Here is a 56070-nt window from a genome sequence, read left to right as displayed (position 1 = left end):
CATGGCCGTGGAAACCAATCCGACCAGCACCAGTCCAACACGCTAAGGGGACCCCTATGGCCGATCAGCGCCCAACCCTCACCACACGCCAGGGACATCCTGTCTCGGACAACCAGAGCCTGCGCAGCGTCGGCGAGCGCGGCCCCGCGACCCTCGAGAACTACCAGTTCATCGAAAAGATCACCCATTTCGACCGGGAGCGCATCCCGGAGCGGGTTGTCCATGCCCGGGGCACCGGCGCGCACGGCTATTTCGAACCCTATGGCAAGATCGGCGAGGAGCCTGCGAGCCGATACACCCGCGCTAAGGTTCTGACGCAGACTGGCGTCCGCACGCCGGTGTTCATCCGCTTCTCGTCCGTGATCGGCTCCAAAGACTCGCCGGAGACCGCCCGCGACCCGCGCGGCTTCGCCATCAAGTTCAAGACCGTGGACGGCAACTGGGATCTTGTAGGCAACAACCTCAAGGTTTTCTTCATTCGCGATGCGATCAAGTTCCCGGACATGATCCACGCCTTCAAGCCCGATCCCGTATCGAACCGACAGGAAGCGTGGCGCTTCTACGACTTCGTCATGCATCATCCGGAATCGCTGCACATGGTGACGTGGGTGAAAAGCCCCTGGGGAATTCCGGCGAGCTACCGGAATATGCAGGGGTCTAGCGTCAACACCTACAAGCTGATCAACGATCAGGGCGAAGCGGTGCTGGTGAAGTTCTCCTTCGAGCCGAAGCAAGGGGTCACGAACCTCACCAGCGAGCAGGCGGCCGAGATTCAGGCGAAGGACGTGGGGCATGCGACCCGCGATCTCTACGACGCCATCGAGCGCGGCGATTTCCCCGAATGGGAAATGTGCGTGCAGATCATGTCGGACGACGACCATCCGGAGCTCGACTTCGACCCGCTCGACGACACGAAGCGGTGGCCGGAGGATCAGTTCCCGCTTCTGCCCGTCGGCCGTGTCGTGCTCGATCGCAACCCGGACAACTTCTTCGCCGAAACGGAGCAGTCGGCCTTCGGCACAGGCGTTCTCGTGGATGGGATCGATTTCTCCGACGATAAGATGCTCCAGGGCCGGACCCTGTCCTACTCGGACACGCAGCGCTATCGGGTAGGCGCCAATTACCTTCAGCTTCCGATCAATGCCCCGCAGGAGCAGGCGCGCGCGCAGACGAACCAGCGTGACGGACAGATGACCTACCATGTCGATCGGGCGAAGGACCAGAGCAAACACGTGAACTACGAGCCGAGCTCCATGGGGGGTCTGCGTGAAGCCCCTAAGGCCGCGAAGGAGTATCACCAGTGGGTCGAAGGTCATCTGGGCCGCTACCAGACCACGCGCATGGCCGACGACTACAAGCAGGCCGGCAACCGCTATCGCACCTTCGAGGATTGGGAGCGCAACGACCTGATCAACAATCTCGTGGCCGACATGAAGGACTGCCCTGAGCACATCGCCCTGCGCATGGTCTGGCACTTCTGGCACTGCGACGAGGATTACGGCCGCCGTGTCGCGGAAGGCGCAGGAATCGACCTCTATAAGGCGCTCGAGTTGCCGCCGCTGGAAGGCCGGCCCGCACCGGGCCAGAACCGTCCCGGCAGCACTTATACCAGCGGGAAGCGCGAGGAGCCGTCGCCGCGGTCCGAAGCTGCGGAGTAGCACGTTTTAGTGAATTGACGCTTCAACGACATGCGAGCCGGAGCGATCCGGCTCGCATCATGATGGAAATAGTCCGCGATCCGCCATAACGGCGACGATGCATGCCGTGAGAGAAGCCGCCGCGATCGACAGGAAGGCGAAGTCACGCTCCTGAAATGCCGGCGCATTCATGACCGTACGCGGAGCATTTGCCGCAAGCCCCCTCGCCTCCATGGCGATGGCCGTGCGTCCGGCGCGGCGGATCGCGAAGGCAAGAAGCGGAACGCACAAGCTGAACGCTTCCACGGGTCCAGGAATGCGCCGAGGCACACGCCCTAATTTCATGGCGCGGGCAAGCCGCATCTGCTGCGCCTCCGCCGCGAGATCGGGCACGAGCTGCATAGCGGTAAAGAGCGAGTAGCCGATCTGCGGCGGCAACCGGCAGTGGACCATGAGCGCCCGCACAAAGGCCCCAGGATCGGTCGTGAGGGCGAAGAACGCGGAGATCATCCCGCACGAAACGGCGCGCAGAAACAGCGTGATGCTGGCAGAAAAGGCCGCCGATGCGAAAGGCGTTTCCCCTGCCACGCGCAGCGCGAAATCGCTCTCCTTGCGGAAGAGAAGCGCTGTTGTCAGGAAGCCGAAGCCGAACAGGCTGAACGGCACCATCAGGCCGAGGATCACAAGAGGGGAAGTCCGATTGAGGACAATCAGCACAATACCCGTGATCACGATGACGGCGCATTGGAACCATGGATCGAAGATCAACACTGCGGCCGCGAGCCAGAGGATGCAGACAGCCAGTTTGGTAAGGGGGTTGAGAGACTTCAGCACATCGCCACCCGCAGGAGCCATTCACGCGCCTTCGCACAGGAAGGCTCAGCGAGTCCGGCACGCTTGAGCAGCTCCGGGTCGCTCAAGATCTGCTCCGTAGGCCCATCCGCTATGATGCACCCCTCACCCACGACGACGCTGCGAAAGCACAGGCGCAGCGCCAGATCCATATCGTGCGTGATGACGGCGATTGCGCGACCCTTCCGGCTAAATTCTAGGACCTGAGCTTCCAGCACGGATGCGGCGCGGGCATCAAGGCCAGCGATGGGCTCGTCGAGGATCAACAAGGGCCATCGGTCCGAGATGGTGAGCGTTGCGAGCGCAAGCCGGCGCTTCTGGCCCTGCGAAAGCTCGAAGGGATGCCGGCTTTCCAGTCCTTCAAGACCCCACGTCTCCAAAAAACCGGATATACGCTTGGTCTTCTCGTCTCCCGTCATCGCCTTCGGCAATGCACCAAGCAGCTCGTCGCGAACCGAGCCGGACACGAACTGGTTTTCAGGCCTTTGGAAAGCAATGCCTCCCGGCGCACCGGTCCTCCTGCCCGCTTTCAGCTCCAAGAGACCCGAAAGACAGGCGCCGAGCGTCGATTTGCCGGCGCCGTTCGGGCCGATAATGCCCAGGATCTCGCCTTCATGGATTGCCACGTCGACGCTGCGCAGAACCGTCGGGGCAAGGAAGGGCGCACAATCCGCCTGCTCAAGTCTTGCGACAACCCGCGAGTGGCGCTCCCCTCCCCTGTTCGCCGAGTGCGCGGCCACGAATGCCTCCACGGCGGGTCGGGCCCTGTCGATGCTCGAACGTGACGCAACCGCAGGATCGAGATGCTCAAGAGCCTCAGGGAGGGACAAGGGAGGAATCGGCGAAGCGACCCCAGCCTTCACCAAGGCCGCATCCAGCTCGCTCGCGGCAGGGCACCAGATCCCAAAGGATATCAGCATCTCGCGCTGCTCGCGGAAAATCGTGCGAGGGTGTCCCTGTGTGAGAATCGATCCATCGTTTCCGAGGACGACCACGCGGTCGATTGCTTCCATCAGACCATCGAGCCGGTGATCCACGATCAACACGCTTCGATCCGGCTCGTGCGCTGTCAGAAGCCCGTGGAGGCGTTCAGCAGCCTCTGGAGCGAGATGCGCCGTGGGCTCGTCCGCCACGAAAATCGCCGCATCCTGCACCAGCGTCGCCGCGAGCGCCACGAGCTGCCGCTCCCCGCCGGAGAGCGCCGTCGAACGGCGCTTGCGCCAGCTCTCAGGCAATCCGAGCTGTCGCATTGCATCCGTCACAGCCCGATCAATTTTGTCCGGCGGCAGTGCAAAATTTTCCAACGCAAACGCGATTTCGTCCTCTACGCGCATCCCGCACAAGGTCTGGTCTGCGTCCTGGAAATACTGCGCCACACACGAGGCCCACTCGGAGGGCTTGCGCGACAGGGCATCGTCTCCGAACAGGCTGACGCGTCCATCGACTTCAGCCGGAATGCTCCGGGGCACGAGCCCGGTCAGCGTGAGGAGAAGAGTGGACTTGCCCGAGCCCGAGGCTCCGAGCAGGAGAACTCGCTCTCCTCGTTTGACATCCATGTCGACCGGGCCGACAGCTTGGCGCTTGGCGAAAGGATAGCGAACACGGACCCCTTGCCACTCGGCGACGGGAGCGCTCTCAGGCAATGGCCGAGCGCTTCTCATGATCGATCGCAAGACCAGCAAGCGCGCCGGTTTTGTAGAGCGCTTCCACGATCCAGTGTCCCAACAACCCGCCGAGCAGCGCGCCGCTCAAGCAGCGCAGGACGAACATGGCGATGACAAGGGTGGGTTGAAGCGCCACGTAGTCGAACCGCACCCACGTATAGGCGAAGGAAAAGACCGCCGCGCCGACACCGGCCGCCATGAGAACCGGCAGGGAATAGTTGCGCCATCGGGTTGCGGCGAACACCACCTCGGCGCCCGCGCCCTGAACTACGCCGGTCACCAGCAGCAGCAGACCGGCCGGGGAGCCGAGCAGGATCTGGACGGCGGCAGCGAGCACTTCCGACGCCAATGCGACGCCGGGTTTGCGGATGATAGCGGCCGCGACGATGGACACGATGAACCAGAAGCCCATCACCACGTCCATGGTCAGAGCGCCGAAAGCCGCCTGCGCGACCAACCACACCTGGACCCAGCCAAGATAAAGGACGGCGAAGACTGCGCCGAGAACGGTGACGATGAGGGTCTCCCTCAACGTCCAGCCTAGTCTGTCAGGCATGGTATTCTCCCGAAATATCAGCAGGGATCGAAGTGGGATTCAGACGGCGCTCGGACTGTTGGCCGACACCTTGAGGTCGATGGCCACATGGCCGTTCAGGGCGCCAAAGCGCAGGAACGCTTCGCTGAGCGTTGCAAAGACCGCGCCGGCATCGCCGCGCAGCTTGGTACAGAAGTTCTTCGACCGGTCGAATACGCCGGACTTCTTGAGAAATTCGATGCAGCCGTAGATCTCATCCATGTGGTGCCCGCCGCCCAACGGATAGAGCGAGAACTGGGCGGCGACGATCTGACCGGTCTTGGGAGCATCCACGACCTGCGCGATGGCAGCCGCGATGCGATCATCAAGCGGTTTGTCATGCACGACATGGCCGATCGGTGTGCAGATCGGATCGTCCGGCTCGCCTGGGCAGCCGCGCGATACGGTTGCGGCGAGAACACAGTGAATGCCGTGGTTGGCCGCCGCGAGGAAGAGGTCGCGCATGGCCGGGAAAAGCTGCTCCGGCGGTCCGACGATCAATGTCGAGACGTCGTCCGTCTCAATTCGGAAGGACGGACGATAAGGCTCGAGCGCATCGATCGCGCCGAGGATGACGCCGACGAAATCGTCGGTCATCGGATAAAGGCAAATTTGTGCACCAGAAAACATGGCCGCCTCGCTCCGCTGGTATTACCCAGATCAGCTTGAGGGTCCGACGGCTTCGCGCCATCATCTCAGCCCCGGCGATACGGAGCACCCCTGTCGAATAAGTAACGCTTAGCATCTTTTCCCGGCCAAGAGCAATATGCTGTCGGCCGAGGCGACGCCACCCGCACGCATTGATGCACCTCGCGTCTGGCTGGTTTGAGTCTGAAAGCCTTGCGCTTGGGGCCCATAGAGCCGATCTCTCAACGAACCATTGGGATCGCAGCCTGATCGCACATGCGGCAGGCTTCCGCCCAAACGTATGGGAAAGAACACGCTATGCCTCTCTTCTCGGTTCTCGATCTCGCGCTCATTCCTCAAGGGTCCGCCGCGACGGATGCCCTGCGTAATACGCTCGATCTGGCGCAGCATGCCGAGCGGTGGGGCTATAACCGCTACTGGCTTGCCGAACATCATAACATGGTCGGCATCGCCAGCGCCGCGACGTCCGTTGTCATCGGCTACGTGGCGGGCGGCACGCGCACGATCCGCGTGGGTGCAGGCGGCATCATGCTGCCGAACCATGCGCCCATGATCATCGCCGAGCAGTTCGGTACGCTGGAATCCCTGTATCCGGGCCGGATCGACCTCGGCGTCGGACGAGCGCCCGGCACCGATCAGCGCACGCTTCGCGCCCTGCGCCGGGATCCGTCGAGCGCCGACACCTTTCCGCAGGACGTGGTCGAGCTTCAGGCGTTGCTCGGGCCGCTCCGGCCGGGGCAGGCCGTACAAGCGGTTCCGGGCACTGACACCAATGTTCCGCTCTGGATTCTTGGATCAAGCCTGTTCGGCGCGCAGCTTGCCGCCATGCTGGGCCTGCCTTACGCATTCGCATCCCATTTCGCCCCCAACGCCTTGATGCAGGCTCTCCAGGTCTATCGCGAGCGTTTCCAGCCCTCGGCGCAGCTTGACAAGCCGCATGCGATGGTGGGCGTGAACGTGATCGCGGCCGAAACGGACGAAGAAGCGCGCTATCTCTTCACCTCGCCGCAGCAGCAATTCACGAACCTGTTCCGCGGCACGCGCGGCCAGCTCCAGCCGCCGATCGACGACATCGAAAGCTATTGGTCGCCTGCCGAGAAGGCGCAAGCCATGAACATGCTGGCCTGCTCCGTCGTGGGCTCGCCTGAAACGATCCGCCAGGGGCTGGAGGGTTTCATCGAGCAGACGGGGGCGGACGAGATCATCGTCGCCTCAGCGATCTACGACCACAGGGCGCGCCTGCGCTCCTACGAGATTTTGGCCGGAGTCCAGAAGATGCTCGGGCGGGAGCCCGCACTGGCTTAGCCTCGACCGAGGCTCGTGGCAGGGACGGGAAACTCAGGTATGATCGGGTCTCTGCCAAGCGGACCCGATCATGGCCGATGACCCGCCCAAAGCCCATGAGCTCGTTACAGAACGCAGCAGCATCGACTCCACGTTCCGGAACGGCTCCATCACGGCCATCGGCGTCGTCGTCGGCTTCTCGCTCGGGTTTCTGAGCCGCTGGGCAGGGCTTCCGGGCGAGTGGGCCACCGTGGACCTGTTCTCCGTTTCGACGATCACCCTGGGCATCGGACTTCAGATCAAGTCCTTGGCGGATCTGCTGTTGATCACGTCCTTGCAGCTGCGGCGTTACAACCGATCGATCCGGATCTTCCTGGCGGGTCTCATCCTCGTTGCGGCCGGCGTTATCATGGCCCTGTTTGCGGATATCATCGGATACGCCGGCACCGCGCTGAAAGGCTGACCCCTATTCGGCCTGCCGGAAATAGGGTTCTACCTTGCCTTTGAGCTTGATCGTCATGGGGTTGCCGGCGCGGTCCTTGGCGGCTCCGGCCGTGACCCGGACCCAGCCTTCGCTCACGCAATACTCGTCCACATTGGTCTTCTCGACGCCGTTGAACCGTATGCCGATGCCGCGCTCCAGCAAAGCTTCATTGTAGTAGGGGCTGTTGGGGTTCGCGCACAGGCGGTCGGGCGGGGTATCGGTCATACTCATCTCTCCAGGCTTAGGAATGCCCGCAAGGTAGCCATGGACGAGACGGATGCCAATGCGGGATCGGGGACGTGGCGCGCGCACAGGCCGCAAAGGCTTGCCGTAGCAAGGATTCGTAGAGGCCAGCAATAGACTCGCCAACTCCCGCCCTCGCCCGAATGTGAAGCAATCGTTAAAGAAAAAATGATTCGGAACGACTCAATTTGAGTCGCGTTTGACTCGCACCAGCAGCGGTTCAAGTCATGCGAGAGTCATTTAGCCTCTAGCCTGTTAGTATAGTGTGGAGTATTACTATGGCGACGAGGGCGATTTGGAAGGGTTACTTGAAGCTGTCGCTTGTTTCGTGCGCAGTCGCAATCTATCCATCAACGAATTCGTCAAGCCGAATCCGATTCAATACCCTCAATCGGAAAACCGGAAACCGGGTTCAGAGACAGTATATCGATTCAGAAACTGGAGAACCGGTCGAATCCGACGACCAGGTCAAAGGCTATGCAGTCGGCAAAGGCAATTACATCCTCGTCGAGGAGGAAGAACTCGATGCGCTGAAGCTCGAGAGCACCCATACGATCGACATCGAAAGTTTCGTGCCCAGGGACGAAGTCGACGAGCGTTATCTCGATACCTCATACTATATCGCGCCCGATGATCGGGTCGCGCAGGAGGCTTTCGCAGTCATTCGCGACGCGATCCGAGACAAAGGGATGGCAGGCCTCGGTCGTGTGGTCATGTCCCGCCGCGAGAGGCTTTTGCTCCTGGAACCGCTCGATCAGGGCCTGGTTGGAACGACGCTTCATTCAGCCGCCGAAGTACGGGATGAGAGCGCGATCTTCGACGAGATTCCGCAGCCCAACTATCCCAAGGAAATGAGGGATCTCGCGGTTCATATCATCGAAGGCAAGGCGACGCATTTCGACCCGAAAATGTTCGAGGATCGCTACGAGAACGCGCTCATCGAACTGGTGCGCTCGAAGCAGGACGGACACAAGACGAAGTCCGTTTCGGCATCGAAGCCCTCGAACGTGGTCAACCTCATGGATGTGCTGCGAAAGAGCATCGAGGCGGAGAAGCCTCCAACCAAATCCAAGAGCAAGCCGACGGAACGCAAGAAGACGCCTGCAAATGGTCGCTCGTCGGGCAAGGGCCGGGCAACCGCGGGCCGCTCCAAGAATATGAAGCGCGCGAGCTGACGCTCTGGTTCGAGGCTTGATCGATGCAAAAGGTGAACTCCACGCAGAAACCGAAGACCGTGCTGAAGCGACGGGATTCGAAGCGCGTTCCTGTCGGCCGTGCATCACCACAATCTCACAAGACAAGACAGAAAAGCCCGCTCGATGCCTATGACGCGAAGCGCGACTTCTCAGTCACGTCCGAACCACGCGCCAATCGTGCAAAAGCCAAGGGCAACCGCTTCGTGGTGCAGAAGCACGACGCGCGCCGCCTGCATTTCGACCTCAGACTTGAACTCGACGGAGTTCTGAAGAGTTGGGCGGTAACCCGCGGTCCGAGCCTTGTTCCCGGCGAGAAGCGGCTGTCGATCCACACCGAGGATCACCCGCTGGAATACCTGACTTTCGAGGGCGTGATACCGGCCGGCCAATATGGCGGCGGCACGATGATCGTGTGGGATGAGGGCCGCTGGATTCCGGAAGGCGATCCTCGTGAAGGCTACGCGACCGGCCGCCTCACGTTTGCGCTCGAAGGGAAACGCCTCAAGGGACGTTGGCGTCTGGTGCGCACGAGACCGAAGCCGCGCGACACCAAGGAGCAGTGGCTGCTGCTGAAATCGGACGACGAGCATGCGCGCCACGATGGCCCTGAAATCGTCGACACCGAGACTACATCCGTCCTGACCGGAAACACCATCGAGGAACTGACCCAAGGGGGACAGGTTCGCGCAGACCATCGCGCCCGCGCGAAGGTTGCGGCCACCCGCTCCACCACGACACTGCCATCGGCGAAAATCGCCGGCGCAAAAAAGGGAGTCCTACCACCCTTCGTGGAGCCCAGTTTGGCCAAGCTCGTGGAGAATGCGCCGACGGGGCCGGATTGGCTCCATGAGATCAAGTTCGACGGTTATCGCCTTCAGGCCAGGGTCGACGGCGGCAAGGTTCGCCTTCTCACGCGAAAAGGTCTCGACTGGACGGCAAAGTTCCAGCCCGTTGCGGACGCTCTGAAGGAGCTGCGGCTTCCGTCGGCGCTCATCGACGGGGAGGTTGTCGTGGAGGACGAGAGCGGCGTGTCGAGCTTTTCAGCGCTTCAGCAGGATCTGAAAGCGGGCAGGTCCGACAGGCTCGCATTTTATGCTTTTGATCTGCTTTATCTCGATGGGCAGGATATGCGGAAAGCCTCGTTGCTGGATCGCAAGTCACTGCTGCAACTTGCCCTCGACGACCTGCCCGCGGGTGGCGCGATCCGCTTCAGCGACCATATCGTCGACGACGGTGACTCCCTTATTCGCCATGCCTGCCGCATGGGACTGGAGGGTATCGTCTCGAAACGCTCCGACCTCCCCTATCGGTCGGGCCGCGGCGATCACTGGCTGAAAAGCAAATGCACGCAGCGGCAGGAATTCGTGATTGCGGGTTACGTCCCCTCCACCACGAGCCGCAAGGCGATCGGCTCCCTCGTCCTCGGGCTCTATGACAACGGCAAGCTTCTTCACGTGGGTCGCGTCGGTACGGGGTTCACCGCACCCATGGCACGAGCCTTGTGGGATGATATCGGCGCAATCGAGTCGCCCGCGGCCCCGTTCCCGGTTCGGCTTTCCGCTGACGCGCGACGGGGCGTTCGATGGGTGAGGCCTGAACGGGTGGTGGAAATCGAATATCGCGGCTGGACCCATGACGGCCTCCTGCGTCATGCGGCGTTCAAGGGGCTGCGAGACGACAAGGACGCGCGCGACGTGGTTCGCGAGGATGCGCCTGCGGAAACCTCCTGCGAGAGGTCGCCTGCTCTGGGCACGGCGAGGCTTACCCATCCCGACCGCGTCCTCTGGGAGGATGACGGCCTGACAAAGCTCGGATTGGCGGAGTTCTATGCCGAGATCGAGGAGTGGATCCTGCCGCATATCGTCGGCCGTCCGCTGTCTCTGCTGCGGTGCCCCTCCGGATCGCAGAAAGAGTGCTTCTTCCAGAAACATGGTTGGGCGGGGTTGGACGAGGATCTTGTTCAGCGCGTGCGCGTGGGCGACGACGAAGCTCTTGCCATCCGCGACCTGCGTGGGCTGCTCGCGCTCGTGCAGGCGGGCGTTCTGGAAATCCATCCATGGGGCTCGACCCTAACCTCGGTCGAGAAGCCGGATCGCATCACCTTCGATCTCGATCCCGGCGATGGCGTTGGATGGGACGACGTGGTGCAGGGCGCACAGGATGTCCGCGAACGCCTCAAGGCCATGGGGTTGGAAAGTTTTGTCAAGACCACGGGCGGCAAGGGCCTGCACGTGGTGTTGCCGATCAAGCCGAGCATCGACTGGAACGCAGCGAAGAGCTTCGCCCAAACTGTCGCTCTGGCGATGGCAAAGGACAGCCCGGACCGATACACGGCGACCTTGGCGAAAACGGCCCGCATGGGCCGCATTTTCATCGATTATCTCCACAACGGCCGGGGCGCGACTGCTGTTGCCGCATACTCGACACGCGCGAGGTCGGGTGCGCCGGTCTCGACGCCGGTCGAATGGTCGGAACTCTCGTCCCTGCGCAGCGGCCATCAATACCGCGTCCTGAACCTGCTAGGTCGCCTGGAGCACCTCCGGCGCGATCCCTGGAGCGACATTATAGGTTTGTCGCAACGCCTGGATGGCATCGCCAGACGGCGTCGGTGACAATTTCGTCCGGCATTCCATGCAAAGCCGGTCTCACGGCAACTCAGGCCCGAACGTAGTAATTCCCTTGCGCATCATGACGAATCGAGTCCGGCTGATTACTCACAACTATGGAGTAATTTTTATTATAAGCTTCCGGCGAAAGAGGGATCCGCGCAGCAATTCCAAGCAACCAAGCTGAGTGCTTTGGACTTCGGCGACATCACGACAGCGCCCCGCCTATACTACTTCCGGGGGGTTACATGCAATCAACATCTCATGCGGCCGCAGTAGCTGCCGGACAAAACGACCGGCACATCGATTTTCAGGTTCTACGCAACGACGAGGCCTTTTGGACAATTCGCCCTGTCTCCGAGAAGGCCAAGGCGGCCGCCGCCGCGGAGTTAGGCCTGGACAATCGCTTGGCGCAAGATCTTGGCATTGTGGTCGGGTACATCAGATCGAATGCCCTACTCCATGGGCTGCGCTCACGCGGATTTTCCATCCTCTATCACGGACCCGCGGGTCCGATCACGCTGTAGACATGCAAGCGCCCCGCTACTACTTCAACCTTCGTCACGGACATCTTCATGTCCCCGATTCACGCGGCGAGGAGTGCCCAGGCCCCAAGGAAGCGATCGAACATGCGGTCGTGGCGATCTTGGATCTGGTGGCGGGCGAGAAGCGGCTCCGCAACTGGGCGAAGTGGTCTGTCGAGATCGAGGATGAACTGCACTGCCGCGTGGCCATCCTGCCCTTCACGCTCGTGCTGAAGACACGTCATCATTGACGACTTAGGCCTCAAGGCTGCCTTAAACAGCCTGCCCAGCGCTCCAACCCGATGACCAGGCCCATTGGAAATTGTACCCGCCAAGCCAGCCAGTCACGTCCACGACTTCACCCACGAAATAAAGTCCCGGCACGGCCTTCGCCTCCATGGTCCTGGAATCGAGTTCGCGGGTGTCGACGCCGCCGAGCGTCACCTCGGCGGTGCGATATCCTTCAGATCCTGCAGGCTTGAAACGCCATTGATTCACGGCTTCACTGATCCGGCGCAGGTGCTTATCGGAATAGTCCGCGAGATTGTGAGGCCCCGGTTCCGCCTCGCCGATCAGTTGCGCGAGACGTTTCGGGAGGAAGGCCGCAAGAGCGGTCTGAAGAGCCTGTCGGCCATTCTGGGACCGCGAGGCGCGCAGCTTCTCGAAAACATCGACCTCCGGCAGCATGGAGATGACGATCTCGCTTCCCTCGCGCCAATAGGATGAGATTTGAAGGATCGATGGCCCGCTCAGACCCCGATGCGTGAAGAGCATCGCCTCGGAAAAGCGGGTCTTGCCGCATGCCGCCACCGCATCGACCGCAACACCTGCCAGAGGCTTGAGCCGTTCAAGCATGGTCGGCTCCAGGGTCAGGGGGACAAGGGCCGGGCGTGTTTCCGTCAGCTTCAGGCCAAACCGCGCCGCCAGATCGTACCCGAACCCGGTTGCGCCCATCTTGGGAATGGATTTTCCCCCTGTCGCGACCACAAGCGACCTGCACTGTACAAGCCCCTGTGAGAGTTGGATCTGGAAACCATCGGACGTCTTCTCGACCTTTTCCACCGATGTGGACAGGCGAAGCTCGACGCCATAGCCGTTCATCTCCGACACCAGCAGGTTGATGATCTGAAGCGATGAGCCGTCGCAGAAGAGCTGGCCCAGGGTCTTTTCATGATAGGCGATGCCGTATCGCTCCACGAGCGCGATGAAATCGCGCTGGGTGTAGCGGCGTAGCGCCGAGATGCAGAAGCTCGGATTTCGCGAGATGAAATTCTGCGGCGCCGCGTTGAGATTGGTGAAATTGCACCGTCCGCCGCCTGAAATGCGGATCTTCTCCCCGGGCTTCGCCGCATGGTCGACAACCAGCACCGACCGACCACGCTTTCCGGCCTCTATGGCGCACATCATGCCGGCCGCACCCGCGCCGATCACCACAACGTCGAATAGATCCACAGGGGTCTTCCTCGAAAGAGGCCTTGCAGAGCCCCTGACCAAGTGTCAGTTCACGATCCGCCTTCTATGAGCGGCAGCGAGACCGCTCAGCTGACAGGGGGTGCGCCATCCCGGCAAAGCATGGGGCATTCTCGCCACCCGATCACAGTGGCTTCGATCGGTTCCCCCGTCTTGGCGTTACGCCAAGCATTGTTCGTGCGCTGGCACGGAAACGGGATGAGGTAGGTTCCGACGTGATCCTCACACAGGAGCTGAACCCGTGCGTCGGGCGCGGGATCGCGATCCCTGACGAATTCGTTCAGGCGCTCGCTGCGCGTGACCATTAACTATGCCTACTTACGCGCCTTGCGGGCAGCATAGCGGGCGTCACGGGCAGCCTTGCGTTCAGCTTCCAAAGCGACTTCGCGCTCGGCTTTCTCAATGACTTCCCGCTCTTCCCGAGCGATGCGCTCCGCTTCCGCAGCTGCCAGCTCGGTGGCTCTGCGTGCTTCATCCTCAAGCCGGGTAGCCGCCCTTTCGGCCAGTCGCGCTTCACGGGCCTGACTGGCAGCCAAACGGGCCTCCCGTCGCTCCACCACGGCCGGATCGTCCCCTGCCGGGCGTGCGCGGAATTTATCCAGCACGGCCTTCTTGGCGGATGCCGCGTTGGAGAGCCTGTCGGTGAAGCCCTTGTCTTTGAAGCCACTCATTGTGTGTCGTTATCCTGTCCTGCTCAGCGCACGCGCTTGATGCTGGCAATTGTTCCATCGGGGATCAAGCCCTGTTCCTGCTGATCCTTGGCGATCAGGCCCACGAGCCGATCGTCTGCCGCCTTGTTGTTCCCATCCACCCAAAGGTAGGCCGTCCGGCCGTCCTTGTAGGTTACGGTATACATCACGGATTTTGCAGGTGCTTGCTTGTGAAAGGTGTACATGGCGTCCTCGCTGTTGCGGCCACGCTGGAGGCCAAATCCTCCAGCGAAGCGCGAAGCAAAAAGCCGCCCCCTGATGGGAGCGGCCCGGAAGATCCGGCGCTAGACGAGCCAGCGCCGGAAAGGCCGCTTTACGCAGCCTGGATGTTGTTGACGGCGATCTTGCCGGTCCGGCGGTCTTCAGCCGTGTCGAAGGAAACCTTCTGACCTTCACGAAGGCCGCGCAGACCGGCACGCTCAAGAGCGGTCGCATGGACGAACACGTCCTTGTCGCCGTTGTCAGGCTGGATGAAGCCGAAGCCTTTTTGATCGTTGTAGAACTTAACGGTGCCCGTATTCATGGGGTAATCCTTAGCAATGCGTTAGTGCACGTGAGCTCAAGGGCGCGCGAAAGCGCGACCTCACACTCGGTTCGTCGATGTTTGGAGAGCGTCTGAACGTGCGCCTGGCATGCCAAGGCGTAACAGCCCGATTGTCCGGCCAAATGTCGATGAACCCAACATAAGAACTATAGGGCGGTTTTACAAGGGCTTCCGCCGGGAAGTGCAAAAGCCCTTGGAATCAAGGCCATACGGCCGCTGTCGTGCCTTCCTGGGCCGCGGCCGAGTGCGCCCTCGCGGCGCGATGAGCCGCGCGATCCACGGCCTCGATGACCAGATCGGGGGCCGTGTGATGGACCATATGACCGACCCGCGGCAAAACGATAAGCTCGCTCCCGGGGAGCTCGTGGTGTAGCCGTTCGGAATGCCGGCGGATCTCGACGACCTGATCGTCCGCGCCCGCAATGATCACCACCGGAGCAACCAGCTCCTGGTAGTGGCGCTGCATTTCGGCTGCCGCCGGAATCATCAGGGCGGTATCCTCCGAAGCGGCGCGCAGGTGGAGAGGCCGCAGGATGAGTTCCTTGGGAAAGAGCCGGTGGAACCGATCCGGTACTGGCGCCGGAGCGAAGATCTTGTCGATCATCTTCGGAAGCAGGAGGCTTGCTATCGGAGGGGACACCGTATGCCGCATCAGGTCGCCAATCCCCGGAATGGCCGGCGGAGAGAAGAGCACCACGTCCGCACGGGCCGTCGGATAGTAGTAGCCGCCCTCCAGAACGAGACTTTCCACGAACGAGGGGTTCTCGACCGCAAGCGAGATCGCAACCAGCGTGCCCCATGAATGGCCCAGCACATGGGCCTTCTCGACACCGAGCCATTGCAGGGCTCGGTGCAGCAACCGGGCCTGCGCCCGCGGAGTCCAGACACGACGCGGGCGCGAGCTGTAGCCGAAACCCGGCCGGTCGAAGACGATGACCCGATAGCGCTCCGCCAGCCGGTCCACGAGGCCGCTGACCATGAAATCCTGGATCAGGGAGCCGTTGCCATGGATGAGCACCAGAGGCTCGCCCTGCCCCCGCTCCAGATAATGCACCCGCACGCCGTCCACATTGACGAACCGCCCCACGGGAGGATGTCGCCGCTCCGCATCACGGGTCTTCTTGCGCACATAGAGCGCCGACGCCCCAAGCGCCGCGGCACTGAGCAAGGCGGGAGCTAGCCATTTGGCTGCGCCGGACATCATTCCACCCGGGCTGCCGTGCTTCACCGCCCGACGAACCCGCGCGGAAACATCCTTCGCCTTCACCCTGCCGTGCACAAGAATTCTCCCTGCTGGTCAAGGTGGAACAACGCGGGAGGAGGCAGACGGTTGCCAAGCATCTTGGACCCTTCCTGAGCGCGCTCCTCACGGCTTGTGCAAAACGGATCCCGGGAGCAAGAAGTAGCTCTGGATCGTAAGGAAGCGTTCCCCTCCCTACATCCAGTCACGCGTTTCTGTTCCATTTGGCTTTTCCATGCCCCACCTCGCCGAATACGGCGCGCTCTTCGCCGCAGCCTTTCTGTCGGCTACGATCCTGCCGGCCCAGTCAGAAGCGGTGCTGTTCGGCATGCTGGTGTCGGAGCGTTACTCGGAATGGCTGCTGATCGCTGTTGCGAGCGCGGGGAATACGGCCGGTTCCGTGATGAACTGGTTTCTCGGACGTTTCCTGGCTCATTTCGAGGGACGGCGCTGGTTTCCCATAAAGCGGGAGCAGATGGCGCGGGCGGAGGGCTGGTATCACCGCTATGGGCGCTGGACTTTGCTCATGAGCTGGGTGCCGGTGATCGGCGATCCACTGACGGTGGTGGCAGGAGTGCTGCGCGAGCCATTACCAGTGTTCATAGCCCTCGTGGCCGTCGCCAAGACAGCCCGGTATCTGATCGTCGGCGGCGCCAGCCTCGGGTGGATGTGACTGGGGCAGGATCGCTCACGGCCCCTGGATGCTGAGCCAGATTTCTTCCAACTGGTCGGGCCCGACCAAGGCCCCGGACGCCGTGCGAATGACCGGCTCCATCCCGGCGGGAGGCTCGGCATTCATGGTCTGGTGGATGGCCTCGCGCAAAGATGAGAACTCCTGCGCGCCGCCCCAATCGCTCTGCTGGCCATGGTGGGACGCACCTGTCTTCTCGTACTGCAGCCGGGCCGGGGCATCGAGATCATCCTTCGTCAGCATGATGACTCACCTTCGCGTGCTGAATTCTGCCAAGCAAACGGTAAAGAGCGGGTCCCGTTCCGGGTGGCCAGATTATGGCTTCTCAGCCTCGATCAGAATGCTCACCAGGCGGCCCTCCATCATGTTGCGGATGAAGTTCTGCCGCCGCTCGACGAAATTGGCACCGAGAACCACCTGGTTGGCCACTTGCTGAGCGGCCGGCGCCGCGATGCCCGTGGGGCTGGATCCCGTCTGAATGAACCGTTCGGTTTCATCGACGAAATCAACGATGTGAAAACCCGCCTTGACGAAGGTCTGCCGCAGAACCTGCGGCGGGATGAGGTAGCTGTCGGCAGGAACGCTCGCCCATGGCAGCGGAAAAAGCGCTGGCCCAATGGGCCCCAGGGCAACCTCGCTCCAGACAAGTCTTCCTCCCGGCTTCAAAACCCGGCGAATTTCACGGCACAAATGCGCCTTCTCGACAATGTTCATGCCGACATAAAGGCACAGAGCCGCATCGAAGCTTTCGTCCTGGAACGGCATGGCGAGTGCGTTCACCTCGTCGAAGATCACGCGGGCGTCGAGGCCGCAACGCTGGGTCAGGTCGCGCGCAGTCGCAACGAACTCGGGCACGACGTCGATCCCTGTCACGGTGACGTCGTGGGTGGCGGCCATATATCGGGCGGGCCCGCCGATGCCGCATCCCACATCGAGCACCTGCATGCCGTCCTTGAGCCTCAGACGCTCCACATGTTCCCGCGTCGCGGCAATCTCGCGGCCATGCAACTGGTCGAAGGGATAGAGCATCTCGGGCGCGAGCTTATCGGTCCGATACCCCGCCTCGGCGACGGCAACGAGCAGCCGGTCGATGATGTCGGGACTTGCGTAGTGTTCACGAACGACGTCCCGGCCCTGCCCCATCCACTAAGCCTCCGCTTTGATGAAATCGAGCCTATCACCCTCCCGTGAACCGGTCATTCATGAGTGGGCAAACTCTTTAGCGGTTACCCTTCGGGGCATGGCGCAAATGGAGGATGGCCGCTTCAACCTAAATCAGCGCAAACCGTTGGAGAAAATGGATATTTCGTGCGCAACAAGATTGCGGCAGCGCTCGGACGAGAACTTGGACGAGCCGACTCCTGCAAGGCGACAAAGGGCCAGCCTGGGAGTAAATCTCCTCCCTGGGAAGAGCATCCACATCTGGTGATTTGAAGCGCGAGATCACGCCTCACAAAGTGTTGGGGAATCCAATGCTACGTCCATGCTCAGGGCGAACGATGCCTGCGCGTCGGATTCGACGCGCAGGCGCTTCATGTTCGTGATCGACGGAAAGGTCGCTGGCTTGGGACCTCTTTGTTAGAAGCGGACGCTCAGGCTCCCCCTCAGAGTATGCTCTTGGTTTCTATCGCCGATGGCGCCCGTATAGGCCACGCCGAGCGTCACCCTTTCGCTGACCGCCCAGTTGAGCCCGGCCTCGGCGATCAGGCTGTCCGTGTCGATCGGTGCGCCTGAGATGAGGAAGGGCGTGCTGCCGCTCACGTAGGAGAAGGTGGCCTCCGGCACAGTATCGCCGAAGGCATGTCGCCACCCGAGCAGACCCTTGAACGTCAACAGACCGGCACTCGTCGGCATGGTGGCGATGATCCGCGCGCCTAGCGTCGAATAGGTGGGGTCGAAAGAATGCGCCTCGCCCATGACGGCGACCGCGGAGCCTTCTTCGACAATCCCGCGACTGCCGATATGCACGTGAGCGAGCCCAACGAACGGTTCAAGGGTGACGTTGGAATTGAGCGCGAAGGCGTAGCCGAGTTCTCCGAAAGCCTGAAAGGATTCCGTAGAACTCCCGGAGGCCGCGGTACCGGAAAAGCCCGTGAACACGATGTTCCGGTGCATGTCCACCTCGTGATGGCCATAGGAAACGCCGCCGCGCAGGTTGAGCGCGCCGAAGGAGGCCGCTCCGTAAGCGCCCACATACACGCTCTCGACCTCTCCCATCGACGACAGGCTCGCGGCGTTGAATCCGGAGGAGAAGTAGCCTGCCGCGATGCCGAAGCGATAGGGCGTGCCGAAGCCCGTATCCACGCCGAACACGAGGCCGCCGGTCGTTCTGTCGATGGCGGCGGTGGTCGATGTCGCGTCGGTCGAACCCCAAGAGCCGATGGCCTTGCCCCAGATGGCCCAGTCCGCACGGCTTTGCTGCGGCAGAACCACGGCGGGCGCTGGCGCTTTGCGCGTCGGCATGTCGGCGGCGTATTCCATCGTCACGCCATCAAGCGCGGTGAAGGTCGGAAGCCCGCCCATCGAGCACCGCATCCGGCACAGAACCGCCGCGCGGAAGAGGTCCTCGTGGGCAAGGATCACGCCAGTCGCGCTCACATTGGCCTCACCGGAAGTCAGATCGAGAACCCTGGGCAGTTCCTCGGTGGTCACGGGGAAGTACGGTTCGATAATAGGCCTGTCGGCCGGCATGTTTTCCGTGGTGATTGGCAACGATAGATAGATGTTGTTGCCGTCCTTCGTGAGAACCGGCTTGAACAAGGCGAGATTGGTCGTGGCGTTGGAGAACTGCCCCGTCACGCCGCCATCGGCCGTGAGAATGGTCCACCGGCTCCCTGGCCGATAATCTCCCGGAACCGCGCTGACTTGAACAGTGCCGCCCTCGACCGTGGCGGAACCCTTCGCGACGATCCTGTCGCTCTGCAAACCCGGATTCAGGTCCACCCGATAGTTCACGCCGTTGGCGATGAGCACATTCCCGTTTGCAGTCAGAACGCCGATCCCGCCGACGCCCGGAGTCAGCGTGCTGCCGGAGCGCGCGCTGATGCTTCCGACGGTGCCATTGCCGCCGAGCGTTGCGCCCGAGAACACGGTCATGTTCGATCCGCCCATGGATCCCACCACCATGAGCGCGCCTTCCCTGATGGCCCACGGCATGGCGGCGTTGTTGGTTCCGGTCGTCGTCCAGGTGGAGGAACCAACCTTCTCGTAGTTCTCGAAATTCCGATACTGAGCGCCTGATCCGATCTTCGAAACGTCGAGGCTCGCATCAGTAGCGCCGCCGAGCGCGAACGTGTCGGTGCCCACCGATGCATCGACGAAACCGTCGATCTGGGATGTCGAGCCAATCAGGAAGCTGTCGTCGCCGGCCCCGAGATCGGCCGCCGCTCCACCCGAGAAATTCGTGAGCCGTCCGAAGTTCTCCACGGTTTCGTTGCCGCTGTCGAAGTGAAGCGTCTGCTCCTGACGGCTCTCGATGACTCCGCCGGCCTCGTTGACAAGCCTCGCGGTCTGCCCCGTCTGGCTGGCGACCCAGACGCCGTAGGCCGCTTGGCCTTCCGTCGTGACCGTACCGCGATTGACGATGGTGGTGCCGGTCCCGCCGTCGACCTTGATGCCTCGAGCTTCGAGACCTGTGGTTTTGACCGTGCCCGTATTGAGGATCGTGTTCTGGTTTCCGCGAGCGCGGATTCCATTGGCGACAGCGCCCGAGGTGGAAATCTGACCGTGGTTCACCACCGTATTGTCGTTTCCATCTCCGTTCATGCCCTCTGCGCCGGAGCCTGTCGTGATGATCGAGCCCCGGTTGGTAAGGGTATTGCCGGCCCCCTCGGCAACCATGCCGCGGGCGGACGAGCCTGCAGTGGTTCGTACTTCGCCCGTATTGGTCAGCTGGTTGCGATCACCGATGGCGCGCAGCGCATCCGCGGAGTTGCCCTGCGTCGACACGAAGCCGTTGTTGACGATGATACTGTCATGGCCCAGCGCCTCAAGAGCATCCACCGAGTTGCCGCTGGTCGTGAGCCTTCCATCATTGGTCAGCGTGACGCCGTTGCCGGTGCCGAGAAATCCGGAACTCGCCGTCCCGCTCACCGATGCCTCGCCGGTATTCGTGATCATCTCGCCGCTGACAGCCCTAGCGAGGGGAGCATCCACCGCCGTGGATGTGCCCGAGCAGGTCACGCGGTTGCCTGAGCGGACGCAATCTGCGAGGGCCGCCTGTGTCGACGCTAGTGTCCAGGTCAGAGCCAGGGGGGACGAGAAGCGTAAGGGACGAAAGAGCCGATGAGGCCTTCAAGGCCTCGCGTGAGATGCCGCGAGGTGTGCGGGCAATGATAACAGTCTTGAGAAGTGCCATGTCAGCCAAGCTCGTTGAATGAAGCTTGGGCAATCATGGGGCGGGACCCCGGGTGATCAGCTCTATAAACGGGTAGGATTATCCCCCTGAAAGCGTTTTATATTTTTCTTGCGCGACGGAACATTTTGCAACTTTATCCAAAGTATGAGCCGCTTCCCGCCCAGGCGCGGAACCTAAAGTCGCCGAGTATCATTCCAACGTGACTGACGCCGTGAAGTCGGGCGGCTTTTTGCCGCCGAAGGACGATTACATCAGCGACTGTGCTTGACGAAACAGAGTCACCTGGATTCCACTCGGGGCAGATAGGAATGGATCGGAGTTCATGAGAAGCCTTGCGTTCGCCGTGGCATTGGCCGCAACCCTCCCCTGCCCGGCGCTGGCCCAGACGGAACCCGTCTCCGAGCCCCTGCGCCTGACGATCCGACCCTCCGGATACGAGAAAGAGCAGAACGAGGCGCTTGCCAGGCAGGAACGCCTTTTGAGGCGCCTGGAGCAAAGCAATCACATGGTCCGATCCATCTGCACCCATTGCGGCGACCAGTGGAAGCACCAGATCTACGCCCCGTTTCACCCGCTTGCAGCTCTCGGCGGCGCAGGTGGAGCCTCGGATGAGGCGGCCGACTGAGCCTGCTCGGCTTAGGCCTTGGTTTCAGAACGGACGGGATTGAGCGGCTATCGGGTTTCGCATATATTCCGGCGCTGCGAGGACGGCCTCGCATTCCCCGACGCTCGGTGGGGACGACCCTGCCTATGACGGAGGTCCTGTCATGGCATGGACTTACCTTGTGCTTGCCGGCCTGCTGGAAATCGGCTGGGCCATCGGACTAAAATATACGGATGGCTTCACGCGCCTCGTCCCATCCGTGCTGACCGGCTTGAGCATGGTCGCCAGCGTTCTGCTCCTTGGCCTTGGCCTGAAAACCCTGCCCGTCGGCACCGGCTATGCGGTTTGGACCGGGATAGGCACGGTCGGAACAGCGATCCTAGGGATCTATCTTCTAGGGGAGCCCGCAACCGCGATGCGCCTTGCCTGTATCGGCCTGATCGTGGCGGGAATTCTTGGTCTCAAGCTAGCCGCAAGCTAAAACGGTTAGAACCCTCCCATGGTCAGAGCCAGTCGCATCCGCACACTGTCTTCAGCCGCGTGGCTCAAGGCATTCGTGGTGGTGGTCTGCCTGGCCATCATCGCGCTTGAAGGCTGGCGCGACTGGGCGGAGCGGAACGATCAATTCGCCGATATTCGGGCCGAGATGGAGAACCTCGCCAAATCGTTCACCCAACACGCCGAAGACACATTCGAGCTCGCGGACGCCATCCTGGTCGATGCGGTGGACCGGGTCGAGACGGGTGGCACCTCCCTAGTGTCCCTGACTGAAATGGACGGGTTCCTGGCCGAGCGGATCCAGCCTCTGCGGCGGTTCAAGTCACTCACGGTCTATGGGGAGGACGGCCTTCTCTTGAGCAGCTCCCTTCCCGGGCATCGCTACAAGGTAGATGGCAGCAAGCAGGCTTTCTTCCTGCATCACAGTAGGTCGCCATCGAGGCGATGGTTCTTCGGACCGCTGATCCGCGATCCCCTTGGGAGCGATTGGATTCTGACCCTCTCCCGGCGGATCGCCAAGCCCGACGGCAGTTTCGGCGGAGTCGTCCAGATCAGCATTCCGCCGCTGTATTTCTCAAGCTTCTTCAGCCGCTTCGACGTGGGATCGCAAGGAACCGTGACGCTGTTCCAGAAGGACGGCACCCTCCTGGCGCGCTACCCATATATCGACCGGGCGATCGGCGTCCAAAGCGCGTACGAGCCCTGGTTCAAGAACAGTGTCACATCAGGCTCCTACGAATATACGTCTCCCATCGACGGCGTGACGCGCATCGGCGGCTACCAGAGCAACCACATCTTCCCAATCGGCGTGCTCTCATCGGTCGGGCGGGATGAAGCGCTGGCGGAGTGGAACCGCGAATTCATCATCCGCGTCGTTGGCGTGTCCCTTCTGGTCGCCATGATCGGCTCCCTCGGCTGGAGCCTTGCCGGCCAGCTGCGGCGGCGCGAGCAGGCCGAGGCGGAGCTCGCCGTCCTGGCAGCCACCGACGGTCTGACAGGCCTTGCCAACCGGAGAACCTTCGACAACAGCCTGCAGGCCGAATGGCTGCGTGCCGCCCGCGAAGGCACGTGCCTGTCGCTCCTCCTGATCGACATCGACCACTTCAAGGCGTTCAACGATCTGTATGGACACCAGGCTGGAGACGTATGCCTGCAGGATGTCGCACGGCTTTTAGGAGAATCCGTCAGGCGGCCCGGCGACCTCGTGGCCCGTTACGGCGGCGAGGAACTTGCAGTTCTCATGCCCTCCACGGACGCAAAGGGCGCCGCCGCCGTGGCCGAGGTCGTGCGGTCCCGGATCGAAGAGCTTGCCGTCCCGCACGGGGCCAACACGTCGTCCGGGGTGCTGACCATCAGCGTCGGCGCCGCCACGCTCAAACCGGCGGTCGAGGTTCTGCGGACCGATCCGAAGATGCTGATCACCCTGGCCGACGGCGCGCTCTACCGGGCGAAGCTCGAAGGACGCAACCGGGTGTCGGTCTCCGAGGCTGCCTGAGCCCGACGAACGGTTAAAACACGCATTCCTTGAAAGCCGGCGCGACGGACCCGCCCCACGGACCGTGATAGCGCTCCAGCAGGCGCTCGGCCTGCGTACGCCCCGAATTCACGATCTCGTCCGCGTAGTCCAGGTGACGCGTCTCGTCCCGTCCAGCCTCGTCCCGATGGGCGCGACGCTGGAGACCGGCTCGCGACAGGGCCAGGGCGTCGCTTGCTACGTCACGAGCGGTGCGGCCCGCGATATTCGTCTTGAGGGCGAGCTTCGGCACCTCCGCCCGCAGGCTCTCCCGTTCCTCGGCGCTCCAGCTCTTCACCAGTTCCCAGGCGCCGTCGAGCGCTGCGGGATCGTAGAGCAATCCGACCCAGAAGGCGGAGAGCGCCGTGATGTGATCGAGCGAACCCACATCCGCTCCGCGCATTTCGAGATAGCGCTTGAGGCGCACCTCGGGGAACAGGGTGGATACGTGATTGGCCCAATCCGAGTGGGTGGCGTGTTCGCCGGGGAGCTGCGCGAGCTTGCCGGCGAACAGGTCACGGAACGAGGCTCCCGACACGTCGTGATAGGTCGAGCCGCGCTTGACGAAGTACATGGGAACGTCGAGGGCCCAGTCCACGTATCGCTCGTAGCCGAACCCGTCCTCGAACGCGAAGGCCATCATGCCGGTGCGGTCGCCGTCCGTGTCGCGCCAGATCCGGGAGCGCATGGAAAGGTAGCCGTTGGGCTTGCCCTCGGTGAAAGGCGAATTCGCGAAGATCGCCGTGGCGATGGGCTGAAGCGCGAGGGAGACCCGCAGCTTCTTGACCATGTCGGCCTCCGACTCGTAGTCCATGTTCACCTGCACGGTCGCGGTGCGGTACATCATGTCGAGGCCCATCGTGCCGACCTTCGGCATGTAGTCCGTCATGATGCGGTAGCGCGCCTTGGGCATGACCGGCGTCTCGGCCCGCGACCAGAGCGGACTCATGCCCAGGGTCAGAAAGCCGACCCCGAGCCGGTCGCCGATCGCTTTTGCATGATCGAGGTGCTGCGCCGTCTCGGCCTCAGTCTGGTGAAGGGTTTTTAAGGGTGCGCCTGACAGCTCGAACTGGCCGCCGGGTTCGAGCGAGATCGCCCCGCCGCCAGCCTCGTCGACGAGACCGATCGGCCTCCCGTTTTCCATGATCGGATCCCAGCCGGTCAGGTTTTGCATGCCTTCGAGCAGCGCCCGGATGCCTCGCTCGCCGTCGTAGGGGACCGGCGAAGAGTTCGCCTGATAGAAGGGAACCTTCTCGTGCTCCGTCCCAAGCCGCCATGCCTCGCGCGGCTTCTCGCCGGATGCGACCCATTCCACGAGCTCGGACCGCGCTCCGATGGGAGTGACATCGGATACGTCGCGCGCCATGCATCACCTCATGCAGAAAAGCGCGGCTGGGTGCCGCGCTGAATCAAGTCCGGTGTAGATAGGCGGGTTAAGGCCCAGCTGCAATGCGGTACGGCCAGATTGATAGAGAGTGCGAGAAGAGCATGCGGACAGGCGAGGTGCTGCACCGTCTTCTTGTCATAGCCGGGATGAACCCGGCCATGACGACTTCACGATACCGACCGACGTCCTCAATGCCGGACTGTGCTCTCCCCGATAGTCTCGGCTGATAGCCAATCGACCACGCCGGCTAGCGCGTCGCGGCTCGACAGGCCGCGACCCAGAGCTTCCGTGTAGAGGGTCAGCTGCTGGTCGGCGCTGGTGCCGCGCGCCACGATCCAGCGGGCGAGATCGAGTTCCCGCTCGCAGCCCAGGGCCTTGGCGTCCTCGGCCACGAGATCCAGGGTTTCGTCCAGCATCTGCCGCACCGGCTTAGCGCTCCGGCTCGCTTCGTCGACGAAGCTGCCGTGGATGCCGTAGCGCTGGGCCCGCCAGCCGTTCTCATCGTTGATCGCCCGCGATGCGCCGGTCTGCCCGGCATTGAGCTTGGGATCGAGGCTGAGATGGCGAACGAGGCAGCGGTAGAGGGCCGCGATGGCAAGCGTGTCGTCGACACGGGTGCAGCTGTCGGCCACCCGCAGCTCCAGGGTCGGGTGCTTCAGGGACGGCCTGATCACCCACCAGACATAACTTGAATTCTCGATGGCCCGTGCGGCCACGAGGGTGTCGATGTAGCGCTGGTAGTCGGCCGCGCTCTCGAACAGGTCCGGCAGGCCCGTGCGGGGAAGTTCGCGATAGGCCGCGAGCCGGTAGCCCAAGAGCCCCGTGCGCTGGGATTGCCAGAACGGCGACGAGGTCGAGAGCGCCAGAAGCAGCGGCAGGTAGGGCTGGATCCGGTTCATGATGTCGATCCGGGTCGCAAGATCCGGCACCTCCACATGCACATGCATGCCGCAGACCACGCTGCGGCTGCCCACCATCTGCAGGTCGTGCATCACCTTCCCGTAACGGGGCTGGGCGTTGGGCCTCACGCGTGCCCAGGTGGCGAGGGGATGGGTTCCCGACGCCATGACCGACAGGTTGTGGTCGCGGGCGATGGCTCCGACAGAGGTGCGAAGGTCCACGAGCTGCGACCTCGCGTCAGCGAATTCGACGCCCGGCTTGGTGGCGATCTCGATCTGGGGCTCCAGCATCTCCGGCTGAATGTCATCGGAGAGCTTGTCTCTGCAGGCCTCGAAGAATTCCTTTATCCTGCCCCGGGCAGCGTCCCTCTTGAAGGCGTCATTGATGAAGTATTCTTCCTCGATACCGAACTTGAATTCCCCATTCATCATGAGCTCCTCTGATTATCTTTTAGGCTCTTATTCGTGCTCGTCGAGCAGCTGTCAGGACGCGCCCAAGCCTCCCCGTCAATAGGGCGACAGTGGGGCGAACAGGCCTGAAACTGCTAAGCTGTTGTGGCTAGAAGCGTATCGTTGCAGAACATCGTCGGACGGCAGCGTCAGACCCAATCGCCGAGCGCGGATTGGACGACGGCCAGAGCGGCAACGGCAGCTGTATCGGCGCGCAAGATTCGCGGTCCCAACGATATCCGTACGCAACTGTCGTGGGCGGCAACAAGCGCTCTCTCCTGGTCGGTAAACCCTCCTTCGGGTCCCACGACAACGGCCAACTTCGGTATATTGTTCCCGAAGCTTGAGAGGGCCTTGAAGGGGTTGGAAACCGGCGCATCCTCATCACAGAAAACAACCACGCGGTCATTTTCCAACCCACTGATATACTTCTCCAAATCCTGCTCTGGCCGAACCTCGGGGATTGCCAGGATCCCGCATTGCTCCGCCGCCTCGATGGCGTTACTCCGCATGCGCTCCAGGTTCACCCTCGTGCTTTGCGTCCGGCGCGTCACGACCGGCTGCAAAATCCCCGCCCCCATCTCGACCGCCTTCTGGACCATGTAGTCGAGCCGGGCATGTTTGAGCGGCGCGAAAGCATAGACGAGATCGGGCGGTGCGGTCTGCTCCCGGGTGCGCTCCTGGCAGACGAGGTCTGCCGCCTTTCTGCCTTCGACGGAGACCTCAGCACGCCATTCGCCGTCCTGGCCATTGAAGATCAGCACGGCGTCGCCGGCCTTGAGCCGCAGCACGTTCAGCAGGTAGTTCGCTTGGCCCCGATCAAGGGCGATCCGGGCCGCCTCCCGAAGGGGGGACTCGACGAAAAGGCGCGGTGCGTTGAAATCGTAAGAGGGCATGGAAACCTGAGCAGTTGAGCTGAAGCTTTATCAATTTCCCCTGTCTTAAGGGAGTAGACGAACCGGGTGCTCACATGGATTTTAGGTGCGTCTAAGCACTTGGTAACCTATGGAAGGCCATTACACTCTTGGCCTGAGGGCCCGTAACCTGCTAACAGAGCACCGGCCGCGAGACGTCGCGCGCTTGTTTGAAGGACCTTGCCGATGACGCATATCCGTTCGCACCTTACGGCTGCGTTTGCCGCTGCCGGCATTTTCATGGCTGTTCCTGCCTTTGCGCAGTCGAGCAACTGCCAGGACGCACAGAAATTTCTCGCCGAGCGCCAGGGCTTGATCCAGCAGATCAACAAGCTCGGCGGCGACGGCAAGCAGAAGAAGATCGATCCTCGCGCAGCCTGCGGCGTTTTCACCAAGCTGGTCAATAACGGCGAGACCGGCGTGAAGTGGCTCACGGCCAACAAGGATTGGTGCCAGGTTCCCGACCAGTTCGCCCAGAGCTTCACGGAAGACCATAAGCGCGCCCAGAACATGAAGGGCCAGGCCTGTACGGCGGCCGCCAAGGTGGCCGAAATGGAAAAGAAGGCCAAGCAGGCGCAGCAGCAACAACAGGGCGGCAAAGGCGGCGGCCTCCTCGGTGGCGGCGGCCTCACCGGCACCTACAGCATGCCGAAAGGCGCGCTCTAACCGCGAGCGATCCTCATGGACCGTCCCGTCGCCTCGGCCCTCCCGGACGCCGTCAGGGGACACTGGGCCGATCGCCTGGCGCCTGCGGGCCTGAGGCCCTACCTGCGACTTGCGCGCATCGAGCGGCCGATCGGATGGTGGCTGTTGCTGCTCCCTTGCTGGTGGTCGGCAGCGCTTGCAGCCCTCGCGGCCGGACGTCCCTGGCCCGACCCGCTGCATGGCCTTCTCTTCCTGGTCGGCGCCATCGCCATGCGAGGCGCGGGCTGCACCTATAACGACATCGTCGACCGGGACCTCGATACCCGCGTCGAGCGCACGCGCAACCGTCCCCTCCCGTCCGGGCAGGTCAGCCTCAAGGGTGCGCTCGCCTTCCTGGTCCTCCAATGTCTCGTGGGCTTGGGCGTTCTGCTCCAGTTCAACGCCTTCGCGATCGCAACTGGATTTGCGTCCCTGGGCATCGTCGGCCTCTACCCCTTCATGAAGCGCTTCTTCTGGATGCCGCAGATCGTGCTGGGGCTTGCCTTCGCCTGGGGCGCGCTGATGGGTTGGGCCGCCGTCTTCGCGTCCTTGAGCCTTGCGGCTGTGGCTCTTTATCTCGGCAGCATCGCCTGGGTGGTGGGCTACGACACGATCTATGCCCTGCAGGATATCGAGGATGACGAGGTGGTGGGCATCAAGTCCTCGGCCCGTTTCTTCGGCGAAAGGGTCAGGTTGGGCGTTGCCGCCTGCTATGTGCTGACGGCCCTCTTCATGGCGGCAGCCTTCATCCTGGCCGATGCGGGGCCTCTGGCGTTTGTGGGACTGGGGCTTTTCGCCGCTCACCTCGCCTGGCAGGTGGCGCGCATCGACCGCCAGGACGGAGCCGGCGCGCTGCGTCTCTTCCGCTCGAACCGGGATGCGGGCCTCATCCTCTTTGCGGCCCTGACCTTGGAATGCCTCGTCCGGTCGCTCTGACGCGCCGGCGGGCGGTACCGACCATCGTTCAGCTGCCGTGAAAAACCAGGCATGCTCCGCTGCAGTGGTGTAGCATTCGGGGCGAACGCCCCCATGTAAATCTGCGATGCTTGCTCCTTCATCCGAACTCATCTCTTCCCTCGGGCCTGCCGTGCGCGACGCTGCGCGGGAGGCTGGCGCAATGGCCCTGCCGTTCTTCCGCGCGGGCGCCAAGACAGCGGCCCGGCTCTGGTACAAGGACCGTTCTTCTCCGGTCACCGAGGCCGACATCGCCCTCGATACTTTCCTGAAAGGTCACCTGGCGACCTTGCTGCCGGAGGCCGCCTGGCTGTCCGAGGAAACGGCCGACGATCCCATCCGGCTGGGAAAGCGCCTGGTCTGGATCGTCGACCCCATCGATGGCACGCGAGCCTTTTCCACCGGCCATCCGGATTGGTGCGTGTCCATCGGCCTCATAATGGAAGGCCGTCCGATCCTCGGCGCCATCTATGCGCCGATCCACGATCGCCTCTACGAGGCGAGCCTGGGCGGCGGCGCCTGGTGCAACGGCTTGCAGCTGCAGGTCTCTGAGGAAGCCGCTCTGAAGCATGCCCGGGTGGCCGGTCCCAAACCTCTCGTGGAGCGCTTCGAGCGCCGCGCCGGCCCCATCGTGCACCTGCCGAAGGTACCGTCCCTCGCGCTGCGGCTCGCCCGCGTGGCGGACGGGTCCATCGACGTGGGACTGGTCTCCTCCAGCTCCCACGACTGGGACATCGCGGCCGCCGACCTGATTTTGCACGAGGCCGGAGCGCTCCTGACTGATTTCGGCGGGTCGACCCCTACCTACAACAAGCCCCAGCCGCGCCATCATGAGATGGTTGCCGTTGCGTCACGGTTGCATCCTCGTGCTATTGGAGCCATGAGGACCTGAAACAACAGATCCTCAAATCAGCATCCTTTTTGCATCCCGTAAGGAGAGTCCCCTCATCATGACCGACCAGCCTGGCAAGCAACTCCTTCACCTGGTTTTCGGCGGCGAGCTCACCAGCCTCGATTCCGTCGATTTCAGGGACCTTTCCAAGCTCGACATCGTCGGCATCTATCCGAACTACGCTGCGGCTCACGCGGCCTGGAAGGCCAAGGCGCAGGCGAGCGTCGACAACGCTCATATGCGCTACTTCGTGGTCCATCTGCACCGCCTGCTCGACCCGCAGCAGGGCTGATTCACGCCATAAGATGGGTCTCGTCAAACGCATCACCCGCTCGCGAGCCGTTCAGGAGGCCTTAGGGCTTCTCGTCGCGAGCTATCTCAAGTTCGTGCACCGCACGAACCGGTTCGTCATGGAACCGGCGGATGCCTATGACCGAATCGGCCCCATGATGCCTGTGATCGCCGCCATGTGGCACGGGCAGCACTTCATGATCCACTTCGCCAAGAGGCCGGAGGACCGTGCGGCGAGCCTTGTGTCCCGCTCAGGCGATGGCGAGTTCAACGCCATCGCGCTTCGCCATCTCGGCATCCGGGCGATCCGCGGCTCGGGCGCGCGCGGGCGGGATATTCGCAAGAAAGGCGGCATCTCGGCCATGCGGGCCATGATGCGGGCGCTCGGTGACGGCGAGATGGTGGTGATGACCGCCGATATCCCCAAGATTTCGCGGGTTTGTGGTGAAGGGATCGTGACCCTGGCGCAGCTTTCGGGGCGGCCGATCGTGCCGGTCGCCGTGGTGACGAGCCGGCGCATGGACTTCAACAGTTGGGACCGGGCCAGCATCGGCCTACCGTTCGGGCGCGGTGCCATCGTGCTAGGCGACCCCATCGAAGTGCCCCGCGAGGCCGACAGGGAAACTCTGGAAACCTTGCGCCAGGCCGTGGAGCGGGAGCTCGACGCCATCCACGAGCGGGCCTATGCGCTCGTCGGTTCCAAAGACCCGGGAGCCAAGGCGCGGGACACGAAGCCTGCTCCGGCCATGACCGCGAGCTCACGCGCATGAGCCTTCCCCTCGTCATCAGGACGTATCGCGCGGCCACCACCGTTCTCGAGCCGGCCGTGCTCGGGCTGCTGTACTGGCGACAGCGCAAGGGCCGCGAGGATCGCACGCGTCTGGGCGAGCGGCAGGGCTATCCCAGCCGCCCCCGGCCCAAGGGCCACCTTGTTTGGGTGCATGGAGCGAGCATCGGCGAAACCCTCTCCCTGTTGCCGGTGGTGGAGCGGCTGACCCAACGCGGATTGTCCGTGCTGGTCACGTCGGGCACCCGCACGTCCGCGGCCCTGATCGCCCGGCGCTTGCCGCCCGGGGCGGTCCATCAGTTCGTGCCGCTCGACGTGCCGCGCTACATCCGGCGCTTCCTGGACTACTGGCAGCCGGACGTGGCCCTGGTGGCCGAGTCCGAGATCTGGCCCAACACGGTCGTGGCCCTCGACCAGCGCCATATCCCGCTGGTTCTCGTCAATGGGCGCATGTCAGACCGCTCGTTTCATCGCTGGCAGAAGATGCCGCGCATCATCGGCGCGCTGCTCGAACGCTTCGCCCTGTGCCTGGCCCAGACCTCGGAGGATGCGGAACGGTTCGCCCGCCTCGGCGCGCCCCGGGTGCTGGTCGCCGGCAACCTCAAATTCGATGGCGCGCCGCCGCCTGCCGACCCGAGGGCGGTGGCCCACCTGTCGGGACTCGTGGCCGGCCGACCGGTCTGGCTCGCGGCCAGCACGCATCCTGGCGAGGAAAGCGCCGTCGTGGCGGTGCACCGCGCCTTGGCCCAGCGCCACCCTGGCCTTCTCACGATCGTCGCCCCCCGGCATCCGCACCGGGGCGAGGAAGTAGCGGCCCTCGCCGAGCGGGCGGGCCTTCGCGCGGGCCGACGCTCGCAGGGCATGCACCCCGACCGGGCGACGGACGTGTACGTGACCGACACGGTCGGCGAGATGGGCCTGTTCTATCGCCTGTCTCCTATCGTGCTGATGGGCGGCACATTGGTCCCCGTCGGCGGGCACAATCCCATCGAGCCGGCGAAGCTCGGCGCGGCGGTCCTGCACGGCCCGCACGTACACAATGCAACCGAGATCTACTCCGCCCTCGACGAGGCGCGTGGGGCCCTGATGGTGAAGGACAGCGCCACTCTCGCGCGGGCCGTCAGCGAACTGTTAGGCAATACAGCCCTCAACCGCGACATGGCTCGCGCGGCGGCCGATGCCGTGCAGGCTCTGGGTGGGGCCGTGGATCGCACCATGCACTCCATCGAACCCTTCATCGTGCAGGCGAAGCTCGGGGCGCGCCGCTGATGCGTGCACCGGCCTTCTGGTGGCAGGCTGCGCCCTCCTTCCTGGCCCATGCGCTGCGTCCTCCAAGTCTGCTTTATGGCGCGGTTGCGGCCCGCCGCATGAACAGGCCAGGCCAGAAAGCCGGTCTTCCCGTTCTGTGCATCGGTAACTTCACGGCCGGCGGGGCCGGCAAGACCCCAACCGCGCTCGCCGTGGCGGAGCTTTTGGAAGGCGCAGGCGAGAGCCCGGCCTTTTTGTCCCGGGGATATGGCGGCAGACTGCCGGGTCCCGTGCAGGTGGAGGAACATCATACGGCCCGAGACGTGGGCGACGAGCCGCTGCTCCTGGGGCGTCGCGCGCCGGCCATCGTGTCCCGGGATCGTCCCGCCGGCGCGCGGCTGGCGTTGGAAATCGGTGCGACCGTGATCATCATGGATGACGGGCTCCAGAATCCCTCCCTGGTCAAGGATTGCGCCATTGCGGTCGTGGATGGGGCAACCGGGATCGGCAACGGTCTTCCTCTCCCATCGGGCCCCTTGCGCGCGCCCATGCCGGCCCAATGGCCTGCCGTCGATGCGGTCGTGATTGTCGGAGCCGGCGTGGGGGGCGATGCTGTGGCGGCCGAGGCCGAGCGGCAGGGCAAGCGGGTTTTTCGCGCCAGCCTCCAGCCCTATACGGCGGCGGCGGAAGCGCTTCGAGGGCAGCGGGTTCTGGCTTTCGCCGGCATCGGCAGACCGGAAAAGTTCTTCGAAACCCTTCGAGAATGCGGGGCCCTGGTCGAAAGGATCATCGCGTTTCCGGACCATCACCCGTATAGCGGCGACGATCTCAGGGGCCTGAGGAAAGAGGCCGAAGGCCTCGGTCTTCAGGCGATCACGACCGAAAAGGACTTGGCCCGGATCGCCAGCACAGAGGTCGCGGAACCATGGTCAGGCCTCATGGCCCTTCCGGTCCAGCTCTGCATCGACGACGAGGCCGGGCTTCGAAAATTCATTCTTCGGCGCATCGAGGGCCGGCGACTCAGGCCGGAGTCGCTTTCCCGGTGATGCGGATCATCACGGCTTCAGGCGACGCATAGGCCTCCTGCCGCGCGACGCTCCAATACTTCAGCTCGTCGAGAGGGATCGGCTGCCCCGTCACGCCGCAGCGTACGAAGGCCCCCGGCTTCACGACCCGCAGGTTGCTGTCGAGATATTGCACGACGGCTTCGCCGCCGGTGCGCTCATGCTTGTTCATGGGCGATGCTGCCACTTTCCATCCGGAAGGCCCGTGACTGCACATAGGGACGGCCCACCCGCATTTTCAATCCTGTTCAGAACAATGCGCCCTGTTCTTCGGCGATGGCGAGCTTGGGCTTGGAGACCTTCGGCCGCACGGTGCCGCGCCCGCCCGTCACGTCAGCCTGACCGTCGGCGAATTCGAGCACGAGAACCTGACCGTCCGCAACCGCATCCGCCGAGCGCAAAGGCTGCCCGTCAGAATCCCGAACTAGGGCGAAGCCGCGCTTGAGAACCGACTTGTAGTTCAGACTGTCGAACAGGTGGGCCACGGCGTCCAGGCGGTCCGCCTTGCGGGCGATCTGACCCATGAGCGCGGGCTCGAGACGCTCCGCAAGACCAATCACCAGGTCGTGCTGCTGGGTGATGCGCGTCACCTCCTGGCGCAGCAGGGCTGCGCGGGCCGTGCTCAGGCGCTGGCGCATGTGATCGAGCTTCTGGGCCCGATTTTCGACCATGCGGTCCATGGCCTTGCGGGGGCGATCCTCCACCGCGTCGAGCCGCGCGCGCATGCGCGCGACGCTGGCCACCGGCGAAAGATTTGCAAGCTGCCGCGACAGCTTGAGAAGCCTCTCCTCGTGGCCACGGGCATTGCGCGACAGCGCCGGATACAGCTTCGTGGCCGCCAGATCGAGCCGCTGCCGCTTGGCCGAGAAAAGTGCGTCCGGCGTCGGCAAGGCGCGGGCTGTGGAACGCAGGTCGGATCGCCGCCGCTCGATCATGCGCAGGACCGACTCCACATGGCGCCGGCCGAGGTCGCCCACCGCTGCCATGAGCTCCACGCGCACGGGCACCACCATCTCGGCCGCCCCCGTGGGCGTGGGCGCGCGCACGTCCGCCACGTGGTCGATCAGGGTCCAGTCGGTCTCGTGGCCTACCGCCGAGACGAGCGGAATTCCGCTCTCGGCTGCGGCGCGCACGACGATTTCCTCGTTGAAGCCCCACAAGTCCTCGATCGAGCCGCCGCCACGAGCCACGATGAGCACATCCGGGCGCGGAATCCGGCCGCCGGGCTCAAGCGCATTGAAGCCCCGGATGGCGGCAGCAACCTCCGCCGCACAGGTCTCGCCCTGCACGCGCACCGGCCAGACCAGCACGCGGCGCGGGAAACGGTCCTCGAGCCGGTGGAGAATATCGCGGATCACCGCGCCGGTGGGCGAGGTCACGACGCCGATCACCCGGGGCAGATAGGGCAACCGCCGCTTGCGCTCGGATGCGAACAGCCCCTCGGCGGTCAGCTTGCGCCGGCGCTCCTCCAGGATCGCCATGAGCGCGCCGATGCCGGCCGGTTCCAGCGATTCGACCACGATCTGGTATTTGGACGAGCCCGGAAAGGTGGTGATGCGCCCAGTCGCAATCACCTCCATGCCCTCCTCGGGCTTGATCCGGAGCCGGGAGAACGATCCCTTCCAGATCACCGCATCGATGCGGGCGTTCTGATCCTTCAGGCAGAAATAGGCATGCCCCGACGAGTGCGGCCCCCGATAGCCCGACACCTCACCGCGAAGGCGCACATGACCGAACGCATCCTCAAGGGTGCGCTTGAGGGCGCCCGCCAGATCGGAAACCGACCATTCGGAGGCGTTTGAAGGAGCTTTTTCTGCGAACATGGCGTGAACAGTAGTTCGGCCAGGGGCAGTCTGCCAAGGGCGCGGATCATATGCCTGTTGAAAGACGAAGTTTGCGAGGGGCCGCTCGCTACGCCGACAGGGCAGCCAAAGGTCATTCTAATACATGCTTTGACATGTTATAATAAATCAACAACAGGTTCTGCCGATAGATTGGCATGGCCACGAAGCAACTGAAATAACGGAGGAAAGCTACATGGCCGAGACCATCATCGACACCAGAGCGACGTCCCCCCTCGTGCTGACAAGCGGCAACACCGGAATCGTTACCGCTACGGGCGAAATCGACATTGCGTCCCAAGATTTTGCTATCGATGCCACGAACGCGACCGCAACCGTCAACGGTTCGGTTCGTTCGTTGGATACCGCCATTAGATTAATCCGCAGCACCCTCAACATCGGCTCAAACCCAGAAGCTAAGGTGCTTGGAGGGATTAACGCCATCAATGGCGGCGTCATCAACAATGGCGGCCTAATTGAAGGAAGCGGTCTGACTCAAGGAACCGGTGCAGTCATCTCCGGGCGCTTCAAGCCCCTCACCGTCAACAACACAGGCACAATTCTGGCCATCGACGATCCCTTGGGTCAAGGGATTGTGTTCACAACCCCTGACGGTTCTAACACACCGGACAGACGCCTCAATGTCACGAACAGCGGGACGATCAAGGCGAGTCAGGTGGCCATCAGTGGCGGCCACCATGATGATACGATCATCAATACCGGGCATATCGAAACATCCCGGGCATATGCCGCAATTTCGCTTGGTAATGGCGATGATATCTACGATGGCCGCAACGGCGGAACAGTTCTCGGCCGCATTTACCTCGGCGCCGGCACGGACACGATCTATGGTGGATCTGGTGTCGATATCATGGACGGCGGCAGTGGCGCCGACGTGATGCAAGGCGGCGGGGGCAATGACACGTACTACGTCGACAACCAGAGCGACAACATCACGGAGCACTTCGATGCGGGCACCGATACTCTCGTGACGGCCGTCAACATCACAAGCCTTGCCGAAAATGTTGAAAATCTCACCACTTTTAATACTGCCGGTCTCACATTGTCGGGAAACGGACTTGGAAACGCCATCAAGGGCCATGATGGGAATGACGTGCTGGTGGGCGGAAAGGGTAACGACACCTTGGATGGTGGGGCTGGCGCGCAAGATAAGGCGCAATTTAGCGGTGCTCGCTCGAATTATACGGTGACGCAAGCAGCAGACGGCACTTATGTCATCGTGGATAATCGTGCCGACGAGGATGGCCGGGATACATTGTCGAACGTCGAGCTCTTTGAGTTCTCCAATGGAACCCTCACGTTGGCTCAGCTTCTCGCTTCCGATACTGTAGGTGGCGGAGGTGGCGGCACCGTCACGCCGGTTGCTGGCAAGACACTCGTAGGCTCCAAACGCATCGACAAGCTTGCGGGCGGTGAGGGTAATGACAAACTCTACGGCAAGGCCGGCAAGGATGTGCTGACGGGTGCAGGAGGTCAGGACATCTTCGTGTTCGACACCCGGCCGAACACCAAGACCAACCTGGACAGGATCAGCGACTTCTCGGTGGCCGAGGACACGATCTGGCTCTCCGACAGCGTGTTCAAGAAGCTCGGCAAGGGCACAGAGGCGTCTCCGACCAAGCTCAAGAAGGCGTTCTTCAAGATCGGTACCAAGGCCAAGGATAAGAACGACTACCTGGTCTACAACAAGAAGACCGGCGTGCTGTCTTACGATGCCGACGGCTCCGGCGCAGGAAAAGCCGTCGAGATCGCCAAGCTCGCCAGGAACCTCAAGCTCACCGCCGACGACTTCTTCATCGTCTAATCAGGTCGATCGATCTGAACATGATCGCCTACCCGAAACGGCAACTTTTCGGGTAGGCGCGAGCGCCCGGAGCCGTTAAGAGCGCAAGCGTCACCTAGGAGGGCGCTTGCATGAACATTCTTCTCATCGGCTCCGGGGGGCGGGAGCATGCTCTTGCCCGGAGCCTGTCGGCGAGCGCCCTCTGTGATCGTCTCCTTGTCGCGCCCGGCAATCCCGGAACGGCGCAGCACGGAACGAACGTGGTTCTCGATGTGGCCGATCATGGGGCGGTGATCTCGTTCTGCCGCATAATGGCTGTGGATTTCGTGGTGGTGGGGCCGGAGGCTCCCCTCGTGGCCGGGCTGGTCGACGATCTCACGGCTGCGGGAATCAAGGCTTTCGGGCCGAGCAAGCCCGCCGCCCAGCTCGAAGGCTCCAAGGCCTTCACCAAGGATTTCTGCGCCGAGTTCAACATTCCGACCGCCGCCTACCGGCGCTTCACGGACGCGGAAGCCGCCAAGGCCTATGTGCGCAGCTACGGCGTTCCCATCGTCGTGAAGGCAGACGGGCTTGCGGCCGGCAAGGGCGTCGTGGTCGCCGGTTCCTTCGAGGAGGCGGAGACCGCCATCGACATGATGATCGGCGGCGGCCTGGGGGCGGCTGGCGCCGAGGTGGTGATCGAGGCTTTCCTCGACGGCGAGGAGGCGAGCTTCTTCGCCCTTTGCGATGGCCAGCACGCCATTCCGCTCGGCACCGCGCAGGACCACAAGCGCGTCTTCGACGGGGACCAGGGTCCGAATACCGGCGGCATGGGGGCCTATTCGCCCGCGGCCGCGCTGACCCCGGAGCTTCAGGCCCGGGTCATGCGCGAGATCATTGAGCCGACCCTTGCCGGCATGCGCGAGCGCGGCATGCCCTATACGGGCATTCTCTACGCGGGCCTGATGCTCACGAAGGACGGACCGCAGCTCATCGAGTACAATGCCCGCCTGGGCGACCCGGAGACCCAGGTGCTTTTGCCGCGGCTGAAATCCGACCTCGTGACGGCGCTGCTTGCCGCCTGCGACGGCGTGCTCAACAGCATCTCGCTCCAATGGTCGGATCAGGCGGCGCTCACGGTGGTGATGGCCGCCAAGGGATATCCAGGCGCGGTGGAAAAGGGCTCGGAGATTCGTGGAATCGACAGGGCCGAAGCTCAGCCTGATGTTATCGTGTTCCATGCGGGCACCAAGCAAGACGGCCAGCGAATCCTCGCCAATGGCGGGCGCGTGCTCAACGTCACGGCCATGGGCCGGACGATCTCGGACGCGCAGGCGAAGGCCTATGAGGCGGTCTCCAAGATCGACTGGCCCGAAGGCTTCTGCCGCCGCGACATTGGCTGGCGCGCGGCAGAGCGCGAGCGGAAGGGCTGACGAACGGCGCTGCTCCGCTAGGTGATAGGAAAGCGTCTCCGACACCTGAAGGCAACCCGATGAGCGACGACCTCTTTCCCGGCTTCGAGTCCCACTGGATTGACACGGAAGCGGGACGCATCTTCGCGCGCTCTAAGGGCAATGGCCCTCCGTTGGTACTGCTGCATGGCTTTCCGCAGACTCATGCCATGTGGCACCGGCTGGCGCCGGAACTCGCCGAGACCCACCGGGTCGTGTGCATGGACCTGCGCGGCTATGGCTGGTCGACAGCCCCCAAGGGGGACGTAGATCATGAGACCTATTCGAAGCGCGCCATGGGGCAGGACGTGATCGCCGTCATGGAAGCCCTGGGTCATGTGCATTTCGCAGTGGCCGGCCATGATCGGGGCGCGCGGGTCGGCTACAGGCTCGCCCTCGACCACCCGGGGCGGGTGGAGCGCCTCGCCCTCCTCGACATCCTGCCGACATTCCATGTCTGGGCGCAGATGAAGGCCGGCAAGGTGCCGGAGGCCCATTGGGGCTTCCTGTCGAAGCCCTTCCCGCAGCCCGAGGAGGAGATCGGCCGCGATCCGCTCCCCTACTTCGAGGGCCTTCTGGCCAAGTGGTCGGCTCCGGGCGACCTCTCGTTCCTCGACCGCCGAGCCCTCAAATCCTATCGCGAGAGCTGCAACGAGCCCTCCCGCATCCATGCTTTCTGCGAGGATTACCGAGCCGGCGCGACCCGCGACATCGAGGCCGACGAGGCGGACCTTGCGGCAGGCAAGACCATCAGCTGTCCGACATACCTGATCTGGAGCGACTTCTATCTCGTGAGCGGCCCCATGGGCGAATCCGAACGCCCACTCGACGTATGGCGGCAATCCTTCACGCCGAAGATCAACGGGATGGGCGTATCCTCGGGCCACTTCGTGGCAGAGGAAAATCCGGGGGCGACCTTGGAGGCGCTGCAGGCGTTTCTGGCAAGTTCCAATTAAATGCAATATAGTTTCGACCATGTCCAAACGTGGTCGAATTATCATCGCAGTCGTAGCGTTCTGCTTCGCGGCCGCTGTCACCGGAGCCATCGTCGTCTCATACCTGTTTTGGTATTATGAGCCCGACCGGCGCGCCTTTCCGGTGCGAGGCATCGATGTTTCCCACCATCAGGGGACAATCGGCTGGCACAAGGTTGCCGCAGACAATGTTGCCTTCGCGTTCATCAAGGCCTCGGAGGGTGGCGACCACCGCGACAGGCTGTTTTCTCGCAACTGGAACGAGGCCGAGGCAGCCGGCGTGAAGGTTGGCGCTTATCAATTCTTCACGTCCTGCCGCTCAGGTCGGGATCAGGCGAACAACTTCCTTCAGGTCCTTGGCGAGAGAAAAGGTACCCTTCCAGCCGCCCTCGACCTTGAATTTGGCGGCAACTGCGCAGCCAAACCGGATGCACCGGAAATCAGGCGCGAGATCGAAAGCTTCCTCGAACCGGTCGAAAGCAAAACCGGCATGCCTGTCGTGCTCTATGTGACGGCGGAGTTCTGGGATGCCTACAAGGACATCCTGCCGGCACGTCCGCTATGGGTGAGATCGATCTTCAGACGTCCCTCTCAGTCCGAATGGACTTTCTGGCAATATCACCATGCCGGTAGCGTCTCAGGGATCACCGGCCGCGTTGACCTCAACGTCGTCCGCAGCGAGGAGTTGTTCCCCCGGTTGGCCTCCGAACCTGCCGCTCGCAAGCCATAGCGGCCCTCACCGTCGCCCTTCGAAGAAGCCCTTGAGCAGCAGCGCGGCGTCGCTCTCGCGGATGCCACCATAGACCTCCGGGGCGTGATGGCAGGTGGGCTGCTGGAAGAAGCGGACGCCGCTTTCCACGGCGCCGCCCTTCGGGTCGTAAGCGGCGAAATAGACCCTACGGATGCGCGCGAAGGAGATCGCGGCCGCGCACATGGTGCAGGGCTCAAGGGTCACGTAGAGGTCGCAGCCGGTGAGCCGCTCATCGTCCAAGACCTCGCAGGCGCGGCGGATGGCGAGCATTTCGGCATGGGCGGAGGGGTCGCGCAGCTGGCGCGGGCGGTTGCCATCGGACGCGACCACCCGGCCGTCGCGCACGATCACGGCTCCCACCGGCACCTCCCCGCGCGTGGCGGCGGCCCGCGCCTCGTCGAACGCCACGGTCATGGGGTCCTGTTTGTCTGGATCGATTGTGTTGGAGCCGGCGTTATCCATGACCCTCGCTTCTCTTGCCATCCTCTGCTATCAGGCCTCCATGACCGACAGCAATGACGATAATCGTAAGGGCCGTCCGCCGGGACGCTCCGACCGCGGCCGCACCTCCGGGGACCGGCCCTTCCGCAAGCCCCGCGACGAAGGGGACCGCCCCTCCCGCGCGCGCGCCGGCGACGAGCGCCCACGAAAGCCCCGTGAGGGTGGCGACAGGCCGTTCCGCAACCGCGACGGCGATAAACCGTTCCGTCCACGCAGCGAGGGTGGCGACCGCCCATTCCGTCCGCGCCGGGAGGAAGGCGACAAGCCGTTCCGCCCTCGCCGTGACGATGCTGACCGCCCCTTCAAGGGCCGCGGCGGCGACGACCGCCCGCGCCGCTTCGAGCGTTCAGGCGAGGACCGTCCGCACCGCCCGCGCGAAGACCGCGCAGTAGCCCCGGCCGAGACCCTGCCGCAGGAGCCCGTCGAGGATCGGATCGCCAAGGTGATCGCCCGTGCGGGCGTCGCGTCCCGCCGCGACGCGGAGGCCATGATCGCGGAAGGCCGCGTGACCCTGAACGGCAAGGTGCTCGAAAGCCCGGCCGTCAACGTCACCGCGGACGACACCATCACCGTCGACGGCGAACCGCTGCCGACGAAGGAACGCACGCGGCTGTGGCTGTTCCACAAACCGCGCGGCCTCGTGACGACCGCCCGGGACCCAGAGGGCCGTCCGACCGTGTTCGAGAGCCTGCCCGAGGAGCTGCCCCGTGTGGTGGCCGTGGGCCGTCTCGACATCAACACCGAAGGCCTGCTGCTCCTCACCAACGATGGCGGCCTCGCCCGCGTGATCGCCCATCCGGACACCGGCTGGCTGCGCCGCTACAAAGTGCGCGCCCATGGCGAGGTCACGCAGGCCGATCTCGACAAGCTGCGCAACGGCGTCACCGTCGACGAGATGGATTATGGCCCCATCGAAGCGCGCCTCGACCGGGTCCAGGGCGACAACGCGTGGATCACCCTCGGGCTTCGCGAAGGCAAGAACCGCGAGGTCAAGCGCATCCTCGAGCATCTGGGCCTTCAGGTGAACCGCCTGATCCGCCTGTCTTTCGGACCGTTCCAGCTCGGCGATATCGAGCCCGGCATGGTCGAAGAGGTGCGCACCAAGGTTCTGCGCGACCAGCTCGGAGAGGCCCTTGCCGCAGAGGCCGGCGTCGACTTCGAGAGCCCGGTGCGCGAGCCCATCGCGCCCTTCGGTTCGCCGAAGAAGAACGAGCGCGACGAGCGCCGTGGCGATCGCCAGAACCGCGACGAGCGCCCCAGCCGTCCCGGCCGGGATCGCGATGAGCGACCGCGCGGCCGTCGCGACGAGGGGGATCGTCCGTTCCGTAGCCGCGACGGCGACAAGCCCTTCCGCCCACGCGGCGGCGATGACCGTCCGCGCCATGGCCGCGATGAGGAGGAGCCGCGTAAGTATCCCTCGCGCCTTGAGGCCAAGACCAGCATCTGGCGCGCGGGCGAATCCGAGGAAACTGCGCGGAAGAAAGCACCCCGCCGCGGAGCCGATCCACGGGAAGCCCGCACCGCGAGCGCCGAGCGTCCGCGCCAGCGCGCCGCCTCCATCGAATCGAGCGAAGGCCGCAAGGTCCGGGTGGAGCGTCTGGTCAGCGAGCCGAGGGATGAGGCTCCCGCGCGCAGGCCGCGCCGCGATGCGGCCCGTCCCGCACCCAGAGCCGAAGATCGCCCTCGCCGCCAAGATCGTGACGAGCGTCCGGCCAGAGGAGGTCGCGACGGCGGCTTCGACCGACCGCGCCGCGATGACGATCGTCCGCGCCGCCCGGCCGGCGACAAGCCGTTCCGCGCGCGATCAGAAGGCGACGAACGTTCGCGCCGCCCCCGTCCGGAAGGTGACCGGCCGTTCCGCAGCCGGGATGGCGACAAGCCCTTCCGCGCAGGCGACGACCGACCGCGCCGCGGCCCTCCCCGGGGCGAGGGTCCGGCACGGGGCCCGAGGGGCGGCACCGGCGGTGGCTTCAAAGGCGGCCCGAAGGGAGGCCAAAAGGGCGGACCGAGAGGTCGCCGTCCGTGAGGCTTGACGCATGAGGATCGTGGGCGGGCGCTGGCGCGGCCGCTCGCTGGCAGGACCGAAGTCGGACGCCATCCGGCCGACCTCGGATCGCCTGCGCGAGACGCTTTTCAACATCCTTCAGCATTCCTACGACGATCCCATCGAGGGTGCGCGCGTGCTGGATCTTTTCGCCGGCACCGGCGCCATGGGGCTGGAAGCCCTGTCGCGCGGCGCGGCCTTCGCGCTCTTCGTCGACGACGGCGCGCAGGCGCGCGGCCTGATCAGGGAGAACGTGGAGAGCCTCGGCGCAGGCGGCGCAACCCGCCTCTTCCGCCGCGACGCCACGCGGATGGGCGCGGCTGCTCCGAATGCCCCCTTTTCACTCGTCTTCTGCGATCCACCCTACGGCAAGGATCTCGCCCCCAAGGCGCTGCGCTCCTGCGCCGAGGGCGGCTGGCTGACGCCGGACGCGCTTGTGGTCGTGGAGGAGGCACAAGGGATCGAGGTCTTCCTGCCGGAAGGGTTCGAAGAAATCGAACGGCGGGACTACGGGGAGACCAAGGTGGTGTTCGGGCGTTTCAAGGCTTAGTCGCGGCCTTCGCCATCAGTTGCCTGATCCGGTCGACGACGCTCTGTGGAGCATAAGGCTTCTCGAGCAGCGGCCCGGCCTCGCACAGCGTCGCTGCGATGTCGGCCGACCTCTCGACACCCGAGGTCAGGATGACGCGCACGCCCGGATGGTGAGCCCGGATCCAGCGAGCCAAGCGGAATCCATCCATGTCGCCCGGCATCTGAACGTCGCTGAACACGATGTCGATCGCCACGTCGGGAGCCTGGAGCATTGTAACCGCCTCGTCGGAATTCGCCGCCTCGAAAACCTTGTATCCGCAGTCGCGGAGGTAGTCGGCGATGACCAGGCGCGCCAGAACCTCGTGCTCCACGACAAGGATCGTGTGCGTAGAGGCGTCAGATTGAAAATCGAGAGTTTCGGATATGGTGCTCACATGGGCCCAACGGCCAAGGTTTTAACTTGTTCCAGGGTCACATGTCGGATGCAGACGGCCAGTTGAGGCGGCGAGAGACGACTTCCAGGAGTTGCTCGACCAGGTAAGGCTTCTTCACGAACACGCCGACGTCATCGAGGTCTGGAATGCGCGGCGCGTCCGGCCTGCCGGAAGTCAGGATGATTTGAGTCGGCCCGAAGCGATCGCGAACGAAGCGGGCAACATCCAATCCATCACGCGAACCCGGCAGATGGATGTCGATGATCAGAAGATCGACACGAACCCTGTCGAGGACGGCGAACGCATCGTCTGACGAATTCGCCTCCAGGACCTTGAGCCCTCGCGCGCGCAATTCATCACAGACATGACAACGGGTGATTACATCGTCTTCGACCACCAGAATGGTGGGAGGGGAGCGACGCGGAAACGACGTAACGGATGCTGCGCTCATCATGCCCCTCTGACGCTACTGACAGGCGAAGAAACGCCTCACATGCCGGTTGGTTCTCATAGAGTTTCGCGCCATGTTGCTACTATCGAGGCCTGATCTTAAGGTTGGCGCGAGAACACAAACGTTTTATCCTGCTTGCTCCGCTCTGAAGTTACGTTTATTCGTAATATTGATGGCGGAACCCGAGAACTCAGGCGGACGTTTCTCCTTGTATTCCTTCCGTTTGGCTCCGCATCATGCATGATCGATTTCCCGGTATCGTTTTGTTGGTGGAGGACGAGCCGCTCGTTCGGCTGGTCGTCGCCGACGTCCTGATCGACGCCGACTTTCGCGTGATCGAAGCCGTGAACGCTGCGGAGGCTTTGACCGTTCTGGAGGCAGGGGTTGAAGTAGACGTGCTGCTGACCGATGTGGAAATGCCTTCCGGGATCAACGGCTATGAGCTTGCCCAGCTGGTGAGCGGGCGCTGGCCTGACATTGAAATTCTCATCACGTCCGGCCGGGAATGGCCGCAGCAGGGCGATCTGCCGGCCGGGGCGGCTTTTTTGGCGAAGCCCTGCCCGAACGAGACCCTCGTCTCCTATGTGGAATCCGCAGCCAAAAGGGTCCACGCGGCCAAAGACGCCCGCGCTGCTCACGACCCGTCGGGATCCACCGACGACACCGTCGTGCCGTTCCCCAAAACCGGTTGAGGCAGGTCTGCGCGTTACGGAAGACGCGAGTTACCGGCGCCCGAACAATCGCTCGATGTCGGCGAGCTTCAGCTCGACATAGGTGGGCCGGCCGTGATTGCACTGGCCCGACATGGGCGTCACTTCCATCTCGCGCAGGAGCGCGTTCATTTCCTCGGGCTTCATGCGGCGGCCTGCGCGCACGGAACCATGGCACGACATGCGAGAGAGAACCGCGTCCAGTCGCTCTTCCAACGGGCTCGAAGCGCCCTGCCCCCATTCGGCCAGCGCGTCCGCCACGTCCTGCACCAACGCCTTGATGCGTCCGCCTGCAAGCGCGGATGGAACTTCGCGCACGAGAAGCGCGCCGGGCCCAAAGCTTTCGAGAACGAGACCGAGCTTTTCGAGGGAAGCGGCCTCCGCCATGACGCGATCGGAATCGACGGGGTCGAGGTCCACGACCTCGGGGATGAGAAGCAATTGCCGTGAGATGCCTGACGTTGTGCGCTCGCGCTTCAATCTTTCATAGACGAGGCGCTCATGCGCCGCGTGCTGATCGACGATGACGATCCCATCCTGTGTCTGGGCCACGATGTAGGTGCCATGGATCTGCGCACGCGCTGCGCCGAGCGGCGTTTCCTCCACACTGGAATCGTGCTCCGACAGCGTGGCGCGACTGTCGGCCGAAGGGGCCGCAAGGTCGGGCAGGCTCGCCTGACTTTCTGCGAGGCCGGACGGCCGGTATGCGTTGTCGAGCGGAGCCTGCCACCCGGCGAAGGCGCTGCTGTGCCGGATCGAGGGAGCGCGATGAGCAACCGACACGGGACGGGCCGGCGGCGCGCCCTGCGGACGCAGGCTCTCAAGGGTGCGGGCGCCGACAGTCGAGGACGACCGGAAGCCAAAACGCGTAATCGCCTCCTTCAAGGCCGCCACCACGAAGCCGCGCACGAAGTTGGGATCGCGGAAGCGCACCTCGGTTTTCGCCGGGTGCACGTTCACGTCCACGTTGCGCGGATCGAGATCGATCATCAAGGCCAGCACTGGATGCCGGTCAGACGCCATCACGTCGGCGTAAGCGCCGCGCACGGCGCCAAGCAGCAGCTTGTCGCGCACCGGACGTCCGTTCACAGTGAAATGAATGCCCGCGGACGTCCCGCGATGGAAGGTCGGCAGACTGGCAAAGCCAGAGAGCCGCACCCCTTCGCGCTCGACGCCGATGGCCATGGCGTTCTCGTTGAAGTCGCCGCCCAGCACCCGCGAGAGGCGACGCAGAAAGCCATGCTCGCTTGCAGGCTCCGGCGGATAGGTGAAAGGCGTGATGTGCTCGCCCGCAAACGTGAAGCGGATCGTCGGATGCGCAATTGCAAGACGCTTGACGATTTCGGCGACAGCCTGTGCCTCTGAGCGGTCGCTTTTGAGAAACTTCAGTCGCGCGGGCGTTGCGGCGAACAGGTCCGTCACCTCGATGCGCGTGCCCTTCGGGGCTGATGCGGGACGCACCGGTCCCTTCACGCCTGCCTCGACGACGATCGACGATCCCATCTCCGCATCGGCCGTTCGGGTGGTGATCGCAAGGCGCGAAACGGCGCCGATGGAGGGCAGCGCCTCGCCGCGAAAGCCCAGGGTGTTGATGGAGGACAAGTCCCCGTCCGGCAGCTTGGATGTGGCGTGGCGCTCCACCGCGAGTTCCAGATCCTCCGGCGTCATGCCGGCCCCGTCGTCCACGATGCGAATGAGCCGTCGACCACCTGCCTCAATGGCGATCTCGATAGAGGTTGCCCCTGCGTCGACGGCGTTCTCGACCAGCTCCTTCACGGCGGAGGCCGGACGCTCCACGACCTCGCCCGCCGCGATGCGGTCGACGAGGATGGGATCGAGACGACGAACGGGCATGCGATGCTTCGGGTGCGAGAAATCGTAGACTGAAGATAGTTGCAGAGGCTTGAGTCGGCCAGACCGCGCGACCTTATTCCACTCCTCATGAGGGGCACCGTGTTGTTCCCTCCCCGCGAGAGAGGGAAGAAACGGGCGCCTCTTTTTCGAAACCTACGCCCCCTGCGCCAAATATTCCCGAGCCAGGATCTTACCCTCCTCCACGGCCGGCTGATCGAACGGATCGACCCCGAGCGCGTAGGCGGTGAGGATCGTCTCCAGCATGAAGTGCATGAGAAGTTCTCCCAGCGCGCGCTCGTCAAGCTTCTCGACGTGGATTTGCCGGGTAGGACGGCCGTTTCTGGCGAGCATGTCGGCCGTGGCGCGGCCTTGCGCGGCCACGAGGTCGCCCATGTGGCGGCCGCCGAAGCCGGGCTCCCCGGCGCGTTGCGCCAGCTTCCCGTCCATGAGCGGCCCCTGCCCGGCCACTCCGGTCGTCAGCACGGTGAACAGCTTGTTGTTGGGGCCTCCGAGATAGAGCTGCATCTGGCTATGCTGGTCGACTGGGCCAATGGCGGCTACCGGCTGGGAGCCCTTGCCCTCCTTACCGACGCTCTCGGCCCAGAGCTGCACCCACCAGCGGGTGAAGCGTTCGAGCCTATCCGCATAGGCCATGGTGACGGCAATCCCCTTGCCCTCGAGGATCGTCGCAATGTTGAGGGCGGCTCCCAGGGCCGCGGGTGTGTACTTCGCGTCCGTTCCATTGCGGAACGGCTCATAGGCCTCCGCCGCGCCCTCGCGGATGGCCGCGATATCGAGCCCCATCGCGGCGGCGGGCAGAAGACCCACATTGGTGAGAACGGAGTAGCGCCCGCCGATCCCTCCATGATGATCGAGAAAGCGTACGCCCTCGGGCTCCAGGAGGTCGCGCAGGGCATTGCGCCCGCCCGGCGGCCTTGGCTCCGACAGGCCCAGGAAAATTTCATTGGGACGCGCCCTCAGACCGGCCCTGTCGAGAGCGGACAGGACCGCGATGGTTTGCATCAGGGTCTCGCCTGTGCCGCCGGATTTCGAGATCGCCACGAACCGGGTCGAGGAAAGCGGCAGCTTGTGCAGAATGTGGTCGAAGGTGACGGGATCGAGATTGTCGAGAAAGTGGACGCGCGGGCTCTCGGTGAAACGCCCGGCGCCCGGCACGGCATAATCCCGCAACTGCGCGAGCGTCTGCCCTCCCAGGCTCGACCCGCCGGTGCCGAGAAACACCACGTCGGTCGCATCCCGGCGCAGCCAGGACGCCGCTGCTCGCACGGCATCGAAGTCGTCCGTCGCGCGCGGTATGTGAAGGAGCGGAAGTCTGCCTGTGGCATCCTCTTCCGCAAGCCTCTTCATGCCCTTGCCGACGACCGCCAAGGCAGCCTCGACGGCCGTGCGCGGCAGGCCGCCTTCACCGATATTGGATGCAAGCGCGAGATCGATGGTTTGCTGCAGGGCCATGCGCGGTTGCTCCAGCTTGCAACAGGGGAGCGCAAGACTAGGGCGGCCGCAAGGCCTTGGCCAGAGTGCATAGGGGGAGATCAGGGCCCGTCTTGGCGATGGGCGCAATAGGCCCGATCACCAAAAGGTGCAGATCAGAGGCCTGTGGGGCGTCCTGCGATCACGGTCAACATCCTGCCATCGCCGAACAGGCGCTCGGCGGCCTTGCTGATATCAGCCTGGGTGACGGCCCCGACGAGGGCGTTGCGGCGGCCGATATAGTCGATGCCGAGGCCCTCGAAGGCGATCTGCACCATGGTGTGGGCGATCTTCGTCGAGGTGTCGAACCCGAGGGCATAGGATCCGATGAGGTAATCCTTGGCCTTCTGCAGTTCCTCGTCGCTCGGGCCGTCCGTCGTAAGGCGGGAGATCTCCTGCGAGATCACGTCGAGGCACTCGGCCACGCGCTCGTTCTTGGTGGCGGTGTAGCCCCAGGTCATGGCGGCGGAGCGGTAGCTCACCAGGGATGTGCCGACGCTGTAGGCGAGGCCGCGCTTTTCGCGCACCTCCTGGAACAGGCGCGACGTGAACGCCCCCCCGCCCAGGATGTGGTTGAGCACATAAGCCGGGATGAAGTCGGGCTCGCGCCAGGCAATTCCCTGCGTACCGAAGCGGATGACCGATTGCGGGACATCGAGATCGACCACGAAACGCGACCCGATCTGCTTCAGGCTGGTCGGCTCGATGAAGGGCAGCGGCTGGGCCTCGGGCAGCGATCCGAACACCTTGTCGAGCAGGCCTGACAGGCGATCCGCGCTGATGGCGCCGACGACCGCGATCTTGATCCGTCCGCGGGTGATCATCGTTCGATGCATGGCGACCAGATCGTCCCGCGTGATCATCGCCACGCTCTCCGGCGTGCCGGAGGTCGGACGGCCATAAGGATGGCCCGCGAAGCCTTCCTCGAAGAACCGGCGCGTCGCCATGACGCCCGGATCGTTCTGCTGGTAGCGCAGGCCCGCGATGGTCTGCGCGCGGACGCGCTCGATGGCGTCCTGATCGAAGCGCGGCTCGGCCAGCGCCAGACGCATGAGCTCGAAGGCCTCGTCGGCATGCTTGACCAAGGTCTTGAGAGAGCCGCCGATCGCATCATTGCCCGCATTGAAGGACAGTTCGATGGCGCGCCCGGCCAAGCGCTCCTGGAACGCATCGGAGTTGTATTGGCCTGCGCCTTCGTCGAGCAAGCGGGCAAGCATTTGCGCAACGCCCGGCCTATCCTCTGGATCGTGAGCGGAGCCGCCCTCGAACGTGAACGCAACGGCGATCAGAGGCACTACGTCGGACTCGACGTGCCAGGCCTCGATGCCGCCGGGGGAAACCAGCGTCTTCACCGAGGTTGGGGACGCAGCGCGAATTTCGACAGAAGCTGTCATGGTCATCTCGGTTCTTCGGCTTTTCAGGAGGCCGACTTCTGCAGATACCCAGTCACGGACCGGCGCAGGACGAGGTAGCGTTCTGCCGCGGAAGCCAAGTCGTCTTTCACGACGGCCTCGATCTCGCCCGGCCAGCGATGCACGTCCTCGATGGTCTCGCCGATAGCGAGAGCCGAACCGTAGATACGCGCAAGGGCGGACTGGCTGTCGGTGGAATAGATGGTTTCGGCCACGAGGCGGGTCTTGGCCCGCTCGATCGAGTCGGAATCAAGGGCTTCGGGCACGGTCTTGAGCACCTCGTCCACAGCCTCTTCGAGAGCCTGTAGCGTGACCCCCTCGGACGGCACCGCATAGACGCAGAACCGGGTCTCGTCCATGGAGGAGGACATGTACCAAGCACCCGCGTTCACGGCGATCCCGCGCTCGAGCACCAGCTTACGGTAGAGGTAGGAGGTTGGACCGCCGCCGATCACTTCCGCAAGAAGCTCCAGCGCATAGCAATCCCGCTCCTTGGCCGTGCGGCAGGAGGGAACAAGGTAGAGCCGCTGCAGGGTCGGCTGCTCGACCTTTGGGTCCGACACCGTGATGTGACGCGCGGCCACCGGATCGGGATCGCGCGGGCGGAAGCGCACGGGGCGCTCGCCACGGGGCTCGATCCGGCCATAGGTGTCCTTGGCCAGCCGCAGCACCTCGTCGGGCGTCACGTCTCCGGCCACCACCAGAATGGCGTTCTCAGGCGTGTAGAAGCGTCGGTAATAATCGAGAGCGTTCTCGCGGCTCAGCGTTTCGATCTCGTGCATCCAGCCGATGATCGGAATGCCGTAAGGGTGATGCACGAAAAGCGCGGCCGCCATGGCCTCCGAGAGCTGGGATGACGGATCTGTCTCGACCCGCATGCGCCGCTCCTCGAGAACCACGTCGCGCTCCGGGCCGACGACGGCTTCCTCGAGGAGAAGCTTCGTCATGCGGTCCGCCTCAAACTCCATCATGGTCCTGAGGTGTTCGCGCGCGACGCGCTGAAAGTAAGCCGTGTAGTCGAAGGACGTGAAAGCGTTCTCCTGGCCGCCCAATGCCGAGACGACTTTCGAGAACTCGCCTGCCGGGTGCTTCTCGGTGCCCTTGAACATCAGGTGCTCGAGGAAGTGAGCAATGCCCGACTGGCCGATCGGATCATCCGCCGAGCCGTTGCGGTACCAGATCATGTGGGTCACGACCGGCACCCGATGGTCGGGGATCACCACCACGTCAAGACCGTTGTCGAGCGTGAAGCTCGACACGTTCGGGCCACCACCTTCCGTTCGCCCGAAAGACGCGGCATCGGTCCGTAGGAAGGGTTTGGAGGCGGTGTCCATCATTATTCAACCTTAGCGGAATCAAAGCACTACGTAGGATTTCCTACGGGAATAGTCCAAATTGTTGGGCAAGCAAGCGGAGCAGCGCAACTTTGGAGTGCGGCAAGCGCTGGAGCTGATGACGCACAGACTTGGCCTTTTCGGCTCTTCAATACGTTTCAGGCGAAGCGGGGGAGCCCGTTCGCCTGAAGTAGACTAGTATTTGCGATGCATCAGCGCCTGTTCTGCTGACGAATGAAAGCCTGGGGGCTGTCCGGGTCGCCGTCGAGCACCGGATCCGCCGTGGCCCTGACCGGGGCGCCGTTGGCGGCCTTCAGCAGGCCTCCCGGAGGATCGCTGAGGTAGCGCCGCTCCAGACCGTCGCCTTCGAGCTTTGCGTTATCGTCGCGGAAGGAGCGGAGCTCGTCCGGGCTCATGACGCTCTTGTCGGCCTGACCACCCACGGGGCCCGGCCGGGTCACGTAGTTGTTCGGGTTGCGACCGGCGCGCATCTCCTCGATGGAGAGACGCTTGCCTTCGCTGTTCTTGTAGAGTTCCGAGCTGGTATAGGGCGTGCGGGCTTCAGCCGACGCCTTGCGGGCTGCCGCCACGTCAGGGTCCTTGGGCCAATTGCCGTTGCGGGCCTCAGCGCCGCTAGGAGCCGGCGGAGGAAGGTCCAGCTTGGGCGGCAGCACCAGCGGAGGGCGCTCGTTGTAGTCGATCGGCGGCTTTTCCTTGGGGATGATGCCGATGCTTCCGAGGATGCTCTTCATCGCCTCGCCCTCCTGCGCCGAAGCACCGGACGCTGCGACGAGAAGCGCCAAAGCGCTCGCGCAACCAAAGACTTTCATTCCCTTCATGGCACCCACCATCTGGTTCCCCATTCTTTCCGGAACGCCTGATTGCTCATTCGGGCGAACATAAGGCGGCCCGACCTGATCCTGTGATAGTTTTACCGCACCCGGCGCTTTTCCAGCACGAAGGAGTCATAAAGCAATCCGATAACGCCCGCAACGATGGCCGCATCGGCCACGTTGAACACGTACCAGGACCACGTTCCGATATGGAGCTGGAGGAAGTCGAACACGGCTCCATAAGCCAGGCGATCGATAACGTTGCCGGTTGCGCCCCCCACGACCAACCCCAGCGATGCGGCCAGGAGCCGCCCGGACGTGTTGCGGATCCAGTAGGACAGGCCGAAAGCCGCCAGGATGGAGACAAGGATCAGGATCCAGCGCCCCACTTCCGTGTGCTGCTGGAACAGGCCGTAGGAAATGCCCCGGTTCCAAACCACGATCAGATTGAGAAACGGAGTCAGTTCCACCGGCTCGCGCACAGGCAGATCATAGACGAAGAGGCAGTAAAGCTTTGTTGCCTGATCAAGGATCAGCGTGACCAGAGCAGCCGCGAAACCCAGATGGGTCGGCGTCACCCGCCCCCTGGCATCCAGGGAGCGGGGTTGTCCCGAGGCGGAGCTTCCCTTCACGCGGCCGCCCTCGCCTGATCCCATTCCCGGAGCGCCATTGCGTCACGCGGGGTCACGTCCGGATATTCGGGATCGGAGCCCACATCCGGCGTGACCTTCCACGACCGGGCGCATTTGCGGCCTTGCGCCAGACGCGGCACGACGGCGACGCCCTTGACGTCCTCTAGGCGGAACGCGTCGGCAGGCCCCTCGCCCTGCACAACCTCGATGCCGGACGTGATCGAGATCTCGGCCAGATCAAGGCCCTGAACGGCGTTCCACAGGGTCTCATCGGCGATATGAACGACAGGCGCAGCCTCGAGGCTCGCGCCGATGCGCTTGCTCGCCCGCTCGATCTCCAGAGCGCCGGTGACCACACGGCGGACGCGGCGGATCTTGGACCAGCGTTCGGCCAGGGCGTCGTTGCGCCATTCCGCCAGCACCTTGGGGAAGGTCTCGAGGTGGATGGATTCCGCATTCGGATAGCGCGCCAGCCACGCCTCCTCGGCCGTGAAGGCCAGGATCGGCGCGATCCAGGTCGCCACGCAGCGGAAGGCCTGGTCGATGACCGTGAGCGTGCTCTTTCGGACCTTGCTCGACAGCGGGTCGCAATAGAGCGCATCCTTGCGGATGTCGAAATAGAAGGCCGACAGGTCGGACGTCATGAACGAGTTGAGCAGCGCGATCACCCGCTTGTAATCGAACTCGCGATAGGCTTCGCGCATCTCGCCGTCGAGCTCGGCCAGACGGTGGAGCACGAAGCGCTCCAGCTCCGGCATCTCGGTCACCGACACCTTGTCGGATTCCTGGAAGTGTGCCAGCGAGCCCAGCATCCAGCGGATCGTGTTGCGCAGCTTGCGGTAGGTTTCGACGAAGGTCTTCAGGATCTCAGGCCCGATGCGCAGATCGTCCGAGTAATCGGAGGCCGCCGCCCACAGGCGCAGGATGTCCGCGCCGGAATCCTGGATCACCTTCTGAGGCGCGACCACGTTGCCGAGCGACTTCGACATCTTCTGACCCTTCTCGTCGAGGACGAAGCCGTGGGTCAGGACGATGTCGTAAGGCGCACGTCCGCGGGTGCCACAGCTTTCCAGAAGCGACGAGTGGAACCAGCCGCGATGCTGATCGGAGCCTTCCAGGTACATGACCTGATCCGGGCCGCCGTCGACCTTGCGCTGAACCTTGAGGTCGTCACGCTTTTCCAGCGCGAAGGCGTGGGTGCAGCCTGAATCGAACCACACGTCCAGAATGTCGGTCACCTTCTCGAAATCGACCACGTCGTAGCCGCCGGCCTTCAGGAAGCGCGCGCCGTCGTCCACGTACCACGCATCCGCGCCCTCTTTCTCGAAAGCGTCTGCGATGGCAGCGTTGACGCGCTCATCCTTAAGGATCTCGTTGGTACCCTTCTTGACGAACACCGCGATCGGCACGCCCCAGGCGCGCTGGCGCGACACAACCCAATCGGGCCGATTCTCGATCATGCCGGTGATGCGGTTCTCGCCGGTCTCCGGCACCCATTCGACCGTTTTGATCGCATGGAGCGCGCGCTGACGGAGCGTGTCGCCCTTGTCGTCGAGCGCCTTGTCCATGGCGATGAACCATTGCGGCGTGTTGCGGAAGATCAGCGGGCCCTTGGAGCGCCAGGAATGCGGATACTGGTGCTTAAGGCGGCCGCGCGCGATCAGCGCCCCGACCTCCACGAGCTTCTTGATCACCGCCTCGTTGGCGCCTGCATCCTTGCCCTTGTCGTCATAGATGCGCTCGCCCGCGAAGAAGGGCACGTCCGGGAAGTAGGACGAATCCGGCGACACCGTGTGCGGCACTTCTTTCGTGCCGCAAGTCTCGAACAAGGCCTTGTGCTTCACGTAAGTATTGTAGTCGTCCGCGCCATGGCCCGGCGCCGTGTGCACGAAGCCCGTGCCGGCATCGTCCGTGACATAATCGGCCGGCAGCACCGGAACGGCGAAGTCCCAGTAGCCGTTCGCTCCGTCGAGGCCGCGGAACGGATGGGCGCAGCGCTCGATCATGACCGGCAGCACGTCCTTGACGCGCTCGTACCCAGCCACGCGGGCCGCCGCGAACACATCAGCCGCAAGCTTGTCGGCGATGATCAGACGATCGCCCACCTTGGCCCAATTGTCGTCGGCTGCTTCCGTGACCTGATAAAGGCCGTAGGAGATCTCGGCCCCGTAGGCGATGGCGCGGTTGGCCGGGATCGTCCAGGGCGTGGTCGTCCAGATGACCACGGACGCGCCGTCGAGATCACCGTCGAGGGTGTTGGTGATCTTGAACTTCACCCAGATCGTCGTGGAGGTCTTCTCGTGATACTCGACCTCCGCCTCGGCCAGCGCCGTCTTCTCGACGGACGACCACATGACAGGCTTCGAGCCGCGATAGAGCTGATCGGAAACCGCGAATTTCATGATCTCGCGTGCAATCTGGGCTTCCGCGTCGAAGGACATGGTCTGGTAGGGATCGGCCCAATCGCCCTCGACGCCCAGGCGCTTGAACTCCTCGCGCTGCACGTCGATCCACTTTTCGGCGAAGGCTCGGCACTCGCGGCGGAACTCGACGACGTCCACGTCGTCCTTGTTCTTGCCCTTGGCGCGATACTCCTCCTCGATCTTCCACTCGATCGGCAGACCGTGGCAGTCCCAGCCCGGCACGTAGTTGGAGTCGAACCCCAGCATCCCTTGCGAGCGCACCACCAGATCCTTCAGGATCTTGTTCAGCGCATGCCCGATATGGATGTTGCCGTTGGCATAGGGAGGGCCGTCGTGGAGCACGAAGCGCGGCCGTCCCTTCTGGACCTCGCGCAGCCGCTCGTAGAGCTTGTTCTCGTTCCAGCGCTGCAGGAGCTGCGGCTCGCGCTGAGGCAAGCCGGCGCGCATGGGGAAGTCGGTCTGCGGCAGAAACAGGGTTTCGGAATAATCGCGCGCAGGGCTTTCGGTCTTGTCGGACATGACGGTCAATCGATCTTGAGGATGGCCCGCGTCAGCGGAGCGCATCAGGCATAGGTCAAAGGGCGAACGGCTCAAATCCCGGACCTTCGCGGGTTACGCGAAGGCCGGGCCTGTAATTCGCAGGGGGCGCTCCGCCCGGTCAGCCTGATGAAGCATGGACATGGCGAGCCTTTTAGCAGCGCCCAGCCGGATAATAAAGCGTGGCGATTCCAGTTGCGGCTTCCTATCTATTGCAGATCAATCCTTATCCCCTCGACGGAAGGACGAGACATGGCTCACTCGACCACCACGGCCGGTCAGCGCTCACAGGCCGGCTTCGACCTGACCCCACCCAGCCAGGACGAGTATGGCAGGCTCGTCGACGACCTGGATGACGAGGAGCGCCGCGTCCTCCTGGAGCACGGCACGGAGCGGCCCTTCTGCGGCATCTTCAACGAGGCCAAGGAGCCGGGGACCTATGCCTGCCGCCTGTGCGGTCTGCCCCTGTTTAAGTCAGGCGCCAAGTTCGAATCCAGCACAGGCTGGCCAAGCTTTTTCGATCCCATCGATCGCTCGCACGTCGCATTCGTGCGGGACACCAGCTACGGCATGGTCCGCACCGAGATCCGCTGCGCCCGCTGCCAGGGGCATCTCGGCCATGTGTTCAACGACGGCCCGCCGCCCACTGGCGAGCGCTACTGCATGAACTCGGTTTCCATGCGTTTCGTGGCGGAGGGCGATCCCCTGCCCGATCTGCTCGACCGCGGCGCACCGGAAGGCGAGCCGGTCGCCTGACAAACCCCTTCGGCGGAAGGCTGGCGGCCCAGCCTTCCGCCGGTCTAGGCAAGCACCATGACGGACGAACCGAAGGCAGATATCGAGAGCGAGGCGGGCTTCTACACGCGCCTGCCGGTCTTCGACAGCTTCTCGCGTCTGACGGATCCGGGCATTTACACGCCCCTTCCGGACGATTGGGTTCTCGGTCTCACGGATGTGGTTCGCTCCACCTCCGCCATCGAGGCGGGACGTTACAAGCAGGTCAACACAGTGGCCGCGTCCGTCATCGCGGCGATTTCCAACGCGCTGGGCAGCCACGATTTTCCCTTTGTGTTCGGTGGGGACGGCGCTGCCTTCGCGCTGCCGGCCTCACGAGCGGACCTTGCGCGGGAAACGCTCGCCGGCGTAGCCGCCTGGGCACGAGACGAGTTCCACC

At 63.6% G+C, this 56070-nt stretch carries 55 protein-coding genes and 1 riboswitch (1 of these 56 running past the window's edge); of the genes, 27 read left to right on the top strand and 28 right to left on the bottom strand.

Annotated features, from left to right (window positions below):
• Positions 1–56 precede the first annotated feature (56 nt).
• On the top strand, positions 57–1658 hold the full coding sequence (locus DRB19_RS08410) for a catalase (protein ID WP_114185590.1): 1602 nt from the start codon (positions 57–59) through the stop codon (positions 1656–1658).
• 57 nt (positions 1659–1715) lie between these two features.
• On the opposite strand, the gene DRB19_RS08405 is transcribed toward DRB19_RS08410, so the two are convergent.
• The 4 genes from DRB19_RS08405 to DRB19_RS08390 form a co-directional block, all read right to left on the bottom strand.
• Positions 1716–2492: an energy-coupling factor transporter transmembrane component T family protein gene (locus DRB19_RS08405; protein ID WP_245439333.1), complete on the bottom strand. Its 777-nt coding sequence runs from the start codon at positions 2490–2492 to the stop codon at positions 1716–1718.
• Positions 2465–4132, bottom strand: a complete 1668-nt coding sequence (locus DRB19_RS08400; protein ID WP_162815622.1) for an ABC transporter ATP-binding protein — start codon at positions 4130–4132, stop codon at positions 2465–2467. The genes DRB19_RS08405 and DRB19_RS08400 overlap by 28 nt, the downstream gene beginning before the upstream one ends.
• A complete protein-coding gene (locus tag DRB19_RS08395; protein WP_114185588.1) occupies positions 4125–4709 on the bottom strand; it encodes an ECF transporter S component in 585 nt (194 codons plus the stop codon). Before DRB19_RS08395 ends, DRB19_RS08400 begins: the two co-directional genes overlap by 8 nt.
• Before the next feature lie 39 nt (positions 4710–4748).
• The gene (locus DRB19_RS08390; RefSeq protein WP_114185587.1) at positions 4749–5357 is read right to left on the bottom strand and encodes a YkoF family thiamine/hydroxymethylpyrimidine-binding protein; all 609 of its coding nucleotides are present in this window, start codon (positions 5355–5357) and stop codon (positions 4749–4751) included.
• Positions 5348–5459, bottom strand: a riboswitch (TPP riboswitch). It overlaps the preceding gene by 10 nt.
• Positions 5460–5672: 213 nt before the next feature.
• Between DRB19_RS08390 and DRB19_RS08385 the strand changes: the two genes are divergently transcribed.
• Together DRB19_RS08385 and DRB19_RS08380 are read left to right on the top strand one after the other, a co-directional pair.
• Positions 5673–6680 (top strand): LLM class flavin-dependent oxidoreductase, encoded by a 1008-nt coding sequence (locus DRB19_RS08385; RefSeq protein WP_114185586.1) that lies wholly within the window; start codon positions 5673–5675, stop codon positions 6678–6680.
• Positions 6681–6750: 70 nt separating this feature from the next.
• A complete protein-coding gene (locus tag DRB19_RS08380; protein ID WP_114185585.1) occupies positions 6751–7122 on the top strand; it encodes a hypothetical protein in 372 nt (123 codons plus the stop codon).
• A gap of 3 nt (positions 7123–7125) precedes the next feature.
• On the opposite strand, the gene DRB19_RS08375 is transcribed toward DRB19_RS08380, so the two are convergent.
• Positions 7126–7368 carry a DUF3297 family protein gene (locus DRB19_RS08375; protein WP_114185584.1) on the bottom strand — a complete coding sequence of 81 codons (243 nt, stop codon included), beginning with the start codon at positions 7366–7368 and terminating at the stop codon, positions 7126–7128.
• A gap of 296 nt (positions 7369–7664) precedes the next feature.
• Here DRB19_RS08375 and ku point away from each other — a divergent pair, with 296 nt between their 5' ends.
• The 4 genes from ku to DRB19_RS08355 all read left to right on the top strand — a co-directional run bounded on the left by ku (position 7665) and on the right by DRB19_RS08355 (position 11963).
• On the top strand, positions 7665–8561 hold the full coding sequence (ku, locus tag DRB19_RS08370) for a non-homologous end joining protein Ku (protein ID WP_114185583.1): 897 nt from the start codon (positions 7665–7667) through the stop codon (positions 8559–8561).
• A 23-nt stretch (positions 8562–8584) separates the two neighbouring features.
• Positions 8585–11194, top strand: coding sequence for a DNA ligase D (gene ligD, locus DRB19_RS08365; RefSeq protein ID WP_114185582.1), 2610 nt, complete (start codon positions 8585–8587; stop codon positions 11192–11194).
• A gap of 242 nt (positions 11195–11436) precedes the next feature.
• Positions 11437–11715, top strand: a complete 279-nt coding sequence (locus tag DRB19_RS08360; RefSeq protein ID WP_114185581.1) for a hypothetical protein — start codon at positions 11437–11439, stop codon at positions 11713–11715.
• 2 nt (positions 11716–11717) lie between these two features.
• The gene (locus tag DRB19_RS08355; RefSeq protein WP_114185580.1) at positions 11718–11963 is read left to right on the top strand and encodes a DUF6894 family protein; all 246 of its coding nucleotides are present in this window, start codon (positions 11718–11720) and stop codon (positions 11961–11963) included.
• Between the two features lie 22 nt (positions 11964–11985).
• Here DRB19_RS08355 and DRB19_RS08350 read toward each other — a convergent pair whose 3' ends face one another.
• The 5 genes from DRB19_RS08350 to DRB19_RS08330 form a co-directional block, all read right to left on the bottom strand.
• Positions 11986–13164 carry a BaiN/RdsA family NAD(P)/FAD-dependent oxidoreductase gene (locus tag DRB19_RS08350; RefSeq protein WP_114185579.1) on the bottom strand — a complete coding sequence of 393 codons (1179 nt, stop codon included), beginning with the start codon at positions 13162–13164 and terminating at the stop codon, positions 11986–11988.
• Between the two features lie 332 nt (positions 13165–13496).
• Entirely contained in the window at positions 13497–13853 is a 357-nt protein-coding gene (locus DRB19_RS08340; RefSeq protein ID WP_114185577.1) for a DUF6481 family protein, read from the bottom strand.
• A gap of 23 nt (positions 13854–13876) precedes the next feature.
• On the bottom strand, positions 13877–14077 hold the full coding sequence (locus DRB19_RS29825) for a hypothetical protein (protein ID WP_147021745.1): 201 nt from the start codon (positions 14075–14077) through the stop codon (positions 13877–13879).
• Positions 14078–14205: 128 nt separating this feature from the next.
• The gene (locus DRB19_RS08335; RefSeq protein ID WP_114185576.1) at positions 14206–14415 is read right to left on the bottom strand and encodes a cold-shock protein; all 210 of its coding nucleotides are present in this window, start codon (positions 14413–14415) and stop codon (positions 14206–14208) included.
• 220 nt (positions 14416–14635) lie between these two features.
• A complete protein-coding gene (locus DRB19_RS08330; protein WP_114185613.1) occupies positions 14636–15637 on the bottom strand; it encodes an alpha/beta fold hydrolase in 1002 nt (333 codons plus the stop codon).
• Between the two features lie 274 nt (positions 15638–15911).
• On the opposite strand from DRB19_RS08330, the gene DRB19_RS08325 reads away from it, so the two are divergent.
• Entirely contained in the window at positions 15912–16349 is a 438-nt protein-coding gene (locus DRB19_RS08325) for a YqaA family protein (protein ID WP_114185575.1), read from the top strand.
• 15 nt (positions 16350–16364) lie between these two features.
• Here DRB19_RS08325 and DRB19_RS08320 read toward each other — a convergent pair whose 3' ends face one another.
• The 3 genes from DRB19_RS08320 to DRB19_RS08310 all read right to left on the bottom strand — a co-directional run bounded on the left by DRB19_RS08320 (position 16365) and on the right by DRB19_RS08310 (position 20486).
• Complete coding sequence (locus DRB19_RS08320) at positions 16365–16610, bottom strand: hypothetical protein (protein WP_114185574.1); 246 nt, start codon at positions 16608–16610, stop codon at positions 16365–16367.
• 72 nt (positions 16611–16682) lie between these two features.
• Entirely contained in the window at positions 16683–17510 is an 828-nt protein-coding gene (locus tag DRB19_RS08315) for a class I SAM-dependent methyltransferase (RefSeq protein ID WP_114185573.1), read from the bottom strand.
• Positions 17511–17945: 435 nt separating this feature from the next.
• A complete protein-coding gene (locus tag DRB19_RS08310; RefSeq protein WP_114185572.1) occupies positions 17946–20486 on the bottom strand; it encodes an autotransporter family protein in 2541 nt (846 codons plus the stop codon).
• Positions 20487–21046: 560 nt separating this feature from the next.
• Between DRB19_RS08310 and DRB19_RS08305 the strand changes: the two genes are divergently transcribed.
• The 3 genes from DRB19_RS08305 to DRB19_RS08295 all read left to right on the top strand — a co-directional run bounded on the left by DRB19_RS08305 (position 21047) and on the right by DRB19_RS08295 (position 23321).
• Positions 21047–21349, top strand: a complete 303-nt coding sequence (locus DRB19_RS08305) for a hypothetical protein (protein WP_114185571.1) — start codon at positions 21047–21049, stop codon at positions 21347–21349.
• 142 nt (positions 21350–21491) lie between these two features.
• Complete coding sequence (gene sugE / locus DRB19_RS08300) at positions 21492–21809, top strand: quaternary ammonium compound efflux SMR transporter SugE (RefSeq protein WP_114185570.1); 318 nt, start codon at positions 21492–21494, stop codon at positions 21807–21809.
• Positions 21810–21827: 18 nt separating this feature from the next.
• A complete protein-coding gene (locus tag DRB19_RS08295) occupies positions 21828–23321 on the top strand; it encodes a sensor domain-containing diguanylate cyclase (RefSeq protein ID WP_114185569.1) in 1494 nt (497 codons plus the stop codon).
• A 13-nt stretch (positions 23322–23334) separates the two neighbouring features.
• Here the strand turns inward: DRB19_RS08295 and DRB19_RS08290 are convergent, their stop codons facing one another.
• The 3 genes from DRB19_RS08290 to DRB19_RS08280 form a co-directional block, all read right to left on the bottom strand.
• Positions 23335–24705 carry a glutamate--cysteine ligase gene (locus tag DRB19_RS08290; RefSeq protein ID WP_114185568.1) on the bottom strand — a complete coding sequence of 457 codons (1371 nt, stop codon included), beginning with the start codon at positions 24703–24705 and terminating at the stop codon, positions 23335–23337.
• 209 nt (positions 24706–24914) lie between these two features.
• Positions 24915–26054, bottom strand: a complete 1140-nt coding sequence (locus tag DRB19_RS08285; protein ID WP_114185612.1) for a carboxylate-amine ligase — start codon at positions 26052–26054, stop codon at positions 24915–24917.
• A gap of 170 nt (positions 26055–26224) precedes the next feature.
• Entirely contained in the window at positions 26225–26971 is a 747-nt protein-coding gene (locus tag DRB19_RS08280) for a 16S rRNA (uracil(1498)-N(3))-methyltransferase (RefSeq protein ID WP_114185567.1), read from the bottom strand.
• A 204-nt stretch (positions 26972–27175) separates the two neighbouring features.
• Here DRB19_RS08280 and DRB19_RS08275 point away from each other — a divergent pair, with 204 nt between their 5' ends.
• The 7 genes from DRB19_RS08275 to lpxK all read left to right on the top strand — a co-directional run bounded on the left by DRB19_RS08275 (position 27176) and on the right by lpxK (position 32891).
• Positions 27176–27655, top strand: a complete 480-nt coding sequence (locus DRB19_RS08275) for a hypothetical protein (protein ID WP_114185566.1) — start codon at positions 27176–27178, stop codon at positions 27653–27655.
• 15 nt (positions 27656–27670) lie between these two features.
• Entirely contained in the window at positions 27671–28609 is a 939-nt protein-coding gene (ubiA, locus tag DRB19_RS08270) for a 4-hydroxybenzoate octaprenyltransferase (RefSeq protein WP_114185565.1), read from the top strand.
• A 106-nt stretch (positions 28610–28715) separates the two neighbouring features.
• On the top strand, positions 28716–29519 hold the full coding sequence (locus DRB19_RS08265; protein WP_114185564.1) for an inositol monophosphatase family protein: 804 nt from the start codon (positions 28716–28718) through the stop codon (positions 29517–29519).
• 58 nt (positions 29520–29577) lie between these two features.
• The gene (locus DRB19_RS08260; RefSeq protein WP_114185563.1) at positions 29578–29811 is read left to right on the top strand and encodes a DUF4170 domain-containing protein; all 234 of its coding nucleotides are present in this window, start codon (positions 29578–29580) and stop codon (positions 29809–29811) included.
• A gap of 13 nt (positions 29812–29824) precedes the next feature.
• Positions 29825–30580, top strand: coding sequence for a lysophospholipid acyltransferase family protein (locus DRB19_RS08255; RefSeq protein ID WP_114185562.1), 756 nt, complete (start codon positions 29825–29827; stop codon positions 30578–30580).
• Positions 30577–31866 carry a 3-deoxy-D-manno-octulosonic acid transferase gene (locus tag DRB19_RS08250; protein ID WP_114185561.1) on the top strand — a complete coding sequence of 430 codons (1290 nt, stop codon included), beginning with the start codon at positions 30577–30579 and terminating at the stop codon, positions 31864–31866. The genes DRB19_RS08255 and DRB19_RS08250 overlap by 4 nt, the downstream gene beginning before the upstream one ends.
• Positions 31866–32891, top strand: a complete 1026-nt coding sequence (lpxK, locus tag DRB19_RS08245) for a tetraacyldisaccharide 4'-kinase (protein ID WP_114185560.1) — start codon at positions 31866–31868, stop codon at positions 32889–32891. Before DRB19_RS08250 ends, lpxK begins: the two co-directional genes overlap by 1 nt.
• Here lpxK and DRB19_RS08240 read toward each other — a convergent pair.
• Both DRB19_RS08240 and xseA read right to left on the bottom strand, forming a co-directional pair.
• Positions 32866–33081: a DUF2093 domain-containing protein gene (locus DRB19_RS08240; protein ID WP_114185559.1), complete on the bottom strand. Its 216-nt coding sequence runs from the start codon at positions 33079–33081 to the stop codon at positions 32866–32868. The two genes, lpxK and DRB19_RS08240, sit on opposite strands and share 26 nt — an antisense overlap.
• Before the next feature lie 76 nt (positions 33082–33157).
• On the bottom strand, positions 33158–34732 hold the full coding sequence (gene xseA, locus DRB19_RS08235) for an exodeoxyribonuclease VII large subunit (protein ID WP_114185558.1): 1575 nt from the start codon (positions 34730–34732) through the stop codon (positions 33158–33160).
• 214 nt (positions 34733–34946) lie between these two features.
• Between xseA and DRB19_RS08230 the strand changes: the two genes are divergently transcribed.
• The 4 genes from DRB19_RS08230 (at position 34947) to DRB19_RS08215 (ending at position 39688) form a co-directional block, all read left to right on the top strand.
• Positions 34947–36575, top strand: coding sequence for a calcium-binding protein (locus tag DRB19_RS08230; RefSeq protein ID WP_114185557.1), 1629 nt, complete (start codon positions 34947–34949; stop codon positions 36573–36575).
• 110 nt (positions 36576–36685) lie between these two features.
• Positions 36686–37966, top strand: coding sequence for a phosphoribosylamine--glycine ligase (gene purD, locus DRB19_RS08225; protein ID WP_114185556.1), 1281 nt, complete (start codon positions 36686–36688; stop codon positions 37964–37966).
• 59 nt (positions 37967–38025) lie between these two features.
• Positions 38026–38940: an alpha/beta fold hydrolase gene (locus tag DRB19_RS08220; RefSeq protein WP_114185555.1), complete on the top strand. Its 915-nt coding sequence runs from the start codon at positions 38026–38028 to the stop codon at positions 38938–38940.
• A 19-nt stretch (positions 38941–38959) separates the two neighbouring features.
• On the top strand, positions 38960–39688 hold the full coding sequence (locus tag DRB19_RS08215; protein ID WP_114185554.1) for a GH25 family lysozyme: 729 nt from the start codon (positions 38960–38962) through the stop codon (positions 39686–39688).
• Positions 39689–39694: 6 nt separating this feature from the next.
• Here DRB19_RS08215 and DRB19_RS08210 read toward each other — a convergent pair whose 3' ends face one another.
• A complete protein-coding gene (locus tag DRB19_RS08210) occupies positions 39695–40171 on the bottom strand; it encodes a nucleoside deaminase (RefSeq protein ID WP_114185553.1) in 477 nt (158 codons plus the stop codon).
• 445 nt (positions 40172–40616) lie between these two features.
• Here DRB19_RS08210 and DRB19_RS08205 point away from each other — a divergent pair, with 445 nt between their 5' ends.
• On the top strand, positions 40617–42236 hold the full coding sequence (locus tag DRB19_RS08205) for a pseudouridine synthase (protein ID WP_114185611.1): 1620 nt from the start codon (positions 40617–40619) through the stop codon (positions 42234–42236).
• Between the two features lie 10 nt (positions 42237–42246).
• On the top strand, positions 42247–42804 hold the full coding sequence (rsmD, locus tag DRB19_RS08200; protein WP_114185552.1) for a 16S rRNA (guanine(966)-N(2))-methyltransferase RsmD: 558 nt from the start codon (positions 42247–42249) through the stop codon (positions 42802–42804).
• On the opposite strand, the gene DRB19_RS08195 is transcribed toward rsmD, so the two are convergent.
• Together DRB19_RS08195 and DRB19_RS08190 are read right to left on the bottom strand one after the other, a co-directional pair.
• Positions 42794–43219, bottom strand: a complete 426-nt coding sequence (locus DRB19_RS08195) for a response regulator (RefSeq protein WP_114185551.1) — start codon at positions 43217–43219, stop codon at positions 42794–42796. The genes rsmD and DRB19_RS08195 overlap by 11 nt on opposite strands.
• A 37-nt stretch (positions 43220–43256) precedes the next feature.
• Entirely contained in the window at positions 43257–43670 is a 414-nt protein-coding gene (locus tag DRB19_RS08190) for a response regulator (RefSeq protein ID WP_114185610.1), read from the bottom strand.
• A gap of 236 nt (positions 43671–43906) precedes the next feature.
• Here DRB19_RS08190 and DRB19_RS08185 point away from each other — a divergent pair, with 236 nt between their 5' ends.
• Complete coding sequence (locus tag DRB19_RS08185; RefSeq protein WP_114185550.1) at positions 43907–44362, top strand: response regulator; 456 nt, start codon at positions 43907–43909, stop codon at positions 44360–44362.
• A 30-nt stretch (positions 44363–44392) separates the two neighbouring features.
• Here DRB19_RS08185 and mutL read toward each other — a convergent pair whose 3' ends face one another.
• The 7 genes from mutL to ileS form a co-directional block, all read right to left on the bottom strand.
• Positions 44393–46234 carry a DNA mismatch repair endonuclease MutL gene (mutL, locus tag DRB19_RS08180; RefSeq protein ID WP_114185549.1) on the bottom strand — a complete coding sequence of 614 codons (1842 nt, stop codon included), beginning with the start codon at positions 46232–46234 and terminating at the stop codon, positions 44393–44395.
• A 153-nt stretch (positions 46235–46387) separates the two neighbouring features.
• Positions 46388–47707: a glucose-6-phosphate isomerase gene (locus tag DRB19_RS08175; RefSeq protein WP_114185548.1), complete on the bottom strand. Its 1320-nt coding sequence runs from the start codon at positions 47705–47707 to the stop codon at positions 46388–46390.
• A 134-nt stretch (positions 47708–47841) separates the two neighbouring features.
• A complete protein-coding gene (locus tag DRB19_RS08170; protein ID WP_114185609.1) occupies positions 47842–49119 on the bottom strand; it encodes a M16 family metallopeptidase in 1278 nt (425 codons plus the stop codon).
• Between the two features lie 23 nt (positions 49120–49142).
• Positions 49143–50471 carry a M16 family metallopeptidase gene (locus tag DRB19_RS08165; RefSeq protein ID WP_114185547.1) on the bottom strand — a complete coding sequence of 443 codons (1329 nt, stop codon included), beginning with the start codon at positions 50469–50471 and terminating at the stop codon, positions 49143–49145.
• A 212-nt stretch (positions 50472–50683) separates the two neighbouring features.
• Positions 50684–51310, bottom strand: a complete 627-nt coding sequence (locus DRB19_RS08160) for a hypothetical protein (RefSeq protein ID WP_147021746.1) — start codon at positions 51308–51310, stop codon at positions 50684–50686.
• Between the two features lie 92 nt (positions 51311–51402).
• The gene (gene lspA, locus DRB19_RS08155) at positions 51403–51882 is read right to left on the bottom strand and encodes a signal peptidase II (RefSeq protein WP_245439340.1); all 480 of its coding nucleotides are present in this window, start codon (positions 51880–51882) and stop codon (positions 51403–51405) included.
• 50 nt (positions 51883–51932) lie between these two features.
• Positions 51933–54878, bottom strand: a complete 2946-nt coding sequence (gene ileS / locus DRB19_RS08150) for an isoleucine--tRNA ligase (RefSeq protein ID WP_114185608.1) — start codon at positions 54876–54878, stop codon at positions 51933–51935.
• Positions 54879–55148: 270 nt separating this feature from the next.
• Between ileS and msrB the strand changes: the two genes are divergently transcribed.
• Positions 55149–55652, top strand: a complete 504-nt coding sequence (gene msrB, locus DRB19_RS08145; protein ID WP_114185544.1) for a peptide-methionine (R)-S-oxide reductase MsrB — start codon at positions 55149–55151, stop codon at positions 55650–55652.
• 57 nt (positions 55653–55709) lie between these two features.
• Positions 55710–56070, top strand: the beginning of a protein-coding gene (locus tag DRB19_RS08140) for a DUF3095 domain-containing protein (protein WP_114185543.1). It continues 836 nt past the right edge of the window; 361 of the gene's 1197 nt are visible here — the first part of the coding sequence; the start codon lies at positions 55710–55712; its stop codon lies off the right edge, out of view.

Source organism: Microvirga aerophila (assembly GCF_003332305.1).
GTDB classification, from domain to species: Bacteria; Pseudomonadota; Alphaproteobacteria; order Rhizobiales; family Beijerinckiaceae; genus Microvirga; species Microvirga aerophila.
The sequence above is the reverse complement of the archived record's forward strand: the minus strand, read 5'-3'. Positions and strand labels throughout refer to the sequence as shown.

Coding starts and splice junctions, on each gene's coding strand:
- DRB19_RS08285 (WP_114185612.1), bottom strand. CDS start 26,054: ATGAATGGGGAATTCAAGTTCGGTATCGAGGAAGAATACTTCATCAAT.
- ku (WP_114185583.1), top strand. CDS start 7,665: ATGGCGACGAGGGCGATTTGGAAGGGTTACTTGAAGCTGTCGCTTGTT.
- msrB (WP_114185544.1), top strand. CDS start 55,149: ATGGCTCACTCGACCACCACGGCCGGTCAGCGCTCACAGGCCGGCTTC.
- DRB19_RS08215 (WP_114185554.1), top strand. CDS start 38,960: ATGTCCAAACGTGGTCGAATTATCATCGCAGTCGTAGCGTTCTGCTTC.
- xseA (WP_114185558.1), bottom strand. CDS start 34,732: ATGTTCGCAGAAAAAGCTCCTTCAAACGCCTCCGAATGGTCGGTTTCC.
- DRB19_RS08250 (WP_114185561.1), top strand. CDS start 30,577: ATGAGCCTTCCCCTCGTCATCAGGACGTATCGCGCGGCCACCACCGTT.
- sugE (WP_114185570.1), top strand. CDS start 21,492: ATGGCATGGACTTACCTTGTGCTTGCCGGCCTGCTGGAAATCGGCTGG.
- DRB19_RS08160 (WP_147021746.1), bottom strand. CDS start 51,310: ATGAAGGGAATGAAAGTCTTTGGTTGCGCGAGCGCTTTGGCGCTTCTC.
- DRB19_RS08325 (WP_114185575.1), top strand. CDS start 15,912: ATGCCCCACCTCGCCGAATACGGCGCGCTCTTCGCCGCAGCCTTTCTG.
- DRB19_RS08355 (WP_114185580.1), top strand. CDS start 11,718: ATGCAAGCGCCCCGCTACTACTTCAACCTTCGTCACGGACATCTTCAT.
- DRB19_RS08360 (WP_114185581.1), top strand. CDS start 11,437: ATGCAATCAACATCTCATGCGGCCGCAGTAGCTGCCGGACAAAACGAC.
- DRB19_RS08175 (WP_114185548.1), bottom strand. CDS start 47,707: ATGGCCCTGCAGCAAACCATCGATCTCGCGCTTGCATCCAATATCGGT.
- DRB19_RS08340 (WP_114185577.1), bottom strand. CDS start 13,853: ATGAGTGGCTTCAAAGACAAGGGCTTCACCGACAGGCTCTCCAACGCG.
- DRB19_RS08220 (WP_114185555.1), top strand. CDS start 38,026: ATGAGCGACGACCTCTTTCCCGGCTTCGAGTCCCACTGGATTGACACG.
- purD (WP_114185556.1), top strand. CDS start 36,686: ATGAACATTCTTCTCATCGGCTCCGGGGGGCGGGAGCATGCTCTTGCC.
- DRB19_RS08405 (WP_245439333.1), bottom strand. CDS start 2,492: ATGGCTCCTGCGGGTGGCGATGTGCTGAAGTCTCTCAACCCCCTTACC.
- DRB19_RS08190 (WP_114185610.1), bottom strand. CDS start 43,670: ATGAGCGCAGCATCCGTTACGTCGTTTCCGCGTCGCTCCCCTCCCACC.
- DRB19_RS08395 (WP_114185588.1), bottom strand. CDS start 4,709: ATGCCTGACAGACTAGGCTGGACGTTGAGGGAGACCCTCATCGTCACC.
- DRB19_RS08380 (WP_114185585.1), top strand. CDS start 6,751: ATGGCCGATGACCCGCCCAAAGCCCATGAGCTCGTTACAGAACGCAGC.
- DRB19_RS08165 (WP_114185547.1), bottom strand. CDS start 50,471: ATGGACACCGCCTCCAAACCCTTCCTACGGACCGATGCCGCGTCTTTC.
- ubiA (WP_114185565.1), top strand. CDS start 27,671: ATGGACCGTCCCGTCGCCTCGGCCCTCCCGGACGCCGTCAGGGGACAC.
- lpxK (WP_114185560.1), top strand. CDS start 31,866: ATGCGTGCACCGGCCTTCTGGTGGCAGGCTGCGCCCTCCTTCCTGGCC.
- DRB19_RS08410 (WP_114185590.1), top strand. CDS start 57: ATGGCCGATCAGCGCCCAACCCTCACCACACGCCAGGGACATCCTGTC.
- DRB19_RS08375 (WP_114185584.1), bottom strand. CDS start 7,368: ATGACCGATACCCCGCCCGACCGCCTGTGCGCGAACCCCAACAGCCCC.
- DRB19_RS08230 (WP_114185557.1), top strand. CDS start 34,947: ATGGCCGAGACCATCATCGACACCAGAGCGACGTCCCCCCTCGTGCTG.
- DRB19_RS08305 (WP_114185571.1), top strand. CDS start 21,047: ATGAGAAGCCTTGCGTTCGCCGTGGCATTGGCCGCAACCCTCCCCTGC.
- DRB19_RS08320 (WP_114185574.1), bottom strand. CDS start 16,610: ATGCTGACGAAGGATGATCTCGATGCCCCGGCCCGGCTGCAGTACGAG.
- DRB19_RS08295 (WP_114185569.1), top strand. CDS start 21,828: ATGGTCAGAGCCAGTCGCATCCGCACACTGTCTTCAGCCGCGTGGCTC.
- DRB19_RS08255 (WP_114185562.1), top strand. CDS start 29,825: ATGGGTCTCGTCAAACGCATCACCCGCTCGCGAGCCGTTCAGGAGGCC.
- DRB19_RS08240 (WP_114185559.1), bottom strand. CDS start 33,081: ATGAACAAGCATGAGCGCACCGGCGGCGAAGCCGTCGTGCAATATCTC.
- DRB19_RS08280 (WP_114185567.1), bottom strand. CDS start 26,971: ATGCCCTCTTACGATTTCAACGCACCGCGCCTTTTCGTCGAGTCCCCC.
- DRB19_RS08265 (WP_114185564.1), top strand. CDS start 28,716: ATGCTTGCTCCTTCATCCGAACTCATCTCTTCCCTCGGGCCTGCCGTG.
- DRB19_RS29825 (WP_147021745.1), bottom strand. CDS start 14,077: ATGTACACCTTTCACAAGCAAGCACCTGCAAAATCCGTGATGTATACC.
- DRB19_RS08335 (WP_114185576.1), bottom strand. CDS start 14,415: ATGAATACGGGCACCGTTAAGTTCTACAACGATCAAAAAGGCTTCGGC.
- DRB19_RS08315 (WP_114185573.1), bottom strand. CDS start 17,510: ATGGGGCAGGGCCGGGACGTCGTTCGTGAACACTACGCAAGTCCCGAC.
- DRB19_RS08185 (WP_114185550.1), top strand. CDS start 43,907: ATGCATGATCGATTTCCCGGTATCGTTTTGTTGGTGGAGGACGAGCCG.
- DRB19_RS08390 (WP_114185587.1), bottom strand. CDS start 5,357: ATGTTTTCTGGTGCACAAATTTGCCTTTATCCGATGACCGACGATTTC.
- DRB19_RS08385 (WP_114185586.1), top strand. CDS start 5,673: ATGCCTCTCTTCTCGGTTCTCGATCTCGCGCTCATTCCTCAAGGGTCC.
- ileS (WP_114185608.1), bottom strand. CDS start 54,878: ATGTCCGACAAGACCGAAAGCCCTGCGCGCGATTATTCCGAAACCCTG.
- DRB19_RS08275 (WP_114185566.1), top strand. CDS start 27,176: ATGACGCATATCCGTTCGCACCTTACGGCTGCGTTTGCCGCTGCCGGC.
- mutL (WP_114185549.1), bottom strand. CDS start 46,234: ATGCCCGTTCGTCGTCTCGATCCCATCCTCGTCGACCGCATCGCGGCG.
- DRB19_RS08170 (WP_114185609.1), bottom strand. CDS start 49,119: ATGACAGCTTCTGTCGAAATTCGCGCTGCGTCCCCAACCTCGGTGAAG.
- DRB19_RS08260 (WP_114185563.1), top strand. CDS start 29,578: ATGACCGACCAGCCTGGCAAGCAACTCCTTCACCTGGTTTTCGGCGGC.
- DRB19_RS08210 (WP_114185553.1), bottom strand. CDS start 40,171: ATGGATAACGCCGGCTCCAACACAATCGATCCAGACAAACAGGACCCC.
- DRB19_RS08290 (WP_114185568.1), bottom strand. CDS start 24,705: ATGGCGCGCGACGTATCCGATGTCACTCCCATCGGAGCGCGGTCCGAG.
- rsmD (WP_114185552.1), top strand. CDS start 42,247: ATGAGGATCGTGGGCGGGCGCTGGCGCGGCCGCTCGCTGGCAGGACCG.
- ligD (WP_114185582.1), top strand. CDS start 8,585: ATGCAAAAGGTGAACTCCACGCAGAAACCGAAGACCGTGCTGAAGCGA.
- DRB19_RS08310 (WP_114185572.1), bottom strand. CDS start 20,486: ATGATCACGAATACCGGCGAGGCATCGGTGAGCGGGACGGCGAGTTCC.
- DRB19_RS08330 (WP_114185613.1), bottom strand. CDS start 15,637: ATGTCCGGCGCAGCCAAATGGCTAGCTCCCGCCTTGCTCAGTGCCGCG.